Origin of the sequence: Mesobacillus sp. S13, assembly GCF_020422885.1 — a bacterium.
In the GTDB taxonomy this organism is placed as follows: Bacteria; Bacillota; Bacilli; order Bacillales; family Cytobacillaceae; genus Mesobacillus; species Mesobacillus selenatarsenatis_A.
This window is the reverse complement of record NZ_CP084622.1, coordinates 4,411,486-4,469,156: the sequence shown is the minus strand read 5'-3', so window position 1 is coordinate 4,469,156 and position 57,671 is coordinate 4,411,486. Positions and strand designations below refer to the sequence as shown.

The 57,671-nt window shown below is 42.5% G+C and carries 52 protein-coding genes (2 of these 52 only partly in view); 37 read left to right on the top strand and 15 right to left on the bottom strand.

Annotated elements, in window-relative coordinates:
- The 3 genes in view from LGO15_RS22590 to mtnA are tightly spaced (at most 16 nt apart) and all read left to right on the top strand, a layout consistent with a single transcriptional unit that may run on beyond the window.
- Positions 1 to 943 carry the 3' portion of an ABC transporter permease gene (locus tag LGO15_RS22590; RefSeq protein WP_226086115.1) on the top strand. Its footprint begins 59 nt before the window's first position, so only the last 943 of its 1,002 coding nucleotides appear in the window; its start codon lies off the left edge, out of view; its stop codon occupies positions 941 to 943.
- Positions 944 to 959: 16 nt separating this feature from the next.
- Positions 960 to 2,183, top strand: a complete 1,224-nt coding sequence (mtnK, locus tag LGO15_RS22585) for an S-methyl-5-thioribose kinase (RefSeq protein WP_226086114.1) — start codon at positions 960 to 962, stop codon at positions 2,181 to 2,183.
- A 12-nt stretch (positions 2,184 to 2,195) separates the two neighbouring features.
- Positions 2,196 to 3,260, top strand: a complete 1,065-nt coding sequence (gene mtnA, locus LGO15_RS22580; protein WP_226086113.1) for an S-methyl-5-thioribose-1-phosphate isomerase — start codon at positions 2,196 to 2,198, stop codon at positions 3,258 to 3,260.
- A gap of 389 nt (positions 3,261 to 3,649) precedes the next feature.
- Here mtnA and LGO15_RS22575 read toward each other — a convergent pair whose 3' ends face one another.
- Positions 3,650 to 4,411 carry a DeoR/GlpR family DNA-binding transcription regulator gene (locus LGO15_RS22575; protein ID WP_167831221.1) on the bottom strand — a complete coding sequence of 254 codons (762 nt, stop codon included), beginning with the start codon at positions 4,409 to 4,411 and terminating at the stop codon, positions 3,650 to 3,652.
- 358 nt (positions 4,412 to 4,769) lie between these two features.
- Here LGO15_RS22575 and LGO15_RS22570 point away from each other — a divergent pair, with 358 nt between their 5' ends.
- The 28 genes from LGO15_RS22570 to tkt all read left to right on the top strand — a co-directional run bounded on the left by LGO15_RS22570 (position 4,770) and on the right by tkt (position 31,443).
- Positions 4,770 to 5,573 (top strand): class II aldolase/adducin family protein, encoded by an 804-nt coding sequence (locus LGO15_RS22570; protein WP_167831222.1) that lies wholly within the window; start codon positions 4,770 to 4,772, stop codon positions 5,571 to 5,573.
- A 12-nt stretch (positions 5,574 to 5,585) separates the two neighbouring features.
- Positions 5,586 to 7,136 carry an aldehyde dehydrogenase family protein gene (locus LGO15_RS22565; protein WP_226086112.1) on the top strand — a complete coding sequence of 517 codons (1,551 nt, stop codon included), beginning with the start codon at positions 5,586 to 5,588 and terminating at the stop codon, positions 7,134 to 7,136.
- A 10-nt stretch (positions 7,137 to 7,146) separates the two neighbouring features.
- A complete protein-coding gene (locus LGO15_RS22560; protein WP_226086111.1) occupies positions 7,147 to 7,470 on the top strand; it encodes a BMC domain-containing protein in 324 nt (107 codons plus the stop codon).
- A gap of 22 nt (positions 7,471 to 7,492) precedes the next feature.
- Complete coding sequence (locus tag LGO15_RS22555; protein ID WP_167831225.1) at positions 7,493 to 7,780, top strand: BMC domain-containing protein; 288 nt, start codon at positions 7,493 to 7,495, stop codon at positions 7,778 to 7,780.
- Positions 7,777 to 8,235 carry a BMC domain-containing protein gene (locus LGO15_RS22550; protein WP_167831226.1) on the top strand — a complete coding sequence of 153 codons (459 nt, stop codon included), beginning with the start codon at positions 7,777 to 7,779 and terminating at the stop codon, positions 8,233 to 8,235. The genes LGO15_RS22555 and LGO15_RS22550 overlap by 4 nt, the downstream gene beginning before the upstream one ends.
- On the top strand, positions 8,235 to 8,507 hold the full coding sequence (locus LGO15_RS22545) for a BMC domain-containing protein (protein ID WP_280846811.1): 273 nt from the start codon (positions 8,235 to 8,237) through the stop codon (positions 8,505 to 8,507). Before LGO15_RS22550 ends, LGO15_RS22545 begins: the two co-directional genes overlap by 1 nt.
- Positions 8,508 to 8,652: 145 nt before the next feature.
- On the top strand, positions 8,653 to 8,928 hold the full coding sequence (locus tag LGO15_RS22540) for a BMC domain-containing protein (RefSeq protein ID WP_167831228.1): 276 nt from the start codon (positions 8,653 to 8,655) through the stop codon (positions 8,926 to 8,928).
- A complete protein-coding gene (locus LGO15_RS22535; protein ID WP_226086110.1) occupies positions 8,928 to 9,593 on the top strand; it encodes a phosphate propanoyltransferase in 666 nt (221 codons plus the stop codon). Before LGO15_RS22540 ends, LGO15_RS22535 begins: the two co-directional genes overlap by 1 nt.
- 15 nt (positions 9,594 to 9,608) lie before the next feature.
- Entirely contained in the window at positions 9,609 to 9,869 is a 261-nt protein-coding gene (locus LGO15_RS22530) for a EutN/CcmL family microcompartment protein (RefSeq protein WP_226086109.1), read from the top strand.
- 23 nt (positions 9,870 to 9,892) lie between these two features.
- A complete protein-coding gene (locus LGO15_RS22525; protein WP_226086108.1) occupies positions 9,893 to 11,053 on the top strand; it encodes an ABC transporter substrate-binding protein in 1,161 nt (386 codons plus the stop codon).
- Positions 11,050 to 12,384, top strand: a complete 1,335-nt coding sequence (locus LGO15_RS22520) for a CoA-disulfide reductase (protein WP_226086107.1) — start codon at positions 11,050 to 11,052, stop codon at positions 12,382 to 12,384. Before LGO15_RS22525 ends, LGO15_RS22520 begins: the two co-directional genes overlap by 4 nt.
- A gap of 15 nt (positions 12,385 to 12,399) precedes the next feature.
- Entirely contained in the window at positions 12,400 to 13,233 is an 834-nt protein-coding gene (locus tag LGO15_RS22515; RefSeq protein ID WP_226086106.1) for a CoA transferase subunit A, read from the top strand.
- Positions 13,230 to 13,952, top strand: coding sequence for a CoA-transferase subunit beta (locus tag LGO15_RS22510; RefSeq protein WP_226086105.1), 723 nt, complete (start codon positions 13,230 to 13,232; stop codon positions 13,950 to 13,952). Before LGO15_RS22515 ends, LGO15_RS22510 begins: the two co-directional genes overlap by 4 nt.
- Positions 13,953 to 14,395: 443 nt before the next feature.
- Positions 14,396 to 16,144, top strand: a complete 1,749-nt coding sequence (locus LGO15_RS22505; RefSeq protein ID WP_226086104.1) for a GAF domain-containing protein — start codon at positions 14,396 to 14,398, stop codon at positions 16,142 to 16,144.
- Positions 16,145 to 16,238: 94 nt separating this feature from the next.
- Positions 16,239 to 16,385, top strand: a complete 147-nt coding sequence (locus tag LGO15_RS22500; protein ID WP_167831234.1) for a hypothetical protein — start codon at positions 16,239 to 16,241, stop codon at positions 16,383 to 16,385.
- Entirely contained in the window at positions 16,366 to 17,796 is a 1,431-nt protein-coding gene (locus LGO15_RS22495) for a sodium:solute symporter family transporter (protein ID WP_226086103.1), read from the top strand. The genes LGO15_RS22500 and LGO15_RS22495 overlap by 20 nt, the downstream gene beginning before the upstream one ends.
- Positions 17,793 to 17,915 carry a hypothetical protein gene (locus LGO15_RS24270; RefSeq protein ID WP_264163815.1) on the top strand — a complete coding sequence of 41 codons (123 nt, stop codon included), beginning with the start codon at positions 17,793 to 17,795 and terminating at the stop codon, positions 17,913 to 17,915. The genes LGO15_RS22495 and LGO15_RS24270 overlap by 4 nt, the downstream gene beginning before the upstream one ends.
- Before the next feature lie 28 nt (positions 17,916 to 17,943).
- The gene (locus LGO15_RS22490; RefSeq protein WP_226086102.1) at positions 17,944 to 19,248 is read left to right on the top strand and encodes a Zn-dependent hydrolase; all 1,305 of its coding nucleotides are present in this window, start codon (positions 17,944 to 17,946) and stop codon (positions 19,246 to 19,248) included.
- Between the two features lie 40 nt (positions 19,249 to 19,288).
- Entirely contained in the window at positions 19,289 to 19,993 is a 705-nt protein-coding gene (locus LGO15_RS22485; RefSeq protein ID WP_226086101.1) for a DUF1028 domain-containing protein, read from the top strand.
- Positions 19,994 to 20,435: 442 nt separating this feature from the next.
- Complete coding sequence (locus tag LGO15_RS22480) at positions 20,436 to 21,794, top strand: IS1182 family transposase (RefSeq protein ID WP_226085104.1); 1,359 nt, start codon at positions 20,436 to 20,438, stop codon at positions 21,792 to 21,794.
- A 608-nt stretch (positions 21,795 to 22,402) separates the two neighbouring features.
- Positions 22,403 to 23,389: a D-allose transporter substrate-binding protein gene (gene alsB / locus LGO15_RS22475; protein ID WP_167831236.1), complete on the top strand. Its 987-nt coding sequence runs from the start codon at positions 22,403 to 22,405 to the stop codon at positions 23,387 to 23,389.
- A 25-nt stretch (positions 23,390 to 23,414) separates the two neighbouring features.
- The gene (locus LGO15_RS22470) at positions 23,415 to 24,926 is read left to right on the top strand and encodes a sugar ABC transporter ATP-binding protein (RefSeq protein WP_167831237.1); all 1,512 of its coding nucleotides are present in this window, start codon (positions 23,415 to 23,417) and stop codon (positions 24,924 to 24,926) included.
- Between the two features lie 13 nt (positions 24,927 to 24,939).
- A complete protein-coding gene (alsC, locus tag LGO15_RS22465) occupies positions 24,940 to 25,887 on the top strand; it encodes a D-allose ABC transporter permease (protein ID WP_167831238.1) in 948 nt (315 codons plus the stop codon).
- A 31-nt stretch (positions 25,888 to 25,918) separates the two neighbouring features.
- Complete coding sequence (gene alsE / locus LGO15_RS22460; RefSeq protein ID WP_167831239.1) at positions 25,919 to 26,605, top strand: D-allulose 6-phosphate 3-epimerase; 687 nt, start codon at positions 25,919 to 25,921, stop codon at positions 26,603 to 26,605.
- Between the two features lie 84 nt (positions 26,606 to 26,689).
- On the top strand, positions 26,690 to 27,622 hold the full coding sequence (gene alsK / locus LGO15_RS22455; RefSeq protein ID WP_226086099.1) for an allose kinase: 933 nt from the start codon (positions 26,690 to 26,692) through the stop codon (positions 27,620 to 27,622).
- A gap of 119 nt (positions 27,623 to 27,741) precedes the next feature.
- A complete protein-coding gene (locus tag LGO15_RS22450; RefSeq protein WP_226086098.1) occupies positions 27,742 to 28,731 on the top strand; it encodes a LacI family DNA-binding transcriptional regulator in 990 nt (329 codons plus the stop codon).
- 84 nt (positions 28,732 to 28,815) lie between these two features.
- Complete coding sequence (gene rpiB / locus LGO15_RS22445; RefSeq protein ID WP_226086097.1) at positions 28,816 to 29,268, top strand: ribose 5-phosphate isomerase B; 453 nt, start codon at positions 28,816 to 28,818, stop codon at positions 29,266 to 29,268.
- Positions 29,269 to 29,424: 156 nt separating this feature from the next.
- Positions 29,425 to 31,443 carry a transketolase gene (gene tkt / locus LGO15_RS22440; RefSeq protein ID WP_226086096.1) on the top strand — a complete coding sequence of 673 codons (2,019 nt, stop codon included), beginning with the start codon at positions 29,425 to 29,427 and terminating at the stop codon, positions 31,441 to 31,443.
- Positions 31,444 to 31,798: 355 nt separating this feature from the next.
- Here tkt and LGO15_RS22435 read toward each other — a convergent pair whose 3' ends face one another.
- The 3 genes from LGO15_RS22435 to LGO15_RS22425 all read right to left on the bottom strand — a co-directional run bounded on the left by LGO15_RS22435 (position 31,799) and on the right by LGO15_RS22425 (position 34,016).
- Entirely contained in the window at positions 31,799 to 32,527 is a 729-nt protein-coding gene (locus LGO15_RS22435) for an amino acid ABC transporter ATP-binding protein (RefSeq protein ID WP_318999808.1), read from the bottom strand.
- Entirely contained in the window at positions 32,524 to 33,168 is a 645-nt protein-coding gene (locus LGO15_RS22430) for an amino acid ABC transporter permease (protein WP_167831245.1), read from the bottom strand. The genes LGO15_RS22435 and LGO15_RS22430 overlap by 4 nt, the downstream gene beginning before the upstream one ends.
- Positions 33,169 to 33,233: 65 nt before the next feature.
- Positions 33,234 to 34,016, bottom strand: coding sequence for a transporter substrate-binding domain-containing protein (locus LGO15_RS22425; protein ID WP_226086095.1), 783 nt, complete (start codon positions 34,014 to 34,016; stop codon positions 33,234 to 33,236).
- Between the two features lie 384 nt (positions 34,017 to 34,400).
- Here LGO15_RS22425 and LGO15_RS22420 point away from each other — a divergent pair, with 384 nt between their 5' ends.
- The gene (locus tag LGO15_RS22420; RefSeq protein WP_318999807.1) at positions 34,401 to 35,510 is read left to right on the top strand and encodes a M20 family metallopeptidase; all 1,110 of its coding nucleotides are present in this window, start codon (positions 34,401 to 34,403) and stop codon (positions 35,508 to 35,510) included.
- Between the two features lie 190 nt (positions 35,511 to 35,700).
- Here LGO15_RS22420 and LGO15_RS22415 read toward each other — a convergent pair whose 3' ends face one another.
- The 3 genes from LGO15_RS22415 to LGO15_RS22405 form a co-directional block, all read right to left on the bottom strand.
- Positions 35,701 to 36,372, bottom strand: coding sequence for a hypothetical protein (locus LGO15_RS22415; protein WP_226086093.1), 672 nt, complete (start codon positions 36,370 to 36,372; stop codon positions 35,701 to 35,703).
- An 869-nt stretch (positions 36,373 to 37,241) separates the two neighbouring features.
- Positions 37,242 to 37,610, bottom strand: a complete 369-nt coding sequence (locus LGO15_RS22410) for a DUF805 domain-containing protein (RefSeq protein WP_226086092.1) — start codon at positions 37,608 to 37,610, stop codon at positions 37,242 to 37,244.
- 47 nt (positions 37,611 to 37,657) lie between these two features.
- Positions 37,658 to 38,830, bottom strand: coding sequence for an acyltransferase family protein (locus LGO15_RS22405; RefSeq protein WP_226086091.1), 1,173 nt, complete (start codon positions 38,828 to 38,830; stop codon positions 37,658 to 37,660).
- A gap of 435 nt (positions 38,831 to 39,265) precedes the next feature.
- Between LGO15_RS22405 and LGO15_RS22400 the strand changes: the two genes are divergently transcribed.
- Complete coding sequence (locus LGO15_RS22400) at positions 39,266 to 45,499, top strand: pullulanase (RefSeq protein ID WP_413231362.1); 6,234 nt, start codon at positions 39,266 to 39,268, stop codon at positions 45,497 to 45,499.
- 45 nt (positions 45,500 to 45,544) lie between these two features.
- Here LGO15_RS22400 and LGO15_RS22395 read toward each other — a convergent pair whose 3' ends face one another.
- From LGO15_RS22395 to LGO15_RS22380, 4 genes are read right to left on the bottom strand one after another with little or no spacing between them, the layout of a single operon-like run.
- A complete protein-coding gene (locus LGO15_RS22395) occupies positions 45,545 to 45,796 on the bottom strand; it encodes a DUF4176 domain-containing protein (RefSeq protein ID WP_226087963.1) in 252 nt (83 codons plus the stop codon).
- Positions 45,789 to 46,454, bottom strand: a complete 666-nt coding sequence (locus LGO15_RS22390) for a hypothetical protein (protein ID WP_226086089.1) — start codon at positions 46,452 to 46,454, stop codon at positions 45,789 to 45,791. Before LGO15_RS22390 ends, LGO15_RS22395 begins: the two co-directional genes overlap by 8 nt.
- A gap of 13 nt (positions 46,455 to 46,467) precedes the next feature.
- Positions 46,468 to 47,217 carry a hypothetical protein gene (locus LGO15_RS22385; protein ID WP_226086088.1) on the bottom strand — a complete coding sequence of 250 codons (750 nt, stop codon included), beginning with the start codon at positions 47,215 to 47,217 and terminating at the stop codon, positions 46,468 to 46,470.
- Positions 47,218 to 47,238: 21 nt separating this feature from the next.
- Positions 47,239 to 48,318 carry a bacteriocin class II family protein gene (locus LGO15_RS22380; RefSeq protein WP_226086087.1) on the bottom strand — a complete coding sequence of 360 codons (1,080 nt, stop codon included), beginning with the start codon at positions 48,316 to 48,318 and terminating at the stop codon, positions 47,239 to 47,241.
- A 564-nt stretch (positions 48,319 to 48,882) separates the two neighbouring features.
- Between LGO15_RS22380 and LGO15_RS22375 the strand changes: the two genes are divergently transcribed.
- Positions 48,883 to 49,629: a hypothetical protein gene (locus tag LGO15_RS22375; protein WP_226086086.1), complete on the top strand. Its 747-nt coding sequence runs from the start codon at positions 48,883 to 48,885 to the stop codon at positions 49,627 to 49,629.
- Positions 49,630 to 49,709: 80 nt separating this feature from the next.
- Here the strand turns inward: LGO15_RS22375 and LGO15_RS22370 are convergent, their stop codons facing one another.
- Positions 49,710 to 50,525, bottom strand: coding sequence for a hypothetical protein (locus LGO15_RS22370; protein ID WP_226086085.1), 816 nt, complete (start codon positions 50,523 to 50,525; stop codon positions 49,710 to 49,712).
- A gap of 183 nt (positions 50,526 to 50,708) precedes the next feature.
- Here LGO15_RS22370 and LGO15_RS22365 point away from each other — a divergent pair, with 183 nt between their 5' ends.
- Together LGO15_RS22365 and LGO15_RS22360 are read left to right on the top strand one after the other, a co-directional pair.
- Positions 50,709 to 51,923, top strand: a complete 1,215-nt coding sequence (locus tag LGO15_RS22365) for a c-type cytochrome (RefSeq protein WP_226086084.1) — start codon at positions 50,709 to 50,711, stop codon at positions 51,921 to 51,923.
- 56 nt (positions 51,924 to 51,979) lie between these two features.
- Entirely contained in the window at positions 51,980 to 52,837 is an 858-nt protein-coding gene (locus LGO15_RS22360) for an exonuclease/endonuclease/phosphatase family protein (RefSeq protein WP_226086083.1), read from the top strand.
- Positions 52,838 to 53,233: 396 nt separating this feature from the next.
- Here LGO15_RS22360 and LGO15_RS22355 read toward each other — a convergent pair whose 3' ends face one another.
- Both LGO15_RS22355 and LGO15_RS22350 read right to left on the bottom strand, forming a co-directional pair.
- Positions 53,234 to 54,094, bottom strand: a complete 861-nt coding sequence (locus LGO15_RS22355; protein WP_226086082.1) for a protein phosphatase 2C domain-containing protein — start codon at positions 54,092 to 54,094, stop codon at positions 53,234 to 53,236.
- Between the two features lie 9 nt (positions 54,095 to 54,103).
- Entirely contained in the window at positions 54,104 to 55,153 is a 1,050-nt protein-coding gene (locus LGO15_RS22350) for a tetratricopeptide repeat protein (RefSeq protein WP_167831258.1), read from the bottom strand.
- A 322-nt stretch (positions 55,154 to 55,475) separates the two neighbouring features.
- On the opposite strand from LGO15_RS22350, the gene LGO15_RS22345 reads away from it, so the two are divergent.
- Positions 55,476 to 56,792, top strand: a complete 1,317-nt coding sequence (locus LGO15_RS22345) for a PD-(D/E)XK nuclease family protein (protein WP_226086081.1) — start codon at positions 55,476 to 55,478, stop codon at positions 56,790 to 56,792.
- Positions 56,793 to 56,942: 150 nt separating this feature from the next.
- Here LGO15_RS22345 and LGO15_RS22340 read toward each other — a convergent pair whose 3' ends face one another.
- On the bottom strand, positions 56,943 to 57,671 hold the 3' portion of the coding sequence (locus LGO15_RS22340) for a M14 family zinc carboxypeptidase (RefSeq protein WP_226086080.1). 483 nt of this gene lie beyond the right edge of the window; the window shows 729 of its 1,212 coding nt (coding positions 484-1,212); its start codon lies beyond the right edge, outside the window; it ends in the stop codon at positions 56,943 to 56,945.

Below are 57,671 nucleotides of genomic sequence, written 5' to 3'. Positions count from 1 at the left end.
TGACTTTTTATATAAGTATGGGACGATTCTTACTATTTTTGTGTTGATTGCAGTTTTTGCAATCTCGAATCCAAGTTTTTTGCAGGCGAATAATATCATTAATATCCTACGTTCCATTTCAATCGTAACTATTATCGCGATCGGTATCACGATTTCTTTGACCGTCGACGGCTTTGACCTGTCTGTCGGTTCGGTAGCATCCCTTTCGAATGCGGTCGTCATCTCGATGTTTGTATGGTTTTCGCAAAATACCTTCATTGCGATCTTGTCAGCCATTGCTGCTGCATTGATTGTCGGTGGATTGAACTCGTTCATGATCGTGAAAATGAAGATTCCTGATATGCTGATGACTCTGGCGACAATGTTCATCATTCAGGGGATTGCCCTGACCTATACAAAAGGTGCAACTGTTTCACAGAACATGGTTATGCCTGATGGGACTTTCTCGGAAGGCACCATCAGCCCATTATTCGCAAAAATAGGGCAAGTACCGTGGATCATCTTGATCATGGTTGTTGTTGTCATACTTGTCCATATCCTTTTGACGTATACAAAGCATGGAAGATATATGTATGTAATCGGCGGAAATAAGGAAGCAGCAAGGCTTTCAGGTATTCCGGTCAATAAATATAAAATTGCGGCTTATCTACTATCAGCTACATTCGCAGCGATCGGCGGTATTGTCCTCGCTTCTCGTGTTATGACCGCTGAAATCAATGCTGGTGCTCCATATCTGATGGAATCAGTTGCCGCAGCATTCATCGGCTTCTCCGTCTTTGGAGCTGGAAAGCCGAACGCACTGGGTACATTTGTCGGAGCGGTCCTGATCGGAATCCTGGCGAATGGACTGGTCATGATGTCTGTTCCGTATTATGCAATGGATATTGTAAAAGGAACAGTATTGGCATTTGCATTGGCGCTTACTTACTATAAACAAAAGTAAAGTGGGGGAATAAAAGATGGCTATTTTTACAACTGAGTATTTTACAATGACAGAAGCAGATGCGATTGAATACGCTAAGACTCGACTCAACTTTTTTGACGAAGATGCTGAGCTTACGTGCAAGGAGATTGGCGACGGCAACCTCAACTATGTTTTCAGATTAGTAGATGAAAAGAATAATAAATCTGTCATCGTTAAACAAGCCGGTCCAGTAGCGAGGATTTCGGATGAGTTCAAGCTTTCGCCTGACAGGAACCGGATCGAAAGTGAAATCCTTGAACTCCAGAACAAGCTTGCGCCTGGGTTTGTGCCGGAAATCTACGGTTATGACCCAATCATGAATTGCTGTGCGATGGAAGACCTTTCAGATCATGAAATCATGCGTACGGCATTGATGAAACATAAGAAATTCCCGTTATTCGCAGACCACATCACTACATATATGGTCAATACACTTTTGCTGACATCCGATGTTGTGATGGAGCACAAGGAAAAGAAAGAGCTGGTAAAAAGCTTCATGAATCCAGAGCTATGTGAAATCACTGAAGACCTTGTGTACACAGAGCCATTCTATGATTGTCACCGAAACGATGTGTTCCCGGCTTCAAGAGACTTCGTCCAGGAAACGATCTGGAATGATAAATCGCTTCAACTTGAAACTGCTAAGTTAAAGTTCGAATTCATGACGAATGCCCAGTCGCTTCTGCATGGCGATCTTCATACAGGTTCAGTTTTTATAAAAGAAGACTCTACCAAAGTAATTGATCCTGAATTCGCATTCTATGGCCCTGCTGGATATGACGTAGGGAATGTCATTGCCAACCTCACTTTCGCGCTGGCAAATGCGAAGTACACAATTGAGGATGCGGGACAAAGGGAAGACCAAATGGAATACCTTCAAAACACGATTATCGATATTGTTGATCTTTTTAAAGAGAAGTTCGTTAAAGCATGGGATGAGAAAGTGACGGATCGTACGGCACGTTACGAAGGCTTCAAAGAGTACTATTTGGATTCTGTCTTGCGAGATACAGCTGCTGTATCAGGGCTTGAGCTTTGCCGCCGAATCATCGGGCTTGCCCATGTAAAAGACATAACCTCCATTGACGTTTTGGAAAACCGCGCAGCTGCAGAGAAAGAGTGCCTGACAGCTGGTAAGCGATTCATCATGGAAAGAGGGACTTTGAAAACCGGTGAAGATTTTATTGAAGTCGTGAAAGAAAGTTTCAAAAACATCTAGGAGGTAGTGCGAATGGAAAGACCAGTGGATGCAATTCAATCGGTCAGGCTCGATGATGAGAGAGATATGCTCGTCTTGTTGGACCAGACACTTTTACCAAATGAAAAGAAGTTTCTTGAATTGAAGGAACTGAAGGATATTTGGGATGCAATTTACTTTTTGAAAGTAAGGGGAGCTCCGGCAATCGGGATTGCGGCCGCGTACGGAGTTTATCTTGGCACGAAGAAATCCGAGGCGGACTCTTATGAAGAGCTGTATGAAGACTTTAAAAAGGCGAAGGATTATCTAGCGTCCTCCCGTCCTACAGCTGTGAATCTTTTCTGGGCGCTTGACCGCATGGATGCCCGCTTTAAGAGAGAAGAAGGCAAGAGTGCGTCGGAAGTGAAGGCTGCATTAAAAGAGGAATCGGAATTGATCCGTGCTGAAGATGAGAAGGTGTGCGAGTCAATTGGCGAGTATGCTCTGTCATTGTTAGAGCCGGGCATGGGAATTCTCACGCATTGTAACGCTGGTACGATTGCGACTGCCAAGTATGGTACAGCGCTTGCGCCAATTTACCTCGGCCAGGAAAGAGGCTACGATTTCAAGGTGTTTGCTGATGAGACACGCCCGCTGCTTCAAGGTGCACGTTTGACTGCCTGGGAGCTTCAGGAAGCTGGTGTGGATGTAACCTTGATCTGCGATAATATGGCATCCATTGTCATGAAGGAAGGCAAAGTCCAGGCAGTGCTTGTTGGATGTGACCGTGTTGCGGCAAACGGAGATTCAGCCAATAAAATCGGGACATCTGGTGTAGCCATCCTTGCGAAACACTACAACATTCCATTCTACGTGTGCGCACCGCTATCGACGGTCGACCTGGAATGCAAAACGGGTGACGACATCCATATCGAATTAAGACCAGCGGAAGAAATCACGACACAGTGGTATGAAAAGCCGATGGGACCGAAAGATGTACAAACCTACAATCCGGCTTTTGACGTAACAGATCATAGCTTGATTGCTGGGATTGTCACAGAAAACGGAATCGCGTATGCACCATTTACTGAGAGTCTTCCGAAGATGTTTAAGAAATAGTATTGAAGGAGCCGGCAGAGAGATCTGCTGGCTTATTTTTTTGGGGTTGGGGATATGTGCGCTGGTATGGTCACGGAAAAGAAAAACGTAAGGAATGAGAATTAATAGGCGGAGAATTTCCGGTTAATGTATATAGAGGAAGCATAAGAAGCGGATATAAGCGAAAGAATTCCGGTTAACTACTCTAAATAAGCTGAATTTTAAAGATTTGGTTCGTATAGGCGGAATAACTCCGCTTATTTTTAAGGAAATAGTGGTATTTCCTAATTTAAACGGAATTCTTCCTCTTATTTTCAAACACAGGGAGATAAATTGTCCTGTTAATGGACTAACTTTCTCTCAAGCAAAACAGGTCACCAGCATAGGCGACCTGTTTTCATCTTTCTACCTCATTCACACTCCACTAGCTCGACGCCCTTATCTCTTAGGAAATCGTGCCATTCCCTTGGCAGGTTTTCGTCGACGATGACAGTGTTGATGTCCTCGAATCCGCAAATGGTGGTGAAAGATGTCTTATCGAACTTTGTATAATCGGCAATGAGAAAAACTCGATTTGCATGGTCAGCAGCAATCTTTCTAATGACTGCCTGCTGCTCATTAGAGTCTGTGATTCCATGCGCCCGGCTGACAGAGCGGCATGAGATGAAGGCGGTGTCGAAGAAGTAGTGCTCCATATTGGTTTCCGCATTCCGGCCGAGGTTTGATAGAGAGGAACCTGCCAGAGTGCCTCCAATGACGACTAATTTAATGTTTGGGTTGCCCATCAGTGTTGTGACTACTTTAATAGAGTTGGTTACTACGGTTAATTTTTGATCGGAAATCAACCCTGCGATAACAAGGGATGTCGTTGAGGCGTCAAGAAAGATGGAGTCGCCGCTTTTTATATAGGAAAGTGCTTTGGCAGCAATCTTTTTCTTGCCTTCAACGTGGATGAATTCGCGCAAGTTCACATCGACGTCGTTTTGCACTCCTTCAGAAATATAAGCCCCGCCATAGGTACGGGTAAGGAGACCTTCATCCTCGAGTTGCTTCAGGTCACGCCGGATCGTTTCTTCCGTCACTTTGAACATTTTCGTCAGCTCGGAAACGGTAACGCTTTTCTTTTCGATGATCAATTCTTTTATTTTACTTTTTCGGGTTACATGTAACATCGTATTCTCCTTAATGCCATTGGTTATTTTGTATTATACCACTTTTGTTTGGGTTTATATAGAAAAGAAGAACACTGTAATGGTGATTATTTTTATCACACGAGTGATGCTGCATTTTAATAGATTATGAGTTAGGGCTACAGGTGTGAGGCGGATTTAAACTACAACGAAAATAGATATTATTATGGTCTGTTGTCTGTTTGTGTGGTTTTTGGTGGGAAAATCACAACAAAACAGAAATAAACATTGACAAAACTAAGGTTAAGTAAGAATATTAAAGTAAGAAGATTGGGGTTTTTTAAGATTTATATTGTTTTGCAGAACCCTTTTGCAAGTGAATAGTTAGGAGATGTAATAGATGGTTACGAACAACAAGTATCTGTCTGATTTCGAGGCAAAGAAATTGATTTGTGAGATTGGCAGAAGAGTATACAACAAGAACTTTGTAGCAGCCAATGATGGCAATATTTCTGTGAAAGTTGGTCCGAATACGATTTGGACGACACCTACAGGAGTGAGCAAGGGGTTCATGACACCGGACATGATGGTGAAAATGGACTTATCTGGAAAAGTGATTTCCGGCAAGTTAAAACCATCTTCAGAAGTGAAGATGCACTTGCGTGTCTATCATGAAAACCCAGATGTGAATGCGGTGGTCCATGCCCATCCACCTGTAGCCACTTCTTATGCAATCGCAGGTATTAGCCTGGATCAGCCGGTTTCCCCGGAAGCGGTCGTCATTTTAGGAACTGTACCAGTGGCACCCTATGCTACGCCAGGCACACAGGAAGTTCCGGATTCAATCGCTCCATATTGCAAGGATTATAATGCGGTTCTCCTTGCCAACCACGGTGCCCTTACATGGGGAAGCGACCTCATGCAAGCCTACTACCGCATGGAGTCACTTGAACACTATGCGCTGATGCTCATGTATTCCAACAATATCATCAATAAAACCAATGAGCTGAATTGTGCGCAAATATCCGATTTGATCGACATCCGTGAAAAGATGGGCATCAAAACGGGTGGAGTTCCAACTTGTGATAATGGCGAAAAAGTGAAGGCTGCTGAAAAAGCAGAGCCCGCACAAAGCAATGACCAACTGATTGAATCGATCGTCAGGAAGGTTACTGAAGATGTGTTGAGAAAATATCTTAAGTAAGGGGGAAGCAATTTGAGCACCCAGATTTCTGAACAGGATATCCAAAAAATCGTTCAATCTGTCCTGCAAAATGTTGAAGCTGTGATGAAAGAGATGCCGCAGTCTGCTAATACTCCTATAAAAATGAAGCAGGCTGTCCATCCTGAGCAGCAAATAGCAACATCAGCCAAGCCGCAGATATCTACGATACAGCCGCAAGGGGACCATGGAGTGTTCGCTTCGATGGGGGACGCAGTCGAGGCAGGCCACAAGGCACAGCTTGAATTTATGAGGAATTTCCAGCTGAAGGACCGGGAAAGAATTCTCTCTGCCATGCGGCAGGCAGTTTTAGCGGAAAAAGAAAACCTCGCCAATATGGTCCATGAGGAAACAAAGCTTGGCAATGTCGCCGATAAAGTTGCCAAGCATGAATTGACAGCTTTACATACACCGGGAACTGAAATCCTGAAAACAGAGGCATTTTCAGGTGATGATGGTTTGACCATCGTTGAGGAAGCACCATTCGGCTTGATTGGGGCAGTGACGCCTGTGACAAATCCGACTGAAACCATCCTCAATAACTCAATTGGAATGCTAGCTGCGGGCAATGCAGTGGTGTTCAATGTCCATCCTTCTTCTAAAAACTCCTGTGCCTATATGGTCCGGTTGTTAAATAAGGCGATCAAGGCTGCGGGTGGACCTGAAAATCTAATCACAATGGTTGGCAATCCTACCCTGGATACGATGCAGGTCTTAATTGATAGTCCGAAGATTCGTATGTTAGTAGGAACGGGTGGTCCCGGCCTCGTGAAAACACTCCTTAAGTCTGGTAAAAAGGCGGTTGGAGCCGGAGCAGGCAATCCACCTGTAGTCGTGGATAATACAGCTGATTTGGAACATGCTGCAAAATCGATCATCGATGGAGCATCTTTTGATAACAACATCCTGTGCATCGCTGAAAAAGAAGTATTTGTCCTCGACTCAGCTGCTGATGATCTGGTTTTTCATATGCTGAACAACGGAGCGTATATGCTTGATCAGTATCAGCTAGAGAAAGTAATGAGCTTTGCTCTAGAAGAAAATGAAAAGCAACTGGCGCAGGGATGTTCGCTTGATTCAAAACGCGAGTACCATGTGGCGAAAAAATGGGTAGGCCAGCCGGCGTCGGCTTTTCTAAAAGAAATAGGAGTCGTAACGAATGGTGAGGTCAGGCTGCTTATATGTGATGTCGATTTTGACCATCCATTTGTCCAGCTGGAGCAAATGATGCCAGTCCTTCCGATCGTGCGGACTAAGTCGCTGGATGAAGCAATTGATTTTGCAGTGAAGGCGGAGCATGGAAACCGCCATACGGCAATCATGCACTCCAAGAATGTTGATCATCTAACTCGATTTGCTAGAGCAGTCGAGACGACCATTTTTGTAAAAAATGCTTCATCTCTAGCTGGAGTCGGGTTTGGTGGCGAAGGCTTTACAACGATGACAATCGCCGGGCCTACGGGTGAAGGAATCACTTCGGCGAAAACTTTTACAAGACAAAGGCGCTGTGTGTTAGCTGAAGGTGGATTTCGAATCATAGGGTAGGTGATGGAAGATGGGGAATGCAATTGGGTTATTGGAAGTGCAAGGGTACAGTGTCACACTGGCTGCCATGAATCAGGCTTGTAAGGCAGCAAACATAAAAATCGAAGGAATGGACTGCAATAATCCTTCTGCCGGCGATCATGCACCAATACCGGTGGTAATCCAGGTGAAATTCACCGGATCGGTATCAGATGTTAAAGTCGCGCTGGAAGCTGCAGAACATGAAGCCGCAAAGTATATAGATGTAGCGGATATTTCTGCTCATATGATCTCTTCTGCATCGAAAGGAATCGAGAAACTTCTTCCGGTGGGAAAGGTCAAGATTAAGTCTTAAGTCATGGCAAGAGGTGAGACAGGTGAAGCATTCACTGGGAATCATTGAAGTCGTCGGAAATGTAAACGCTTTAACCTGCGCTGACAGAATGATCAAATCCGCATACATCGAGATTGCTAGCATTAAAAGGATTGGAACTGGGATGGTGTCCATCATCGTCCGCGGGGATTTGGCGTCTGTCCAGCATGCAATCGAAGTGGGCCAGGAGACTGCGGCCGAGTATGGGGAACTGATAGCGGCCAGGGTAATCCCAAGGCCATATGAAGGTTTGGAAAAGCTGACGGATTCAGCAGAAGGCGGTGAACAATGAACCGATACGAAGCAATAGGTGTCATAGAAACACAATATTTTACCATCGCATCAGAAATATTGGATGCTGTCTGCAAAGGGGCAAACGTTGAATTTCTGACCTCAGAGAATTACCTGGGCGGCAGACTGGTCAGTTTGATCATCGGAGGCAGTGTATCAGACATTAAAGCTGCAATCGAAATCGCAAGACAGGTCTGTGAAGGAAAGCCGGGCAATCCGCTAAAAATGGCCCTTGCCATCATGAATCCGCATGAAGAAATCATGAAATTCATTGTTCCAGCCCAATTGGCTGCAGATGCGGAGGAGACGGAGACTGACGTGGAAAAAAGCAAGGATATGCTTGGTGAGGTTTATGAAGCAATGAAAGATGCAGATATGGATGACATTGACGTTGAGGAAATCATTGATGAAGTAGAAAGTCGAAAAGAATTTAATGAATCTGAGGAGGAAAAATGATGAATGAATCTATCGGTTTAATCGAAACAAGAGGTCTTACTGCAGCAATTGAAGCAGCAGATGCAATGTTGAAAGCAGCCAACGTTGAAATTGTAGGCAGCGAAAAAATTGGATCAGGATTAGTGTCCGTTATCGTCAAGGGCGATGTAGGAGCAGTCAAGGCAGCAACAGAAGTCGGAGCAGAAGCAGCACAGCGCGTCGGAGAACTAGTTGCAGTCCACGTCATCCCAAGACCGCACGGTGATATCACGAAGCTACTGCCAAGCATGTAATCTAGTTACTTTTGTAAGTCAGATTGTTAGGGTCGAGAAGCCATTCGGGCAGTAGAATGGAGAAAGTTTTACAAAAAGATAGATATCTAACGAGCTTTCTCCCTCTTATTAAAACCAAATAACCATAATTCAGGAGGAACTTTAAATGAATGGATCATTAGGGATTATTGAAACAAGAGGTCTTACAGCGGCAATTGAAGCAGCGGATGCAATGCTGAAAGCAGCAAATGTTGAAATCGTGGGCAGTGAAAAAATCGGCTCTGGACTTGTATCTGTTATCGTGACTGGTGAAGTAGGAGCAGTAAAGGCGGCGACTGAAGTCGGTGCGGAAGCGGCTCAAAGAGTTGGAGAGCTAGTTGCAGTTCATGTCATTCCAAGACCTCATGGAGATGTAGCAAAATTATTGACTGGAATTAAATAATGATGAACATCAATCATCATGAATTATTATCTGAGATTACGAGATCCGTAGTTGAGGAACTAAAGAAGCACAATCTTTTGGATCAACCAACTCCAAAAGAATATGTCCCTGTAAGCGTATCGGCCAGGCACGTCCACCTTCAGCAAGAACATGTCAACCAGCTGTTTGGCGAAGGTTACACCTTGACGAAGCTGAAAGAAATCTCCCAGCCGGGGCAATTCGCCTGCAATGAGCAAGTGACAATCGAAGGTCCGAAAGGCAAAATCGAGAAGGTGCGGATTCTTGGACCGCTAAGGAGTCAAACACAGGTGGAAATCGCGAGGACCGATGCCCGGAAGCTCGGCCTCAACCCTCCTGTACGCAACTCTGGCAATCTAGCAGGCTCTTCACCGATCTCGATTATCGGTCCTAAGGGGAAAGTGGTTTTACAGGAGGGCTGTATCATTGCCGATCGTCACATCCATATGACTCCGAAAGACGCTGCACAGTTCGGCGTCCGCGACAAACAAAAGGTGTCTGTTTTGGTAGACGGAGAGAAGGCGGGCATCATGGGTCAAGTGACAATCAGGATCAGAGAGAACTACGCATTGGATATGCATATCGATACAGATGATGCGAATGCATTTGGACTGGCAGGGAACGAGCTGCTAAAAATTATTCCCTAAAAGGGGGCGTGAAACATGATCATGGGCCGGGTAATCAGCAATGTCGTATCAACGAGAAAATATAATGAATTGCAAGGGTTCAAGCTCCTTGTCATCCAGCCTTATTTCGGGGGTGTCGAGGATAGCTTCGTGGCGGCGGATGAGATTGGCGCTGGTATTGGCGAGCTAGTCCTCGTTTCCCGGGGCAGTGTGGTGGAAAACGGCCTGAGCAGGAAGGCACCGATCGATGCTGCTGTGGTAGGCATCATCGATCATGAACCATTAAAAAAAGAGTAAGATGACAGGTGGTGGAAACTCAAATGTTTTCAATCTTAAAAGTTCTAGCAGTCGGCGATCCTGCAGTCTATGCGTATACAGATCCTCGTTATTCCATCATTGACACCTATAATAGAGCGAAGGAGATGCATGTCCATTTCAAGATTGTTCCCTGGGTGGACTATTATGCCATGATGATGGAAGCACTTGAAGGAAAGAGTGACTTTGATATTGTGATGGTGGCCGGCCATCTGTGGCTGAAGGATTTTATAAAAAAGGGCTATATCGCTGAAGTAAACGATCCAAAACACCAATCCTACAATGAAGTGGACATAATGGAAGAAATCCGTAACGAAGTAACATTTGAAGGGAAACCATACCTGTACCCATCTTTTTGCGATGGGCATATTCTTTTATATCGCAAATCCCTGGCTGAACAAGCCTTTGGCGGCAAGCTTCCAGATGTGATAGATACAGATACAATCATTTCACTGGCGGAAAAACTGCACGGCCAGGATGGAATGTCTGGGATCAGCCTGAAGGCGCACGAAAGTGAAATCTTCCTTGATTTCCTTCCTTTTTTACGGAATGAAGGGATTGATGCATTCGACGGTAAATCGGTCCGCCCTTCTTTTAATCAAGAAAAAGGAGTGCAGGCACTCAATAAGTATCTTTCCCTCAGAAAATTCGCTCCTGAAGATTCACATACATATGGCAATGACGAAGTGAGGAAAGCATTCCAGGAAAAGCGTTCAGCACTTGCGATTACTTGGGGCGGGCAGCTTGGATTTGTCATGGATGACCGCTGCCTCGAGAAAGAGGATGTTGGTTTTGCGATCATTCCTACGGCGTGGAATGTAACCTGGGGATTCGCCGTCAATAAGAATTCGGCCAATAAAGAGCTTGCGAATGAATTCCTTCGTTACTTAACTGCTCCCCCCATTGACCGGGTGGTCGGAAGCTACTCGGGCGCTCCTGTAAGGAAATCCTCCTATGAGACAGGGCATCATGAGTGGTATCCCATTTTACAGGAATCCATTAACCGTTATGCAAAGCCCTTGCCGAAGATGGATGATGCTGGGGACAGGATGGCACCTTTATATAATCACATCCATCAAGCTTTTATTGGAAAAGAAAGTCCTGCCGAAGCTCTACAGGCAGCGGAGGATGAAATTTTAAAAATAATGTCCGGGAGAAATATATGATGAAGCTAATCGTAATTGGCGGAGTTGCAGCAGGGATGTCTGCAGCTTCCAAACTAAGCAGAATGGATAAGGATGCCCAGATCACTGTTTATGAACGCGGCAGCTTTCTGTCGTATGGTGCTTGCGGACTTCCGTACTATGTTTCTGGAGAAAATGACGATTATACAAAAATGATCGCCCGGACAAAAGAACAATTTGAATCAATGGGTATGGAAATCCAATTAAGGCACGAGGTCGTCAAGGTCGTTCCGGAAAAAAAACAGGTCATGATCCGCGATTTAGAGAGTAAGCGAATGTTCCTCGACAGCTATGATAAGTTGATGATTGCCACGGGCACGCATCCAATCGTCCCCCCTTTCAGCGGCAGGGAATTGGAGAATATCCATGTTCTTAAGACTTTGGAGGATGGGATCCGGCTGCAGGAGATTGCCAGCAACCCAGAGGTGAGGAATGTGGTCATTGTCGGCGGGGGCTATATCGGTATCGAGGTGGCGGAAGCGATGGGCCATCTCGGCAAGAATATCCGAGTCATTGAACTGTCAGACAGGATCATGCGGACCTTCGATCAAGAAATAACCGACATGGCCGAAGATGAGCTTCGCAAGCAGGGAGTCCAGCTGAACCTGAATGAAAAGGTACTAGGCTTCACTGGCGAAGGAAAGGTTGCGAAGGTTCAAACAGACCGTGGTGAATATGAAGCAGACCTGGTCCTTCTGTCCCTTGGTGTGAAGCCAGCAACTGGTTTCCTTGATGGCTCCGGAATTGCCCTTGCTGAGAATGGGGCGGTTGTGATTGACAGGGAAATGCGCACGAACATCAAGGATATTTATTCAGCCGGGGATTGCGCCCTTGTCTACAACAAAGTCATGGAAGAAAACAGCTATATCCCGCTTGGGACAAATGCCAATAAATGCGGCAGGCTGGCTGGTGCGAATATTGCTGGTGATCACCAGAAGTACGTCGGTACACTCGGCAGCGCGGCCATCAAGGTATTTGACCTCGAGATGGCAAGGACGGGAATGTCAGAAGATGACGCGAAGAAATTGAACATTGATTATACAACTGTATTTGTAAAAAGTGCGGACCATCCAGGTTACTACCCGAATCAAACCCCGATTTGGATTAAGCTGATCTGCGAAAAAAGGACACGGAGAATTATTGGTGCACAAGCAATCGGCAACAAAGGCGTTGTATTGAGGATCGATATTTTTGCAGTCGCGATCCACGCGAATATGACAGCTGACGACCTGGGAATGGCAGACCTGTGTTATGCTCCGCCCTTTGCAGGAGTTTGGGATGCAGTGCATATCGCCTGCAATGCAGTAAAGTGATGGTGGTGAATTTTTGTGAAAAAAGTAATGAGTTTAGCAGAAGCAGCAGCTTATGTGAATAATGGGGATACGGTAGCGTTTGGGGGGAATGTCCTCCACCGCGCCCCAATGGCATTTGTCCGTGAAATCGCCAGACAGGGAAAAAAGGAGCTCAAAATTGTTAAGACAGCAGGAGCCCATGATATTGACCTTTTATGTGCGATGGGCAGTGTGGCGACAGTGGATGCTGGTTTTGTCAGTTATGAGACCAAGTTCGGTCTTGCATCACATTACCGGAAGGCGGTTCAGGAAGGCATCGTTAAAGGCAATGAGCATGCGTGTTATACGGTCATCTGTGCCCTCCGCGGAGCCCAGATGAATGTACCTTTCATGCCGGTAAAAGGACTGGTTGCTGGTGAACTTTTGGAGAAAAATGATTATTTCATGGTCGTGGAGGATCCGTTCAGCGGAAATCCCGTCACGCTCGTGAAAACAATCGTTCCTGACGTTGCTGTCATCCATGTCCAGGAATGCGATGCGCATGGGAATGCACGCATTTATGGTCCAAAGTTCGAAGATGTGCTGATCAGCAGGGCAGCCAAGAAAGTCGTTATCACCACTGAACAAATTGTGCCTGACAGTAAAATGAAGCTCAATGCAGAGTACGTCGATATACCTTCATTCTTGGTCAGCTCCGTCGTCCATGCGCCAAAAGGTGCGAGTCCGACTTCTTGTTATAAAAAGTATGACATTGATGAGAAATCACTGGTTTCTTTTATTGGCATGAAGACAAAAGAGGAAATCCATGATTATCTATCTAGTTATCTAGCAAAAGATCATCAAGGGGAAAGGATGGCGAACAGACTATGACACAAACTCATCGGCCGGTTGATATCATGACATGTGCCATCTCCAATATGCTGAAGGACGGGGAAACGGTGTTCCATGGTGTCTCATCGCACCTGCCAATGGTCGCAATGAGCCTTGCTAAGCAAATGCATGCTCCAGACTTGGTTCACCTGAACATCCCGGGCGGGGTCAATCCCGGCTCTATCCGACATGCATCTTACTCTTCTGCTGGTGCTGATTTGCTTGATAGCGGAGAAGCCTATTTCCCGCTTGAAGAAGTGTTTGACCTGTCCATGAGGGGGAGGCTGGATGTCGCATTCCTTGGAGGAATCCAGTTTGACATCAATGGAAATGTAAATGCATCGGTAATTGGTGACTACCATCGTCCGAAGCTTCGCCTGCCTGGTGGAGCAGGAAGTGCCGTGTTAATACCTACAGCGAAGAAAGCGATCATTTGGCGGACGAAGCACGACGTCCGGACCTTCGTCGAACAAGTGGACTTCGTTACTACAAGGGGAAACCTATGGAAAATCGTCACCCCGCTCTGCGTATTCGAATTCAAGAACGGCAAGCTCCACCTTGACACCATCCACCCAACCGCTTCACTTCAAGAGGTAAAAGACAACACCGGATTTGAACTGCTTTATGACGAAATCAAGTACACGGCAGACCCTACGAAAGAAGAATTAACGATGCTTAAAAAAATTGATCCGCATGATTATCGGGCGATAGAGTTTTAAGTGGGACGTAGGGACGGTTCTCGCGCCCCATTCGTAATTCTAAATAAATGAAGAGGACGGACATGGGGACGGTTCTCATGTCCCTTCATTCATTTTTAGGTACATCAATCAAATTTAAGTGAAGCTAAAGGTCGCTTTTTTCCTTTTCCTAGTATAAATCCTAAATATTCATGTAATCATGAGGACATTGCTTTCCACTGATTAAGTTCAATCAATTTATTCGATTCGAGATATGGGCACGCTTCTCTTGTCCCACTCGAAAGTCGAATGATGGGTGTGAGGCTGAAGAGGTACAAATTTTAATATGAAGGTCTTACCTCAAGCGTTTTAAAGTAGGGATTTTAAGAACCCAAAAGAACAAGGATTTGTATGACACAGATGACGTGAGGTTGATTTCCTTATATGATGGTTTTAGATACCATCGAAAAGGGGCGGGGAACCAAATGAATACTGAGAAGCAGCTTATGAGTTTGATAAATGCTACTAAGGCTTTGACTTCTACTCGGGACCTTGATGAGGTTCTCCAATTGATTATAGAAGAGGTACTGAGTGTCTTCGATTGGGCAGACGCGAGTGTTCTGTTCCTTTTGGATTCTCAAAAAGAATACCTGAAGGCTAAGTCTGCTGTCGGTTTTAATATGGAATATATGGGGAAAGTGGCGCTTCAGCCTAATGAAGGAATGAGTGGCAAGACGCTTGTATTGAAGGAGCCGTTGTTGTTCACTTCTGGCACTGATACATATAAGGGGATGTCCGATCTCTCACCTACGAATATGGATTTCTACCAAAAATCGCTCGGGAAAGACCACCAGATACCGACAAGCACAATCTGTGCCCCGTTGATTACGGAAGGAAAGTGCATCGGCGTGCTGACGATTGATAGCTTTTCAGAAAACGTCCAGTTTAATCAGGAAAACCTTATGCTTCTTCAGACCTTCGCTGCCCAGGCCGTGATTGCTATTGAAAATGCGACGCTGATTTCCAGGAATGAGCGTTCGAACCGTATTCACCGGGAATTAACAAAAGTATATATGTCAAATCAGGATTTAGCTGTAATTACGAAGACACTTTCGGAATTAATCAACAAAACGGTAGGCGTGTTTAATGAATTTTTCGATTTGCTAGCAAATACAGATAAGAAAATTGAGAAAATCAATGATTTTATTAAAGAGGAAGGCTCATGGAATGGTGAGCTGCCGCTTAATATGAAGGTCTACATTGATGGTGAAGAGTATCAGGTTTACTTCTTTTCGATCATGATTGATAAAGAACTGGCAGGAGTGCTGATTGTAGCTGCTGAAGAGCATGAAGTGCTTGATTCCCTTGATATCTTTGCAATTGAGCAGGCAACGACTGTTTTTGCACTCGAAATTCAGTCGTTGAATCAGAATATTTCTAATCAGTTCAGTTATCAGCGTTCAATAATGAATGACATTTTAAAAAATCCCGATAAAGGCATGGCTATCCTTAAAAAAACTGGCTTATATCGAAAGAATGATGTTTATGCTTTTTTGACAGTGGAACTAGCTGATAGTTACGACCATAATGGCGGGATTGGGTTAAAACAAAGCTTTTCCCGGCAACTTCACAGGAATCTGACCCTTGTTCCGGAGGTAACCCTGGTTTATGAAGACGGCTTTCGCTTTTCTATTTTATTTTCCCTAAGGGAGACGGTAGTTGAGGCTGACTTTCATAAAAAGATTCGTGATTTCGTGTCCAGCCTGGCAGAACGATTCCCGCTACACGCTGGTGTGGGCAGGATTTTTAGTACTTTTTCCGACATCCATTATTCCTTACAGGACTCTTTGGTGTGTGTTGATTACATGAAGCAGACAGATCATTCCAGCGCATTTATTTTGACATATAAGGAGCTTGGGATGTACCGGCTATTTCTAGGAATGGATCAAAAAGAACTTGAAGGCTTCTTGAGAATGGACCTCTATAAAATACTTGAATATGATTACCAGCATAACACTGAACTTGCAGCAACATTGGAATGCTATCTTGCCAATAGCCAGAGTACCAAGAAAACGGCCGAAATGATGTTTCTTCATGAAAATACAGTGAAGTACCGGATCAATAGAATCAAAAAAATTCTCGAAATTTACGATTTGACTGGAGAATTAGGACTGGAACTTTATCTGGCGTTAAAAATTAATAAATACCTTAATAAGCCGACTTTGTCTGTATGAGACAAAGTCGGCTTATTTACTTTGTCTGAATCAGACATATAATAAAATTTCAGAATTTTATATAATTATCAGTAAATTACGGAAAGGGGACATAATGATGGCATTCTGGATTACAGCAAGCATTTTGTTGTTTTTAATTGTAATCGTTTCCACTTTTGGACCAATGGTTGGTCTTTATGGGGAAATGGAATACACGAGTAAAAAGGAGGAGGTAGGACAGGATGAGCGCTCTTTGGGTTAATATACTTGTTATTCTAGCACTTGGGGCAGCCTTCATCGTAACTAGCTGGTACATTTCAAGGAAGGTCTCCACCGCTGATGATTATATTTCAGGGAATGGGAAGCTCGGTGTCGCATTTGGAACTACTTCTCTCCTTGCCTTCTGGGTAACAGGCAACACCATCATGGCAGCTCCTGAAGCAGCATATGGCATGGGGGCTATCGGAGCAATTGCTTATTCCTTTTTGGGCGGTGTGGCTGTAGTCGCATTCTCACCACTGGGCAAAAGGATTCACGCTATCATTCCAAATGGAAAGACAATCGGCGACTTTTACAAGAACCGGTTTGATAAAAAGAACTATTATTTCTTTTTACTAATGGTATTCATCTATATTTTCGGATTGCTGATGACCCAGGGAATTGGGGGCGGCCTCCTGCTCGAGCAGACTTTCCATATTCCTTATGAGCTTGCTGTAGTGCTGACTTTCCTAATCGTCATTATCTATGCTTCGATGGGCGGCTTCTCGTCTGTCACAGGAATTGCTTTCTTCCAGGTTATGCTCATATTCGTTGTAGTTATTGTCGTTCCGCCGATTGTGTACTTTACAACTGGTGTAGCGCCTGTGTATGAAGGAATACAAAAGTTGGCACCGGAAAAACTTGATTTGCTGCTGCCGTCTGGAATCCTATTCATGTTTGCCGGAGCGATGATGGGCATTGGCGAGGTTTTCATGGATAACACATTCTGGCAAAGGGCATATGCGGTCCGGAAAGAAAAATTGATGAGCATCTTCTCACTTGCCGGGATTGGCTGGTTCTTCGTTCCGCTTGCCACAGCTACCCTTGCTTTCGTAGCAATCGGTACCGGTCAGGCGCCAGAACAGGTAAACCAGGTAGCACCATATATTGCCGAGATTTATGGCGGCGAATTTGTTAGCTGGGTCTTCCTTGTCGGAGTATGGTCTGCCCTTGCTTCTACTATCGCGGCGATTCTTAACTCATTGGTTTCGCTGATTTTAAATGATGTGTATAAATCAATCAATCCAAATGCGGATAATAACAAACTGCTTAAAATGGCAAAGGGCCTGACGGTGGTCATTGGAATTCTGGCACTTCTCATCAGCTTGCCGAAATTCCTGACTATGCTGCAGATGCTCATTTTCCTTGGTGTTATCAACGCGGCATTTGTCTTCCCAATCATTTATGGCCTGTTCTGGAAAAAGCTGAATGCCGATGTTAGTTTCTGGGCAGCTATCCTTGCCGTCATTGGTGGATATATTGCTTACTATACAATCGGTTCGCTACAGGGTGTAGTTGTAAGCGGATGGATTTCCTTCCTCGTCTGCTGGGTTGGCAGCATGGTGAAACCTGCAAATTATGATTGGGAACAACTATATCGGGTCGGAACCATACCGGAGGTGACACGCAAATGATCATTTCACCAGAAGCATTCAATATACTGATTTGGGTAAGTATTGTCGGATCAGGCGGACTGATGTTTTATATCTTTGGTTATTTCCTTTATGAACTGAAGAGGAAGAAAATTTGGTGAGAATTTTTAAATGCAACGGGGTGAAAGCATGCAGGAGACAACAGCAATAGAAACTTTTTATGGAAGACTGATGGATGGTTATAATCAGGAGCTAAGCCACTCGGGCGTAAGTGGGGATCGGATTGCGAGCAGGCTTAGTGAACTTTCAAGAATTGGTTTGCAGGAAAGCGGCGGGGTGACCCGCCCAGGTTATTCTTTATTTGAAAAACAGGCGAAGGAATTGGTTATAAAATGGATGGAGGACGCAGGCCTTTCTGTCACGGTTGATGGTGCTGGAAATGTGTTCGGGAAGCTGCCAGGCAAAAGTGGCGGACCTTCCGTTGTTTCCGGATCGCATCTCGACAGCGTGCCGAACGGCGGTCATTTTGACGGCCCGCTTGGTGTTATTTCAGCACTGGAGGTAGTACAGTCTTGGAATAATCAGGGCTATGTACCTGATAAACCGTATGAGGTCGTAATTTTTTCCGATGAGGAAGGATCACGCTTTAAAAGCGGACTGACAGGAAGCCGAGCTTTCATGGGCCAGATTAGCCCGAAGGAATTAAAGGGACTATATGACGAAAACGGAATGACGTTTGATGAAGTAATCACTGAATACGGAAGCAGTTTTGACAAGTATATTGATGCAAGGAACCATGGCAGGGAAATTGAGCTGTTTGTCGAAGTTCATATTGAACAGGGAAAGGTCCTTGAAAGAGAGGATGAACCTGTCGGGGTCGTCAGTGGCATTGCAGGACCCGCCTGGCTGGAAGTCACTTTTACTGGGGAAGCCGGCCACGCGGGAAATACGCCAATGGTTGGACGTAAAGATCCGCTAGTGGCTGCGGGAATGCTCCTTCAGGAAATTGAAGGGCTTCCAGGGAAGGTTTCCGGAACAGCGGTCGCAACTGTGGGAAGAGTCAATGTTTCTCCAAATGGAATTAATGTAATCCCTCAGAAAGTGCAAATGATTGCCGATATCCGTGATATCCATGAAGACACCCGAGACCAGCTGGTGGAGCTGATTAAGGAAAATGCAGAAAGAATAGCAGCTGAGAGGGGCGTCGAGGTCAGGACAAGCTCCAATACAAGAATCAAGCCGATGCCGATTGCCCAACACCTTCAGGACAAGTTGGTTACAGCAGTCGAGAAAAACGGAATAAAGCCTGTTTTTATTCCAAGTGGAGCTGGCCATGACGCGATGATTGTAGGAGAAAAGTATCCAGCGGCGATGTTATTTGTCAGGAGCAAGAACGGCATCAGCCACAATCCGCTTGAATGTACCTCACTGAATGACTGCGTTTATGGGGTACATGCTTTAAAAACGTTTATCGAAGATGTTATGAGTGGTTGAATCAAATTTTAATAGATTTTAGAAAGGGGAGGACTTTAAAATGACTTTTTCAATTACAGCAAGATGTGAGGAAACCGGACAATTTGGTGTTGCTGTGACAACGAGGGTACCGGCTGTCGGGACTCTGTGCCCGTTCGTAGAAGCTGGTGTTGGTGGGATTGCTACCCAATCCTTTGTTAACCCTTATATCGGTATTAACGGGCTGAAATATTTGAAGGAAGGATTATCTGCCGAGGAAGTAAAAGGGAGAATCCTCGAGGAAGATCCTGAACCGGCAATCCGACAATTCGTCATTGTCGACAATACTGGGAAGGCGGTTGCCTTTACTGGTGATAAATGTGATGGTTGGAACGGACAGGTTGTAGGCAAAAACTACGGTGTGGCAGGAAATATGCTTGTCGGGGAAGACACAATTCTCGAAACCGCGAGAGCATTCGAGAACAGCAAGGGGAAGCCGCTTGCAGAAAGGCTGATCATTGCCCTTCAGGCTGGACAGGATGCCGGTGGCGACAAGCGTGGCAGACAATCCGCCGCGGTAAAAGTAGTCAGTACCGAGGAATATCCATTGGTAGACCTGCGCGTCGATGAACATCCCGACCCAGTAAAGGAACTAGGGAGGATCTATGAAGTGGCCAAAAAAGAACTGTTCCCTTTCGTAGAAATGCTCCCAACCAAAGCCAACCCAAAAGGCAATTTTAATTTTGAGTCTTCGAGGGAAATGGGGTTGCTGCAGGATAGTAAATGATGGGAGTGGGGCTGGACGAGGGGATGGTTCTCTTGTCCCATTCGGGAGTTGAAACTATGCGGGAGGCGATAAATACCTCCGTTATGGTTAGTGGATGCCAGAAGTTTACTGGTGTCCACACCCACACTATTATACTAGATCTGATAGAATATCAGATCTCAGACTGTAGACAAACTCGATGGAAATCGAGCTTGTCTACAGTCTTTTTTTTGGTTGGTGCTGAAATGGGGGCTGTTGATTTCCGTTCCAGGCGCTTCGCTTTCCGCGGGGCTGGCGGTGAGCCTCCTCACCGCCGTTGGCGTCTGCGGGGTCTCACCTGTCCAGCTGAGCCCGCAGGAGTCTACGCGCCTTCCACTCCAATCAACAGGACTTACAAACTTAACGTGGAACTAAACATAAGTCTATTTTAAAATAGATACATATAACGCTTGAGGTGATGAAGATGCTTTCAAAGAACAATCCAATCCAACGAGATCAATTAGAAATGGTTGCTTTAGACCAACTGGTTCCTATGGAACATTTAGTCCGTAAAATGGAAGCAGCCATAGATTTTTCTTTCATTTATGACTTGGTGAAAGATGTGTATTCGGAAGTAGGGCGCCCAAGCATTGACCCTGTGATTTTAATTAAACTCACTTTTATTCAATATACCTTTGGCATTCGTTCCATGCGCCAGACCATTGCCGAAGTAGAAACGAACATGGCTTACCGCTGGTTTTTGGGTTATGGATTCCATGATAAAGTGCCCCACTTCTCCACCTTCGGGAAGAATTACGAACGCCGTTTTAAAGACACTGATTTGTTTGAACAGATTTTCTATCGAATTCTTAAGACCGCAGCTGATAAGAAACTTATTAGTGCAGAACACGTCTTCATTGATTCAACCCACGTTAAAGCAAGTGCGAATAAGCATAAATTCGAGAAGAAAGTAGTGCGGAAGGAAACACGGGCGTATCAAGAGAAACTCCAGGAAGAAATCAATCAAGATCGGGAAGAACATGGGAAGAAGCCTTTTCCTCCTGATAAATTCGACAAGGAAGAATCGAAGGAAATAAAGGAAAGCACGACCGATCCGGAGAGTGGATACTACGTCAAGGATGAACGGACAAAGCAGTTTGCCTACTCCTTTCATGCGGCATCAGACCGAAATGGATTTGTCCTAGGAACAATTGTGACACCTGGTAACACCCATGACAGCCTGATCCTTGAACCACTGGTAGAACAAGTAATAGAGAAAGTTGGAAAGCCCAAAGCCGTTGCGGCCGACGCAGCCTATAAAACTCCAGCCATTACGAAGTTTCTGTTTGAAAATGAAATAACTCCGGCTTTGCCTTATACCCGACCACGAACGAAGGACGGATTCTTCCGTAAATATGACTATGTATATGACGAATTTTATGACTGTTACTTGTGTCCTGCCGGTGAGATCCTAAGGTATTCCACCACTACAAAAGAGGGATATCGTGAGTACAAATCTCCCAAACATATCTGCGCCACCTGCCCATTTTTAGCGCAATGTACAGAAAGCAAAGACCACCAAAAGGTGGTAACGCGCCACATCTGGCATGAGTATTTGGAAGAGGCAGACCATTTAAGGCACCAATCAGAAGTAAAACAAATCTATGCGAAGCGCAAAGAAACCATTGAGCGCGTATTCGCAGATGCAAAAGAAAAGCATGGCATGCGTTGGACAACCCTAAGGGGACTTAAAAAATTGTCGATGCAGGCGATGCTTACTTTCGCTGCATTGAACTTGAAGAAGATGGCCAACTGGACATGGAGAAGTCCAGTAATGGCCTAAAAGTATAGAAAAGAGAGTCTATTTCCTTTGAAAAATTCGATGAAATCCAAAAAGGGGTTCGGAATGAGAGCATTCCGAACCCCTTTTGTCTACAAACTGAGATCTGATAGAATATCAGATCTGTTAAAACTTAGGCAGTCTTGTCCCAGTCGTTGAAAAGGGTTAAAGAAAAAGTTTAAGAGTAGTATGTATAAACCTAATGTTTTAGAACTTTTCGTGAATTTAATAATTTTATATAATTCTTTAATTGACAAAGGATAGATATTAAAATATTATAAAAAATGTAAGGGATTACATTTGGTTAATCGTTTTCCCAAGTGTATTTAAATCTTTTAAACTTTGGAAAGTCGTTAGTCGATATCATTTTTGGTTAATCGATTTTTCACAATTAATTTTTCAAGGGGGGATTTACTTTTTAAGCAATAGAAAAAAGAGGTTAATTGTTATTTTATTAATCAAGTGGATAAAAATCACATGCTTTGATCTTACATCTTACGCAATGGTTAATCGTTTAACCAAAAACGTGTACTTAGTAGTTTAAGAAGATTTTAGATTAATGGTACTGTTTTATAATTTATTTTCTAAAAAACCCTAAAGGAGCAATCTCGATGAAAAAATTTAAGATTTTCCCTATTGTATTTATGGTTTTTGCTTTATTACTTGCTGGATGTAATGCTGGCCCGACAGGAGGAAAAGAAGCAACCGATAAAAAGGCTGAAGGATCTGGAGATGAGAAAGTTAAAGTTGCCATGATATTGAAAACGCTATCAAGTCCATTTTGGGTTGCTATGGAAGAAGGAATTAAAGAAGAAGCAGAAAAGCTTGGTGTAGAGGTTGAAATCCTTGCTGCTCAGTCCGAAGATGACCTTCAAGGGCAACTTAGAATTTTTGAAGACTTATTGATCAAAGATTATGACGGTATCGGTTTTGCTCCATTATCTCCAGTAAACCTTATTCAGCCAGCCGTAAACGCATACAAGGATGGAATTCCTACAGTTAATATCGATGAAAAAGTGGACATGGATGAATTGAAAAATGCAGGCGGTAATGTCAATGCATTTGTAACCACGGATAATGTGAAGGTTGGAGAGCAGGCTGGCCAATTCATCGTAGACGCAATTAAAGAAGGAAAAGTGGCGATTGTTGAAGGTAAATCTGGAAATGCTTCTGGGGAAGCAAGACGACAGGGTGCAGCAAATGCTTTTGAAGCAGCTGAGGGTATTGAACTAGTTGCTAGTCAGCCAGCTGATTGGGATCGCAATAAAGCCCTTGATGTAGTGTCAAACATGATTCAAAGATACCCCGATTTGAAAGCGATTTACGCTGCAAATGATACGATGGCTCTTGGTGCACTTCAAGCTGTTCAAAATGCTGGTAAACAAGATCAAATCATTGTTGTTGGTACAGATGGGCAGCCAGAAGCAATTGAATCTGTGAAAAATGGCGGTTTAACTGCAACAGTCGCGCAGGATTCAGCTGAAATCGGCCGTGAAAGTTTAAGGTTACTTGTGGAGGCTGTAAAAGAAAATAAGGTTATTACGGAAGGTGTAGAACCGGAAATCGTTACAGTCCCTTCATATATTGTTAGCGAATAATAGAAAAGAGTAGGAAGTGTGTGATATGAACGCCCTGGTAAAGATGGAGAAAATAACGAAGAGATTCGCTGGTGTAACAGCATTGAAAGATGTAGATTTCTCTCTTGTGCCTGGAGAAGTGCATGTTTTATTGGGTGAAAACGGAGCAGGTAAATCTACACTAATGAAAATTCTTTGTGGAGTGTACGAACCGACAGAAGGAAGTATTCAAATCGGAGATCGTCAATTTTCCAACTTATCTCCAAAGGAAGCTGCAGAAAATGGGATCAGTATCATTTATCAGGAGCTTAGTGTTATCAATGACTTATCTATCGCTGAAAACATCTTTGTAGGCAAATGGCCTACAAAGAAGGTTTTCGGTATTGAGGTAGTTGATAAAGACTATATGCAAAAAGTGACAGTCGATCTCCTAGAGCGTGTGGGACTAAAACGTAAGCCATCTGAACTTGTTGGTGAGCTATCTATTTCGGAAAAACAGCAGGTTGAGATTGCAAAAGCACTTGCATCTGAGGCGAAGGTTCTGATCATGGATGAGCCGACTTCATCCTTAACAGATGGAGAAATTGAAAAGCTGTTTAAAGTGATCCGACAACTAAAGAGTGAAGGCGTTGGAATTGTCTACATCTCTCATAAACTGAAAGAAATTAAAATCATAGGTGACCGGATTACGATTTTAAAAGATGGCGCATATGTAACAACACGAGAGCTTGCAACAACCGAAACCAATGAGCTCATTACGTTGATGGTTGGGCGCGAGCTGCAATCAAAATATACTGGCAGCCACGAACACCAAGGAACCAATGAAGTTATTTTTGAAGTGAAGAATCTAACGAGAAAAGATGGGAAGGTAAAAGATATTAACTTTGAGCTATACAAGGGTGAAATATTAGGGTTTGCAGGACTGATTGGATCAGGTAGAACAGAGCTTATGAATTCAATCGTTGCATCTGAACCAATTAGCTCGGGAGAAATCAACCTGAATGGTAAAAAACTAAAACTGAAGAATCCGTATGATGCCGTTAAAAACAATATTGCCTATATTACTGAGAATAGAAGAGAGACAGGATTCTTTCCTAACTTTGAAATCTGGAAAAACATCTCCATTTCTTCTCTGGCTAGTGATTCCAAATTTGGTGGACTGTACGGGCTTGTAAACACGAAGAAGGAGTTAGAATGGGCTGAAAAACAAAAAGAGGCCATGTCTATCCGGTGTTCTTCAGTTCACCAAAACATCACCGAATTATCGGGGGGAAACCAGCAAAAGGTCATTATCGGAAGATGGCTTGCAGCAGGCTCTGATTTGTTCATTTTTGATGAACCGACTAGAGGAATTGATGTAGGTGCCAAGAGTGAAATCTATAAGATCATGCGCCAACTCGCAGATAGTGGTAAAGGTGTATTGGTTGTTTCATCCGAACTTCCAGAACTACTGAGTATTTGTGATCGTATTGCGGTCTTTAATGATGGCCGGCTAAACGGAATCCTCTCAAGCGAGGAAGCAACAGAAGAGAGAATTATGGAAAAGGCAACATCTTAAGGAGAGTATGAATATGAGAGAAAAGGTTAAGATTATCTGGCAAAAATACGGTACTTTCGGAATCCTGGTTCTACTGGTTTTAATAATGGGGATCCTTTCTCCAACTTACTTCTTTAATACATCAAACCTTACACAGGTCATCCTGCAAAGTTCCATTAATATCATTGTAGGTGTAGGGGAATTCTTTCCTATTCTGATAGCTGGTATTGATTTATCGGTAGGATCAATTATGGCTTTGACAGGAATGATTACAGCGAAATTGCTCGTTATGGGTGTACCGGTCATTTTAGCGGTCATTTTAGGTGGAGTTATTTTAGGGGCAGTATTAGGTTTTGTTAATGGGTTCCTAATTGTTAAGACAAAATTGCATCCTTTTATCATTACGTTGGGTACTCTTTCCATCTTTAGAGGATTAACACTAATAATTTCAGATGCGCGCCCCGTATATGGGCTGCCTCAGGAATTTACCCTAGGTGTTGCTGGCTGGCTTTGGTTCGTTCCCATTCCAGTTATTATCGCACTTGGGTTAGCTGGCACCTTAATCTTTATTACAAACAAAACCAAAATGGGAAGAAATATTTATGCATTGGGTGGGAATAAACAAGCTGCATGGTTCTCAGGAATCAACGTGGGACTTCACACAATCATCGTATTTATGATTTCTGGCATGGCTGCAGGAATTGGTGGTGTCGTTTTGACAGCCCGTCTTGGTGCGGCTGAACCACTAGCAGGAACTGGCTTTGAGTTATTTGCAATCGCGGCCGCAATCATTGGAGGAACAAGCTTTTTCGGTGGTAAGGGAAAAATTACAGGGGTCATCATGGGGGCATTGATTATCGGTGTCATCAATAATGGTCTAAATATCCTTAATGTATCTACTTATTACCAGCAAATTGTAATGGGAGCTTTAATTATCGGAGCAGTAGCATTGGATAGCTTTATCGCAGGTAAAAAAGAATAAATTAATACAAATTTGAAAGGCGGATAAAACGATGTCAAAATTTTCACCATCCTTAATGTGTATGGACTTATCAAAATTCAAAGAGCAGGTTGAGGCATTAAATCAAAAGGCTGATTTTTACCATGTCGATATAATGGACGGTCATTACGTAAAGAATATTACTCTATCACCATTTTTCATTGAACAATTAAAGAAAATCTCTACATTGCCGATTGATGCTCACCTTATGGTCGAAAATCCAGCTGACTTTGTCGATATGACGATTGATGCAGGAGCAGATTATATCAGTCTTCATGCTGAAACTATTAATGGTGATGCTTTCAGACTGATTAACCATATTAAATCCAGAGGTAAAAAATTCGGTGTGGTTTTAAATCCAGCTACTCCAATCGAAACAATCAGACACTATATTCATCATGTTGATAAATTAACTATCATGACAGTCGATCCTGGGTTTGCGGGTCAGAAGTTTGTTACTGAGATGGTAGATAAAATCAAGGAAGCTAAAGAGTTGAAAGAGAAGAACCAGTATAAGTACCTTATTACAATAGATGGATCTTGTAATGAAAGAACGTTTAAAACGCTTGTTGAAGCAGGAGCAGAAGTATTGATTGTTGGTACTTCAGGGTTGTTCAATCTTGATGAAGATGTATCTAAGGCATGGGAATTAATGATGGAAACCTACGAGAGCGAAGTAAAGAAGATTGCTAGTTTGTAAAGAGTGGTTAGGTACATCCTTTGCTAACCGAATCTCTCTAGGATGCCCGCTGCTTAAAAGACAATGAAGTGAGGAAGCGCCAAAATGGAAACAAACAAAATGAAATACGTCATTGGTGTTGATATTGGGGGAACGCATTTAAGAGTTGGAGCGGTTACTCCTGACAAAGAGCTGCATTTCTTTGAAAAAAAGAAAATTGCTGATATTTTGGATAACCTCCATCCAGTTGAATCCTTAATTCAATTTCTAGATGGATTTATTCAGGCAAACCTAGGAAACAGTGATGTATTAGGAATTGGAATGGGATTTCCATCCGTAGTCAGCAAAGACAAGAAAAGAGTACTAGCTACAACAAACTTAAACATTAATGATATAAATATCGCAGATCCTATCCAGGATTATTTTCGAGTTCCAGTTGTCATAGAAAATGATGTGAATCATTTGCTTCATTATGAAATATCACAACGAAACGTATTAGATGATGAAATTGTCCTTGGATTTTACATTGGGACAGGATTTGGAAACTCTATCTATATAAATAATAGGTTTCTAGATGGGAAAAATGGAGCGGCTGGTGAACTTGGCCATATCCCGGTTTTAGGAGACGAAGCTGTTTGTCAATGTGGCAATACAGGATGTATTGAAACCTATGCTTCGGGTAAGACATTGGTACTTCTTCATCAAGAATATTTTTCAGATGTAACATTTGAGGATGTTTTTACAAAATACGCTAATAGTGAGCATATTGTTAAATTTATTAAATCCCTTGCTGTGCCAATTGCAACAGAGATCAACATCTTCGACCCACATTTAGTAATGATTGGCGGAGGAGTAGTTGGTATGAAGGATTTTCCGAAAAGCCAATTAGAAAATGAGATCATCCGCTATTGCAGAAAACCTTATCCAGCCAATGGGCTTGTGATTGAATATGCAGAAGATACAAATGCTGCAGGCGTCTTAGGTGCAGCAGCGAATCTATATGACAATTATATTGGAAAATCAATCTCCACAAGGTAACAGGTTTAATAAGGACAAACTGGTTTACAGCTTCAATTGCTGTTATCTAAGTATTCATAAAAGGAAGCATAGTTGTGTTATACTTTTTTGTAGACAAATAGAAAGTTGGAAGATGTTAAATGAAGAAGCTAACAATAAAGGAAATAGCGGAATTAACAGGGGTTTCAACGGCTACTGTCTCAAAAGTGCTAAACAATACTGGGCGTTATTCGGAAGAAACAAGAAAGAAAATTCTTGATGTTGTTCAGGAATATGATTATCGGCCAAATGCTGTCGCCAAGAGTCTGAGAACAAGACGATCTAAGACAATCGGCGTAATTGTACCTGATATTACAAATGAATTTTTTGCACAAATTGTATTAGCGATTGAAAAATATTGTGGACCTAAAGGATATTCTGTATTTATCTGTAATACAGATGAAAATGGAGAAAAAGAGCTACAGTATATAAAAGAGCTAGAGTTAAAGGGTGTTGACGGTTTAATTCACCTTATAGGTAGTGATGAACTATTCAATGTTGAAACCAATTTGCCAGTCGTTTGTATTGACAGAAAGCCGATGGCTCATAATGCAGCCTTCATTACCTCTGATAATTTTCAGGGTGGCTATCTTGCCGCAAGTGAATTGATTGAAAAGGGATGCAAAAAGATCCTGCTAATAAGGGATTACCGTGTAGGTCACCCTACATTGGAGCGGCAAAAAGGTTTTAAGTCTGCGTTAAAAGAGAAGAAAATTCCGTTTAACGAAGAAGAACAAGTTCTAAATGTAGAGGTTGGAATTGAACAAGGCAAAAAGGCTGTCCAAGAGTTAATTAAAAATGGGAACTTCGATTTTGATGGAGTTTTTGCCACCACTGATTGGTTAGCTTTCGGGGCGAAACTGGCGTTAGAAGAGAATGGAATTAAGATTCCTGAAGAGGTAAAAATTATAGGTTTCGATAATATCAATTTAGCTAAATACTCTTCTGTCTCTTCAATTCATCAGGATAAAGAAGCGATGGGCCAGAAAGCAGCTGAAAATTTGATCAACCGAATCGAACTTAATATCCATACAAATGATGTTATTAAGCTGCCAGTAACATTAGTTAGCAGGAACTCAACCAGTGTTTAACTTTTTGAAAAAGACACAGTAGACTATTGATTATACTACTGTTTAATGGTTAATCGATTAACCACTATTGGGAGGACATTGAATATGAAGGTTGCTATTGCATGTGATCATACTGCATTACCAATGAAAGAAGAGATTAAGAAGGAACTTGAAGAGCTGGGTATTGAATATCAAGATTTGGGTGCATATACAGAAGAGAGAGTCGACTATCCTGACTATGCTATAAAAGTGTGTGAACAAGTGGCCAACAAGTCTGTAGATAAAGGTATCCTGATATGTGGAACTGGAATTGGCATGTCCATTATGGCAAATAAAGTGAGAGGGATTCGTTGTGCACTTGCACACGATACCTTCAGTGCTAAATATACTCGCTTGCATAACAACAGCAATGTCCTGGCAATGGGACAAAGGGTCATTGGTCACGGTCTTGCGAGAGAAGTGGTAAAGGTTTGGCTAGAAACAGAATATGAGGGCGGTCGTCATGAGAGACGTGTAGTAAAAATCACTGATTATGAGAATAACTTTTCGTCAAAGTAAAATCTCTGTGGTTGCTGTTCTATTGACGCTCTGCTTAGTCTTATAAGAAGAAAGTCTGGATGGTGCTGGCGGGATATTTGTTCTGCCGAATCATTATCCAACTTGTTGAAACGCTCAAATTTTAAGATTGCCTATATAGTAAAGGGGATTTTATGAATGGATCCAATAAGTTTACAAGCAATTAATACGATACGTACGTTGAGCATGGATATGATTCAGAAGGCAAACTCCGGACATCCAGGCTTACCAATGGGCGCAGCGCCTATGGCCTATACATTATGGGCGAAAGAAATGAACTTTAATCCTGTTAATCCTGGTTGGCTTAACCGTGACAGGTTTATTTTATCTGCCGGTCATGGATCTGCTCTTCTTTATAGCTTGCTTCATTTATTTGGTTATGATGTTTCAATGGAAGATTTAAAAAGCTTCCGGCAGTTTGGAAGTAAAACACCAGGGCACCCTGAATTCAGACACACGGATGGTGTTGAGGCTACCACAGGTCCGCTGGGTCAAGGAATCGCGATGGCTGTTGGAATGGCAATGGCCGAACGACATCTTGCTGAGACTTATAATCGAGAGGACTTTCAAATAATTGACCATTATTCCTATAGTCTTTGCGGAGACGGTGATTTAATGGAAGGCGTTTCTGCAGAAGCAGCTTCTCTTGCTGGCCACTTGAAATTAGGAAGACTAATTGTATTGTATGATTCGAATGATATTTCCTTGGATGGAGAGTTAAGTCAATCTTTCTCTGAAAATGTTCAAGGTCGATTCAAGGCTCATGGTTGGCAGGTTCTTCGAGTGGAAGATGGGAACGATGTTGTTGCCATACAAAAGGCCTTACAAGAGGCAAAAGCGGACCAAGAGCGTCCGACACTAATTGAATTAAAAACAACCATCGGTTACGGGTCCCCAAATAAAGCTGGTTCTTCAGCTAGTCACGGCGCACCCCTTGGGGAAACGGAAATTAAGTTAACAAAAGAAGTTTACGGTTGGGAATATGAAGAACCATTTTATATTCCTGAAGAAGTAAAGCTTCATTTTAGTAGCTTGCTTGAAGAAGGGAAAGCAAAAGAACTAGCCTGGGATGAACAGTTCATTGCTTATAAAGCAGCTTACCCAGTACTTGCTTCCCAATTGGAAACCGCTGTAAAAGGGGACCTGCCTAACAATTGGCAAGAGGCTCTTCCTGAATTCGTTCCTGGGGAAAAACTTGCAACAAGATCATCATCTGGTCAAACGTTGAATGCGGCAGCAAAGGTCTTTCCACAACTTATTGGAGGCTCAGCCGATCTCGCTAGCTCCAATAAAACGATGCTTTCAGCTGAAAAGGACTTTGGTCTAGATGGGTATGCCGCACGAAATATCTGGTTTGGTGTACGAGAATTTGCTATGGGTGCTGCACTTAACGGAATGGCCCTTCATGGGGGCGTAAAAGTATTTGGGGCTACATTCTTTGTATTCTCAGATTACCTCCGCCCAGCGATTCGACTTGCTGCATTGATGAAGTTGCCTGTCACTTATGTATTTACACACGATAGCATTGCGGTCGGGGAGGATGGCCCAACACACCAACCAGTAGAACAGTTGGCATCTTTACGCGCAATGCCTGGTTTGTCAGTCATCAGACCGGCAGAGGCGAAAGAAACAGTGGCTGCATGGCGTTTAGCACTTGAAAGCCAGGACCATCCAACTGCGCTGGTTTTAACCCGCCAAGACTTGCCAACACTTTGGTTGGATCAAGAAGAAGTATTTGTTGGTGTGAAAAAAGGAGCGTATGTCGTTTCTGAAGCGAAAGGTGAAGTTGCAGGTCTATTGCTGGCAACAGGCTCTGAAGTTGCTCTAGCCCTAGAAGCACAAACTGAACTTGCAAACGAAGGCATCCACGTTTCTGTTATAAGCATGCCAAGCTGGGATTTATTCCAAAAACAATCAAGTGAATACAAAGAAAGCGTGCTACCAAGCCATGTATCAGCTCGTGTAGCAATCGAATTAGGATCTTCCCTTGGTTGGAGAGAATATATCGGAGCTCATGGAGAAACCATTACCATTGATGAGTTTGGCGCATCAGGTCCAGCGGATAAGCTTTTAGAAGAAAGTGGGTTTTCCGTTAAGCATGTCGTTTCGAGGTTTAAACAAGCGATAAAGAAAAGTGATAGTCTGGTGAGAAATTAAATATTTAAGAGACGATGTGACGGTACGAGACCATTGAAAGAGCGTATACTCCAAAAAAAGCAAACTCCATTTCTAGGCTTCTTCTAGAAATGGAGTTTTTGTTTGGTGTCTCAAATAAAGTGCTTTAAATCGTATAGATATCCATTTGGATTAAAGGAATAAGAAAATCACACTCGAAGTTCAATGTAAAGCCGTCAACGACAGCTTCGGTGCGATGACAAAATTTCAATCTCGAAATTAAATAAACTAGGAGATTTGTTGACAAACATATTGAAAGAAAAGTAGTAACCGCTTTTGTATTGAAAGAGGAGGGACATGTGAAGAAGCATGAAACGTCCATTCTTCACAGTCCTAATTATAAAACTTTCCCCAGAAAAGCCTTCGTACGTTCATGTTTAGGATTACCAAACAATTCTCCCGGTACATCCTCTTCAACGATATAACCGCCATCCATGAAGATGACGCGGTCGCCGACTTCACGGGCAAAGCCCATTTCGTGAGTCACGACGACCATTGTCATGCCTTCGCGGGCGAGGTCTTTCATAACCTCGAGGACTTCTCCGATCATCTCGGGGTCGAGCGCGGAAGTCGGTTCATCAAACAGCATGACCTTTGGTTCCATGGCAAGTGCCCTGGCGATGGCGACACGCTGCTTTTGTCCGCCGGATAGTTCTCCGGGATAGCTGTCTGCTTTTTCCTCAAGGCCTACTTTTCTGAGCAGTTCGAGGGCTGTCTGTTTCGCAGCCTCTTTGTCGACACCCTTTGCTTTGACCGGTGCGAGCGTAATGTTTTGCAGCACGGTTTTATGAGGGAAGAGATTGAAGTGCTGGAACACCATCCCTACTTCCTGGCGAATTTTATTGATGTTGATTTTCGGGTCGGTGATATCATTTCCATTCACGATGACATGGCCATCTGTGATATCCTCGAGTCTATTCAAGCATCGCAGAAAGGTACTTTTACCAGAGCCGGAGGGACCTACGACACACACCACTTCCTGCTCTTTCACCTCTGTACTGATATCTTTTAAGACTTCGAGTTGCCCAAAAGATTTTTTAAGATTATTAACCTGGATCACACTCATCGCAGTTCATACCTCCTCTCTATGAAGTCACCGAGTTTGGTCAGCAAGTAAATCAGGATGAAATACATGAGAGCGACCATACCCCATACTTTAAAAGGCTCATAGGTTGCCGACACGACGACTTGCCCTCTTTGTGTCAGTTCAGCGATGCCGATGACGGACAGGAGTGAGGTGTCCTTCAGGCTGATGATTGCCTGGTTCACGAATGTCGGCAGCATCCTTCTTAAAGCCTGCGGCAGGATGATATACCGCATCGTCTGCGCACTCGTCAGCCCCAGTGTTCGTGCAGCTTCCGTCTGTCCTTTGTCGATGGACTGGATGCCGGCTCGGACAATTTCCGCTATATAGGCACCTGCATTGATGGCAATCCCAACGATACCAGCTGTTACTGGTTGAAGCGAAATGAAGGGCAGTGAATTCATTCCGAAATATATAAAGAATAATTGAACGAGGAAAGGCGTTCCGCGTACAAAGTTAATGAACCAAATGGCGATCCACCGTAAAGGCGGAATCGGTGAAAGGCGGAATAGTGCTGTAATTAAACCGATGATGAACCCAAACAGCAAGCCGATAAGAGTTATATATGCTGTCAGTTTTATCCCTGCCCACAAGACGGGGAGGGCTTCCTGGAAAATCTCCATATTCTAGCTCCTTTCAATTTTTAGAAAAAGACAGCGCGCTTTTCGGGAGCGCGCTGAGAAAATTCCTACTCTTCAAGATAAGTGTTCAAGATTTCGTCGTACTTGCCGTTGTCCTTGATTTTTTTCAGGCCGCTGTTGATTTTTTCAAGCAGCTCCTGGTTCTCGCCTTTTTTTACAGCGATGCCGTACTGGTCGCCATTCAGGCGGTCCCCGACGGTCTTCAGGTCAAGGTTGCTTGTTTTAATCGCATACGCGATAACCGGGTAGTCTTCAATCAATACATCTGCGTTCCCGTTTGCAACTTCCTGGAACATCGATGGGCTGTCATTGAATTGGCGTACTTCTTTAATGCCATATTCATCTTTAATTTTCTCGGCATGGTCAGCACCTGTTGTACCATTCTTAACGGCGACAACTTTACCTTCTAAGTCATCAACGCTGGTAATGTCGTTGTTATCTTCTGAAACAACAAGTGTTAATCCGGCATCAAAGTATGGATCTGAAAAATCTACTTTTTCTTTTCTGTCATCCGTAATGCTCATGCCAGCAATGGCTACGTCCAGCTGATCAGCAAGGATCGCAGGAATGATGCCCCCGAAGTCCATTGGCTTCAGTTCGATCTCAAAGCCTTCTTCTTCCGCAATGGCATTGATGATATCGATATCGATTCCTTTATATTTGCCGCCCTCTTCAAATTCGAACGGAGGATAAGTCGTATCCGTACCAACAGTGTATGTTTTACCACCGCCTTCATCCCCGCCGCTGTTTGCCGTATCGTCCGATCCGCATGCAGCCAAGACCAGCATCACTGCCATCATTAAAAAGCCAAATATCTTTATTTTTTTCATCCAACCCCTCCAAATATTTTTAGATAATTCAGTACATTATTTAGGTTAACAAACATTTTTAGTCCAATGCAAAGGAAAAGGCTTTTGGGACTTTCGTTGCTAGGGGGAGGGTCAGGTTTTGGCTGCTATAACTTACTTGTCCTAAGCACAGATGAAGATACACTGCTTATTAACCATAGTGGTCACGCTATAAATGTGGATTATGCAACCATTTCCATTACGAGTGGAAAGCCTATCATGCCAGGTTAAAACGAATAATATAAATGTTATAATAGTACAATCGTAATAATCTGGGACTACATGAATCATGTGCAGGATTTATCAAATACACTAGAAAGCAGCGTGATAGTAATGGATTCCATAAGGCAGTTTATGGAGGCCCATTTGCATGAGATTTTAGATGATATCAAGTTTCTGGTCGAATGTGATTCTTCATCAATGAATAAAAAACTCGTCGACCAGTGCGGAGAGAGGATTCAGGAGCTTTTATATCGCTATTATGGTAAACGGGCAAAAGTGTTGGAAGAAGAGAAATACGGAAATCATCTGAAATTTGAATTCGGGGAAGGAGACGAAACCATCTTAATCCTTTCCCATTTTGATACGGTTTGGGAGCCTGGGGACTTAGAGTTTAAAATCGAAGGCGATCGTGCCTATGGGCCTGGCATCCTGGATATGAAGGGTGGCTTGGTACAAGCGATTTGGGCAATAAAAGCCATCAAGGAACTGAATATCCCGTTTTCAAAGAAAATTGTGTTCCTTTTTACCAGTGAAGAAGAGGTGAGCAGTCCGACATCGCGCTATGTCATTGAAGAAATAGCGAAGGATTGCGATTATGCGTTGGTTACTGAACCCCCCGTTGTTAAGACGGGTGCTTTGAAAACGGCAAGAAAGGGTTCAGCGCGTTATTATATTGATATTACAGGCAAGGCGGCCCACGCTGGAAATAACCATCATGAAGGAGCAAGTGCTATTCAAGAGGCTGCCAAGGTCATCGGTTTTTTAGAGTCATTAACCGATTACGAGGCTGGAACCACCGTCAATGTTGGATTTGTTAAAGGCGGAGGCAAGCTCAATGTCGTGGCTGACCATGAAGAGATTGGCATCGATGTCCGGGCGAAAACCAGTGAAGAACAAGAAAATATTGATGAAGTAATATGTGGACTGACACCCTTCACAGAGGGAACAAGTATCGACGTTCGAGGGGGAATCTCCCGCCCGCCGATGGAACGAAATCAAGATACCAAAAACCTATTCCAAACCGCTAAAGAAGCAGCAAAAGAAGAAGGCTTCAAGTTAAAAGAAGCATCGGTTGGAGGAGGGAGCGACGGAAACCTCACAGCCAATATGGGAGTCCCAACCTTGGATGGTCTCGGCACCATTGGAGACGGAATCCATGCAAGAAACGAACACATCATCATCAGCCAAATCCCAGAACGAGCAGCATTTTTTACTAACCTGCTGATTAGTATCGGGACACAAGATGAGGAGTAGGAATGGTAGTGTACACCATGAACACCCACACCATTTTGCGCAGAAGACGAAAAGGGCAGGTTGAGCTTTTAAAATTGCTCAACTTGCCCTTTGTTATGGTGCCTGTCACCACCCGAAATTTGTCGGTTGCCCAGTAATTCAATGGCTTAATTTCCGGTAGAGTTACTGCATTAGAAAATATCAGATTTTCCTACCATCCATATCCAGCGTTCCAAGTGAATCCGCCTAAAGAACGTCCGTTATAGTAAAAGTAGTTATTGAATTGGTATACATAGTCGCTAGCTGCTGGATACCATCTTCTATACAAAATGATTTTTGAGGTAACAGTTGAGATACTAGAGCTAACCCCCGACAGAAACGCTATTGCAAGTGAGATAGCAGCTGATGTAGACAAAATGCTATCTGTACCGGCAGCGTTAGATGCTGCTTTTACGATAGTAATAAGTGCTCCTATAAGAGCTGTACCGCTAGTTAAGAGATTAACACTATTTGATATAGTAGTGTAATAACTCCAAGTTGTTCCTGTTTCAGGAGCTGGAACTAAATTTGCAGATACATCACCATCTTGAGGTGTGTTATGTAAGGGTTCTTCCATATTAAAATCTATCTTTTCTCCATTTAGTGTCTTTTGACCGGTTTGTGTGTTTTCAATTAAAACAGCAACATCTTTTAGTTCCGCATCTGAAACAATAATCTTTTTTATAACTCCTGTTTGTACAGTACTAATAGTATACTGTATGCCATCATAAGTTACAGTTTCTGTTCTTTTGTTTTCTTCGGCAGTTGAATTTGGAGCAGCCGATACAAGTGTTGGGACCATAAACATAAGCAACGATAATAATAAAACTAGACCTTTTTTCATTTCTTCCTCCTAATATATGGTTTTTTTGTGGTGCTACTAAATCATATATCAAGTAATTTAGTAAATAAATAGCTTACCAGTTGGGAAAGTTTTTGAGAATTTATTGGTAAATAGTAGTGAATTTATCTTAAAGTGTAAATACTATTGTTAAATATTAACTGAATAGTTGATGGCTGAACGTATTAAGAGGTTGGGAAAATGCTTATTATACTGGAAAAAATTGATAAAATAAATTTCAGTTAATATGGTATATTGTAAAAAAAGGGGGAGTTAAAAATTAAAACATTATTAAGTAAAATATTGGTATTTGGAGCTCTTATATTAGCTATGCTCTCATTCACCTTAGGGACTAAGGTCGCTCTAATTTCAGTTAGTCTATTGCTAATTAATGCGGTTTATATTAAATACTTAGAAAAAAAAGAGATTAATAAAGCAAATAATTAATTTTGATCATAGAACGGGTCCTAAGTAACATACAGTGCTGAAAATAATAGCAGGAAAAAAGTAAGAAAGCGTGGAGTGGGGATATGTTGAAGATCTCTTTTCTTATCCGGCACTAGAAATAAAGGTGAGGAGCGTAAGCGTGGCTTTATGCTTCTTTTTTTGTTGTAAAAGTGGTATCGCTCTGGAGTTGGAACGTTGAAGGGACGGTTTTGCGTCAAAAAAATTAGAAGGTCATAACAAACATCCCAATCTTCAGAAATTACTTCTGTCAAACAGGCTTTAAAGTATTTTCAAATATGATTAGGCATCCAATTGTCTAGAAATAAAAAAATGACCATCAAATAAGATAGTCATTCTGGATTCTTATTTTTCAATTCTGCCTCAGCAGAAGCTGTACAGAAAGTTTCTAAGCTGTAATAGACAAGTTAAGCGGATTGATTAATTGAAATTTTAGGATTCGCCCCATACTTGTTTTCATTTGCGTCGCTATCCAAACAAGTGAATACTAGTAGGATAATCCCCCCGACCAACGGTATGAAATTAACTAAGTACATCCAGCCGCTGTATCCGATATCGTGCAGTCTGCGAACGGTGACAGAAAGGTATGGAATTAACGTTAAGAAATAATAAATTAATATGACTACAAACAAAAGAAGTGACTCCATAGCGGATCCTGCAAGGTAGAGTGTACCCATTATAAGAATGTGAAATAAATTAAACAACCAGTATTCTTTCCGTCTCGCTCTGCCTTTAAAATTAGCGTAATTCTTTATTGCCTCTAAATACCACTGCATGTAATTGACCTCACTTTGATAATATATATTTTTGTATTTCTTACTCCCTATATTTTACGGCGGTATGTCCCTGTATTATTTAGTACAAGAGACCCTTCACCAGGACGGCTTGCTTTTAGCCCAAATACAACCCTTAGAATATTAACTCGTCGAATGATCAACTCGTATAAACCCATAATCACTAGAAATGCTGCTGATATCAGAATTATCAGTTTTACAGGAACAGGCCAATCCAGATTATAGATGAAAAACCCCAATATGATGATGACAGGTTGATGAAGTACGTAAAACGGCATGGAGGCTTCACTGGTATATTTCAATGCCTGGTTGGAAACGTTCAGATACTGATCGCCCAGGTATAGGATAAAGAAGATCATGTTCCATACCAATAGGACACGGATGATCATGAATACTGCCCATCCCAATGATATCTCCATAGGAAAGCCATAGAGAAATACCCAGGATATATAGGCAGCGGTACTCAGTATACTTAAAGCACCAGCTAGAGGTCCTATTTTACGGACAAACGGCCTTAATGATCCTCGAGCGAAAAAATAGAATCCAAAAACATATAAAAATAGATAAAAGATGATTCCCCAGCTTGCTAAATTTACGACATTGTTGACTGTCAAAGCGGCGATTGATAGAGGGATAGGAATGAATAAATAATGGCGGATACTAAATTCCTTACCAATCTCTATACCTTTGGTTTTTATGAAAAAAGGCAATGTAATAACCGAGAATAGCAGTAACATTAAAAGATACCACAGGTGATGTCCGAAGAATGCGAAGTTCCCGGTACCGCCAATTTCCAGATAGAGTCCCTCAAAATAATGAGGGAAGAACTCCAGGAATGAGCCTTCAAATTGATGGTTCGTGATTCTTTCTATGTACACCTGGGGAGGTGATAACAGGAAAACCCCCAACAGTAAGGGCAGCCCAAGCCGTAAAAATCTTTCTTTTATAAAGCTTTTCGAATTCCTTCTATTCAAAGCATAGTAAGTAGCCATTCCTGACAATACAAAGAAAATAGGCATGATCCAGTTTCCCAACAAGAGCGAGAAAAACTCGATATATGTTTGATCAATGGAATTGTTTTTAATGTGCCAATCGAACGAATTGAAAAACATCGAACAGTGATAAAGGAAGACGAGCAGCGTGGCCAGTACCTTGATCCAGTCCAAATCTACATATCTAGCTGATCGTGTAATTTTTTCCATAAATTACCCCCTGTGAGATAAATATACAATTTTATTTAAATAAAATACATATTTTTTTTGAGTCTTTCATCCTATGAATGAAGTTTTTTTAGATTTTGGGAATAAATAATCCTGCAGATGTATCTTGAACACCTTTTCGTACTAAATAGGGATAGGTACAGGGACTTGCTGCGCCGTCCATAGGTGCTATCCACTCTTCACATTTCTCTCACATTTTAAATTTTCAGTAGATTCTTTTTGCTTTAATGAATTGAAGTTTCTTTGAATCTATTGTAATATTGAGAGGAAAACTTGTTGCAAGCGTTTGCATAAATTCGAATATTTTTTTGTCGATTTGTGCAAACGATTTCATTCAGCAGAGTCATGGATCAGAGTTTCTACAATAACTCTTCTCTATCACTCTGCAAACATTATAAAAAGGGGGAAGAAATGTTAATGAGAAAGAACACTAAGCGTAATTTCTCGATCTTCATGACTGCAATCATGCTGTTGAGCCTATGGCTTCCTTTTGTGCCAGCTCCTCAAGCATTTGCAGAAGATACTGGCACTGCTGTTGAGTCGACTGACCGCACAGTCCGTGTTCATTACATTCGTGAAGATCAGCAGTATGACGGCTGGAATATTTGGGTTTGGAATACTGGCAGACAAAATGATCAGATTGATTTTCAGTCTTATGAAAACGGAATGGCAACAGCTGATATTGCAGTTGCACCTGAAACCGCTAATATCGGACTTGTAATCCGCAGCACTGATGATTGGGCAACTGCGGTAAAAGAGTTTGATAAAGACCGTATTATCCCGGTCAACAAAAATGACTCTATCACTAAGGCCTTCATCACAAGCGGCGTTGAGCAAATGCGAATCGTCCCTGACGGATCTGGCCCAGTAATTAACCAGGGAAATGCGACTTTCTTCTATCGTGACAAGGAACTTTTCGCTACTGACGCGATGGACACGATTGAAAAAGTAGAATTGAAGTTTAATGATGAAATCATTCCAATGACGTATGAGTCTGAGAATGAGAGATTCACAGCTACTTACGAAAACATCCCTAATGGAACAACTGCTTACACTTATGTTGTAACCATGAAGGACGGCACTACGACTGAAGTTCAGGATCCATACAATCCATCTTCAGAAATCGTCTTCCAAAAGGGCGAGCTGACTGTTTCAGGCACAGTCGCACCAGCTGCGATCGATTACAACCAGAACGCAGTATTATCTCTTGATGTACAAGGAATGACTGATGGATTAACCCTCAGCAAAATTACAGCTGACGTTTCGGCGCTTGGCGGATCCAAGCAGCTGGAAATCGACCCTGCATTAAAAGAAGTAACCATTGCAGTGGATGACAATGTAACAGCTGGAACTAAAGAAATTCCGTTAACTGTTGTTGACTCTTTTGGGAACCCTTACAACGGTACTGCTACTGTAGAAGTTAAAACAAGACAAGCTGTCGGCGCAAATGATTTTGACTGGGATGAGTCGATCATTTACTTCATGCTGACTGACCGTTTCTTTGACGGTGATGAAACGAACAACGATCCTTACAACCAGAACTACGATGCAAAAAATGACCGCGGCACGTATCAGGGCGGTGACTTTAAAGGAATCACAGAGAAATTAGATTACCTCGATGATCTAGGTGTCAACACAATCTGGATCAGCCCGATTGTAGAAAACATCAAGCATGATGTACGTTACGACAATGAAGAGGGCCACTCTTACTATGCATACCATGGCTATTGGGCTAGTAATTTTGGCAACTTGAACCCTCACTTCGGTTCTATGGAAGATTTCCACAACCTGATTGACGCTGCACACGAGCGCGGCATTAAAATCATGGTCGATGTGGTTCTTAACCATACAGGTTATGGCTTGAAAGATATTGACGGTTCTATTGAAAATCCTCCTGCCGGCTTCCCGACAGATGAAGAGCGCGCTACTTTCAGCAGCCTGCTTCGCCAGGGCAGCAATGTCGGCTCGGATGAAGTCCGCGGAGAACTAGCTAATCTTCCTGACTTTAAGACAGAAGACCCTGAAGTCCGCCAGACAATCATTGATTGGCAGACAGACTGGATCGACAAAGCTACAACTGCAAAAGGCAACACAATCGACTACTTCCGTGTCGACACAGTCAAGCACGTTGAAGATGCAACATGGATGGCGTTCAAGAACGCAATCACTGAAAAAATGCCGGAACATAAGATGATCGGCGAAACTTGGGGAGCAAGTGCAGGAAACGACTCTGGATACCTTGAAACAGGAATGATGGACTCACTTCTCGACTTTGATTTTAAAAATATCGCGAAAAACTTTGCGAATGGAAAGCTTAAAGCAGCAAACGATGCGTTAATTTCGCGCAACGGAAAAATCGACAACACCGCTACACTTGGCCAGTTCCTTGGAAGCCATGATGAAGACGGATTCCTGCATGCTGTAGGCAATGACGAAGGCAAGCTGAAGATTGCTGCTTCCCTGCAGGCAACAGCAAAAGGCCAGCCAGTCATTTATTACGGTGAAGAGCTTGGCCAAACAGGAGCCAATAACTATCCGCAATACGATAACCGTTATGACCTTGCCTGGGATCAGGTAGAAGGCAACGGCATTCTTGATCACTACAAGAAAATCCTGAACTTCCGCGGCGATCACTCTAAAGTTTTCGCTAAAGGTGAACGCAAGACAATCGGCGGTACAGACGCTGATAAGTTCATGGTTTTTGCTAGAACATATGGAAATGAAGCTGCATATGTCGGCTTGAACGTTGCAGACGCAGCAAAAGATGTGAAATTGACAGTTGATGCCGGAGCGGTTATTACAGACCATTACTCTAGCAAAACTTACACTGCTTCAGAAGCAGGGGAAGTTGTTTTAACAATTCCTGCAAAAGCTGATGGCGGTACTGTGTTACTGACAGTTGAAAATGGAGCGATTACGGCTGCTGAAGCTGCAGGTACTGAAGATGGCGGCGGAGATGGAAATGTAGACCCGATCCCTGAAAACCATGTCCGCATCCACTACAAGCGCGATGACAACAACTATGAAAACTTCGGTGCATGGCTGTGGAACGATGTTGCATCCCCATCTGCAGGCTGGCCGACTGGCGCTACAATGTTTGAAAAGAAAGACAGCTATGGCGCTTATATCGATGTAGAACTTATCGAGGGCGCGAAGAACATTGGCTTCCTCGTTATGGACGTAACAAAAGGTGACGCTGGTAAGGACGGCGGAGACAAAGGCTTTACAATCACTTCACCTGATATGAATGAAATTTTTATCAAGCAAGGCGATGACAAGGTTTATAAATACGAACCAGTCAACCTGCCTGAAAACACAGTCCGCGTTCACTATGTACGTGACAATGCTGACTATGAAAACTTTGGGCTTTGGAACTGGGGCGATGTTGCAGCACCATCTGATGGATGGCCTACTGGTGCAGCATCATTCTCGGAAACTGATCGTTACGGTGCTTATGTTGATATCCAGTTGAAGGAAAATGCAAAAGAAATCGGCATGATCACGCTAAACAAGTCTACGGGAGATAAGGATGGAGAGAATAAAACCTTCAACCTCCTGGACAAATACAATCACGTATGGGTAAAGCAGGGCGATGACAATGTCTATGTTTCTCCATACTGGGAACAGGCGACAGGTCTTGTATCTGCAGAAGTTCTCAATGAAAAGACGATTCTATTAGGCTTCACGATGACTGACGGTCTAACAGCCGATTCTCTAAAAGAAGCTCTTGCAATCAAAGATGCAGATGGTGCTGACGTGACAATCGACGGTGCCGAAATCACTGGTGCTACTTCTGTAAAAGTTACAGCACAATTTGCTTTAGACAAGCTTCCATTGTCCGTAACATATGCAGGCAGAACGGTTTCAGCTGCTTCAGGCTGGAGAATGCTTGATGATATGTATGCCTATGAAGGAAATGACCTTGGTGCAACTTACAAGGATGGCGGAGCAACATTGAAGCTTTGGGCTCCAAAAGCAAGCAAGGTTGTGGCAAACTTCTTCAATAAAGACGATGCAGCTGAAAAAATTGGCAGCATTGAATTGGTGAAGGGCGACAAAGGAGTCTGGTCTGTTGTCGTAGCTCCTGAAGACCTCAGCGTTACTGATCTTGAGGGTTATTTTTACCAGTATGATGTTACAAATGATGGAGTGACTCGTCAGGTTCTTGACCCTTATGCAAAATCTATGGCAGCTTTCACAGTGAATACGGAAGGCGAAGCTGGTCCAGATGGTGACACTGTTGGTAAGGCAGCGATCGTTGACCTTAGCGATACAGACCCTGAAGGATTCAGCCACGCAAAAATCGATGGCTATAAAAAGCGTGAAGATGCAGTCATCTACGAGGTCCATGTACGTGACTTCACTTCCGATCCTTCAATTGAAGGTGATTTGAACGCAAGATGGGGTTCTTATGAAGCGTTTGCTGACAAGCTTGATTACATTAAGTCTCTTGGCGTAACACATGTCCAATTGCTTCCTGTTATGGCTTGGTATTATGGCGACGAAACGAAGATGGGCCAAAGAGAGCTTGACTACTCTGCAGGCGGCAATGAGTATAACTGGGGCTATGACCCGCACAGCTACTTCTCGCCGGATGGAGCCTACTCACTTGACCCAACGAAACCTGAACAACGTGTAAAAGAACTGAAAGAAATGATCGATGCAATCCATGATGCTGGAATGGGTGTCGTCCTTGACGTTGTTTACACTCATATGGCAAAAGCAAGCCAGCTGAATGATATCGTTCCTAACTACTATGCGTTCCAGGACGCTCAAGGTAACTTCCTTGGCGGCTTCGGAAACAACCTGGCAACAAGCCATACAATGGCTGAAAAGCTGATGGTAGATTCAGTGAAATACTGGTTCGAAGAATACAAGATTGACGGTATGCGCTTCGATATGATGGGTGACGCAACTTATCCATCTGTTCAAAACGCTTATGATGCAGCAGCGGAAGTAAATCCTGATGCATTGTTCATCGGTGAAGGCTGGAGAACATTCGCAGGCCACATCGCTGAGCCAGAATTGGCGGGCATGGGTGCTGATCAGGATTGGATGGACAAAACTGATGACGTTGGTGTATTCTCTGACGAAATCCGTAACGAATTGAAGTCAGGCTTCGGTTCTGAAGGTGAACCTCGTTTCATCACAGGCGGAGCAAGAGACATCAACACCATCTTCAAGAACATCAAAGGTCAGCCAGGCAATACAGCTTGGGACGATCCAGGCGATATGGTCCAGTACATCGCGGCGCATGATAACCTGCCGCTTCACGATGTTATTGCCCAATCGATCAAGAAGGATCCGTCAGTAGCTGAAAATGAGTTGGAAATCCATAAGCGAATCCGCATTGGAAACTCGATTATTTTAACATCCCAGGGAACAGCATTCCTTCACGCTGGCCAGGAGTATGGCAGAACGAAGCAGTGGAAAGGCGAAGGAGTTCCTGAACAGAAGTACCACGAACTGAAGGATGCACAAGGACAGTCATTCGGATACTTCATCCATGACTCATATGATTCTTCCGATGCAATCAATATGTTCGATTGGGAAAAAGCAACAAACAAAGAAGAATACGAAGTGAACACGACAACACAAGCCTTCACAAAAGGTTTGATCGAGTTAAGAAAGTCAACAAACGCGTTCCGCCTTGGCGAAACGGAATTGGTTGACCAAAACGTCACATTGCTCGATATCCCTGAAATCCTAGATACAGACCTTGTCATTGCATACGAAAACGTATCGACTGACGAGACTGGCAACTACTATGTGTTCGTGAATGCTGATACAAAAGCACGCACATTGACGCTTGGCGATTACAACTTCGCTGGCGGAGAAGTACTTGTCGACAGTGATGAAGCTGGTGTGAAGCCGGTAGCTGAACTATCTGGTGTAGAATTAACGGATTCAACCATCACGATCGACCCACTGACGACAGTCGTCATCAAGCTCGATCGTAAAGCGACAGACAGCCCATCAGAAGAAGAACCAGCATTATCAGGCTGGGTACAAAAAGATGGCAACTGGTACTATTATGTTGATGGCGTCATGGCTACTGGCTGGGTCCAAGATGGCGGCAAATGGTACTTCCTGTCTGACGAAGGCGTAATGGCAACTGGCTGGATCAAGGATGGCGGCAAGTGGTATTTCCTTGCAGACAGCGGAGCGATGAAAACAGGCTGGATTAAGGATGCAGGCAAGTGGTACTTCCTTGCAGACAGCGGAGCAATGAAAACACGCTGGATCAAGGCTGGCGGCAAATGGTACTTCCTTGCAGACAGCGGAGCAATGAAAACAGGCTGGATCAAGGCTGGCGGCAAGTGGTACTTCCTTGCAGACAGCGGAGTAATGAAAACAGGCTGGGTCAAGGATGGCGGCAAGTGGTATTTCCTTGCAGACAGCGGAGCAATGAAAACGGGCTGGATCAAAGACGCAGGCAAGTGGTATTTCCTTGCAGACTCTGGTGTTATGAAGACAGGCTGGATTAAAGAAGGCGCAAGCTGGTACTTCCTCTCTGGCAGCGGAGTTATGCAAACCGGCTGGGTAAAATCAGGAACCAAATGGTACTACCTCTACAGCAACGGAAAGATGGCCTACAATACGAAAATCGGTAAGTATAAACTAGGTCCAGATGGAGCTTGGATTCAATAAACCAAAAGAAAGAAGCGAGGGCAACCTCGCTTCTTTTTTTTGCGGTTATATCAGATTTTTATTCGCGAATTCAATTTCTTCTTCATCCTGGAAGCCGATGAAAAAAACTTTTTCGATTTGGTCATGGTTGAAGAGGTACATATATTCTTCGTTTAGGTTCCCTTCTGGATAGAGGCAGGCGATATAATCCCAAACTTTGTCGGAGTTTAATTCTTTTTGCTTCCTTCCGTAAATCATGATTCTTTTTGATCCGCCATTAAGCAATACTACCGAGCCAATTGGCAAGTATTTATCCATCATTACGATTCTCCTTTTTAATGCGTAAAATGCTCATTCCTAAGACTGCAGCTGGGAAAAGGATAAATACTGATCCCATAAAGAACTGATAAGAAGGTTTTACGGATTCTGGATGGGCGAAGGCTGCTTCTTTTATTAGTGTTAAAGCTACAAACATCAGAGCGATAATCCCGACAGCCAAAAAAGATCCGAACACATATGCCTTGCCGCTTTTCCATTTCCTTAGTTTGGGGGATGAGATGAATAGAGACAATATAAGGACAATGACAGCACCTGCAAGATATAAGAGAAGGGTTAACTGGGAGTAGTTTCCTTCCTCAATGATCAGTCCGTCCCTGACTCCGGTCGTATACATCGCACTTGATGTTAGATAGAGTTGAATGCTAAGGACCATAAGGTAAAAGAATAAATAGCGGCCAGCCTTAATCCAGGTTTTGTACTTTTTGGAAAGTGATAATCCATAGCCAAAAAGTGTAACCGAAGAGACTAGCAATATAATAAAACTTATATTCATCCAAATTGGCAGGGTAGAGAAATGCTGCAAATTAATTAGTGAAATGAACATAGTTATGATAAAGAATGCTATATTTACCAACTTAATATTTTTTTGCATTTCTTTAGGGTTTGTGTAGACAGGTTGAGTTCTGACCGTTTTCATTGTATTCCCCTCTCTAACTAGTTAACAACAGAGGCAAGTTGCCTAACTGGGTCTCTCTTAATATAACCTTGTCACCTGCAGCTGAATAGACTGTGGTTGCTGTTTTTATTTTACCAGAATCATTTGCTGCTACTGTCATTTTCGTTTCTCTATGACGAAGGTTCTCTTTTAAGTAGACTGTGGTATTTTGCGAGTGAACCGCAGATAAAATGGTTGATACTGATTTTGCAGGAAGATTCATATTTTCACAGTATGTAAAAAGAGCATCCGTCCCTTGTTCAGAAAGAATTTCTAATAATTTTTCAAAGTCAGCAAGAGATACTTCTAATTGGAATTCATTGAGTTGGTTTATCTCATTGTTCGTGTCGGTGGCCACAGATAGCAATTCACTGTGAAAGCCTTCAGAGGTGACGAGGGATAAGGAATAGTGTTCAGGATATACCTTTACGACAACATTCTTTTCGGTGTTTTCACCAGTATAGATAATGGTTCGTATTTCTTCATTTTCTATAACTGAAATGACTTGTTCTGCTGTGAAAATACCTGCCAGGTGTTCCATTAAATGATCAGTTATATATGGATTTCCTTCTTCATTCAATTTTAGAAATCCTTTTGAAAAGGATTCTTCGCAAAAGCTGATCCATTCTCTCTCCATTTTTTCAGGGGAATAGTCAGCGAATGGGTCTTCGATGAAAAGAGGAAATGGCTGCTCAATGATCACGCATAAAAATCCAATATCAGTTGTTGATAAATCAAATGTCATCCTAAGATCTCCTTTTCTCATCTAGCCAGGTGACACCGCACCAGTCTTCGGTTTGGAATTGAATAGACCGCCTACCCATTCGGCCGCTCCTTTTACAGCACTTCCGACAGCTTCTACACCATCGCCAACGACGTCCTGAACAACGCCCAAGGTTGATTTCTTATTCTTTCCGCTGCCCCATATTTCAGCTTTGAGAAGTTTGTCCCCTACATAAGCTGATAGGACACCTACACCGGCGCCAATGACTGCGCCAGCAACCGTTCCGACTCCCGGCGCGATAAAGGTGCCGACAGCTGCCCCGATTTTTGCACCAGCAACACCAACACCAACGGAGGCTCCGCCAGCTATCACAGCATTGCTGACCTTTCTTTCTACAGAAATTTTCTTTTCAGTAGTCAGTTCATTATATGCCTCAGCACCACCCGAAAGCCAAGGAGCCACTTTCGCGACTACATTAATCCCTTTAACCCACTTAGAGATATTGTATAGCTTCGTTGCATGAGGGTATTTGTTGTTTTTGATGTTTTCAATTGTATATCTTCGTGCTAAACCATGTCCGCCATGGTACGTCTCACTGTTTAAAACCTTTAAGTACTTACCGTCAACTATGAACCTTGGCAGATGGTAGTAGGCAGGCAGTCCAGATAACGGCAACTCGACCAACATATCACGGATTAAATTGATTTCATTATGAGTCAAAAAGTCAGCCAGCCCTTGATCCCAGCGAACTGCATTGGTGGATTTGACTTTATCAGGAGTTTTTCCATTACCAGGAATCTTGCAAACTTCTAATGATTGCGCTTTTTCACCGGCATTTTTCAACATATGTTGAGCTCGCTTCTCAACATTTTTCTCCGCATTTTCATACGTTTGCGTGGCAACATTTATAAAAGACTTAAGTGCTTTTACGTTAGTTTCCAATTCTCGAATCTGCCGGTTAGTTAGCCATAAAGAAGAGTTAATCCCTTTACGGGCTTTAATCCTTGAATCCACAGCATAATTCAATGAGAAAAGCTGTGATTCAAGCTGATCCAATTTAGAGGAAATGGTATGGAGACTTGCGCTCGAATCCCTCACCCTGTCGATATTTACCTTAATCATTCCAGAAAACCGCCTCCTTTGCTGTCCTTTTTAGGAGTAAACACATCTATCAAGATGTTATAACATATCAGTGGTTTTAACAATATTTAACAACTGTTTTAGTACTAAAGGAGGATGTATTTTGGCTCTGTAATGGTTGATTGCCAGATTTTCGTGAAGACGTGGAATTCATAAGCGGAGAATTTCCGGCTATTGTATGTAGCGGACGCTTTTGAGGCCGTAATAGGTGGAGATATTCCGGTTAACTGTTTAAAATAAGCCGAAATTTAATGATTCAGATTAAATAAGCGGAAAACACACCCTTATTTATGTGGAAATGAAGGGGTGATTACAAATTAAGCGGAATTCTTCCGTTTAATTTTTACACCGTGAGGCCAACTTTTAGTTATAGCAAATTTCCTTCTCCGCTTTTTATTCCAGAGCCTCTCCAAATGCTAAGGCGAAATTATCCAATATTTAGTTAAAATCCACTCTATTTTTCCGATATAAAGAATGTGAGTTAGTTTATTGAAAAGTAAGATAATTTAGTTACTCCATCACACTTGAGGAAAAAAGGAGTTTTGGATGATGAAAGGCTCTTTAGAAGTGAAATCTGTTTCTAAGCTTAGTAAAACAGGAGGCATGAAGCACATTGTTTCAATAGCGAACCTGCCGATCAATAAGCTTCAACTAGTGAATGGTAAGTACTGTTATACAATTAATGGCCAAGATAGTAATCATGAAGTGAAAATAAAATTAATTTTTAATAAAAAAATAGTCGATAAACGAAAAAGCCAGGGCGTTGATATTGGTTATATTGAATTTACTTCTAATTTTGTCACAATTAACTTAAGCAGGATTATCGCATTAAAGCGTATTTATAAATCTGGTAACAGCTATCAAACTAGCTACAGTAATATTATCAGTCAGAACTCTATAATCTATGAGGTTACTCTTACATATAAGAAGGGTTATTTTGAGTCAATTATTTCACCCAGGGTTAACAGGACATTAGATAGTCAGACGCAAAAGGCAGCGAATCGTGGCCAACGCATTAATAATCAGACAACAAGCACTTATAATAAGCCAGAAAAAAAGCCAGTGGGTAAAAATCAAACCAGAAATATCGGAACGTTCACCCTTCCGAACAGAGTGAAGATAGGGAGTTCCTCAAACCCGTATGCAGGGGCAATCGGACGTTCGCCGGATGATCTCCGGCATCGGGATATTTGCCAGGCCGATTCAGCTCCTTATAAGTATTCTCCCAATTCTGATAGTATACGGCCCAGAAATGAGTTCCTTGGAGGTACCGGGTCGAATATGCATAGATAAGGAGAATGGGCGTGCTTTTTTGCCATTCAATAGATTCAGTGAATCTAAGGGTCTGGCGTTGTATGCCATCCGAGTTGCCATCAATCCTGCAGCTCATATAGCTCCTCAAAATAATATTCTTGAAATTTCTTATTCAGAATCCCAGTGAAATATGCAATGGGATTCTTTACTTTTATCCTCGATTTCAGCTTACGAACGAGCTGTGTGAAGGAGTCTAATGACAGAGAGAGCAGGAGATCAGCTTCTTTTTCATAATTGTTGCGGTAGGCAGAGATTCTGCTCATGCGCCAGAACTCTTCAATCGCTTTTGCTGTTGGGAAGAAGTATTTTACTAGATTCACGAAAGCACCTGGGATTGAGTCGCTGACAAATAGATGGTCTTCTGGTGCACTTTCGGAAGCGGGCTGGGTTTCGATTGTTTTTTCAATCGCAGCCTTATCTTCACGTTTATTCTTTTCTTTCATGTTAGTTTGAGAAGGAATAATAGTTTTATTTTGGTGGCTCAATTGATCGCCATCTGGTAGTTCGTTCATTGGGAAACGATTGAAAACATACAGGTTGCTCGACTGAGATCCATTTTTACGCGCTGTTTCATGAACGGTGAAAATGCCAATCTTGCTCGCCTTCAAGATCATCCTCTTAAAAGTAGAACGGGAAATTCCCATCTCCCCATATTCCTCGTAAATCGCCTTCAAGACTGTGCCAATCTTGGCATTGGCTACCCCAGGCACCTTCGCAGCAAAACGAGCCAGCCTCTTCAAACCAATCATTTCACCTTTACTGAAAAACCGCTTCTTATCCGCCATCCACATTTCAAAATGATTGTTAAACTCCTTCAATGAACCAAACTGTGAATACCCCTCAAAATCCTCAATACCCGCCGATTTAATTGACATGCTAATGCACCACCCTTTCACCGTCTATATACAAAGAGACAGATGAAAAGGACAGGGCGGGAAGGGATAAATTTTTCGACAGGTGCCTGTCACCACCCGAAATTTGTCGTTTCTAAAGTACTTTTGATTATTGGCCGATATTACCTAAGGGGGATTATATTTGGAGAGAGGGTTTAGGACATCATGGGTTACATCGTTGGTTTTTTTAGGGTTTTGAAGGATGTATTTTTATTTATTTTAGGGCTTATGTTCTTGGCTTTGTTTTTCTTTAGGGTGGTTGAGTGGGGGCTGGAGTATAAGGTTGTTCAGCCTAAGGTTGATAAGATGGCTTATGAGATTACTTCTTTTGCTGAAGCGAATGAGGTGGTTTTTACGGATGATTTGCTTAGTGATTTCGTCCAGTCATGGAAAAAAAGCGGTTGGATTAAAGATAATGAAGAGATAAACATTCGATATGTTCAATTTGGCAATGATAAGAGGTTTAGAGTTAATGTCACGTTGATTGCAGACTACTGGGATCACAGTGTAAGACCAACTGGAAGTTCTGAAATGAATGGAATCAACTGGGGAGAGCCCCCGAGGGAAACGGTAAGAGGGGAGTTTCCACCCTTTGAAGATGATAAAGAAGATAAAAAACAGGTAGCTGAACAAAAGACAGAAACGGAGGAAGAAAATCAGGAGAATGCAAACGTATTAGCTGAGGATGAAAAAACGACGCAGATAGAGAAGATCAGCCACGATAGTATCACTGCATTTATATCACATTATGTGTCTGCAGGGATTTCGGCTATTGATCAAAACGATTTTTCACTGGTTCAGGATTTGCTTGATCCAACAGGGAAGGCTTATAAAGAAAGTAAGAATTACATAAAGCATATGAATGAAAAGGGAATACAGCAAGAACTGCTGGATATGAACGTTACGAAAATTGTCCCATATAACTCAGACGGATTTAAGGTATTCACCACTGAGGAATATAGAGTCATAGACAGTAATGAGACGATTAAAATTAAACGTTATCAATCTGAATATCATCTCGTTTTAATGAATGATGGAAAACTTGCTTTGAGAGAGCTAATTGAAACGAATCTCTTATCCAGTGCCGAAGTGGACCGAGCAATTTATAATAATCACGACGGAAACACCGACTTCTACGATATGGAAGAAGAAACAGTTCATGCGGATCCGGCCTATATATATGAACAGGCCTGTGCCTCCTGCCATGGTGGGGGTTTTGAAGGCGGGGTAGGACCGGAACTATATTCGGTTGGATATCGCATGGACATAAATGAAATAAAATATATCATTATGTACGGACAAGGCAGCATGCCTCCAATGCTGGATGAACGAGAAGCGGAGGCAATGGCTGCGTATTTGGTTGGATTGCAGCAGGAGTGAGAGGAGGAGCCTTCATTCTTGGGTAAAAAAATAAAATAAAGAAAGGACTAAATCGAATGAAGCTTGTTTCATGGAATTGCAGATTGAATAGTAAAGATAGACGCGAAAAATTGATTGAGGTTCTTCCGGATCTTGCAGTCATTCAAGAGAGTCCTCATCCAGATTATATTGCCAATGACCTTTTATTTGAAGATGCCATTTGGGTCGGTCAGGACAAGAATAGTGGACTGGGTGTTTCAGTCCTTTCTTTTTCCAAAGACTATCAATTGACCCTGCTTGTTGATGAAGTGAAATATGAATGGGTTGTGCCGATAAAGGTATCTGGAAAGGAGAATTTCACTTTAATTGCAGTCTGGGCTAAAAGAATGCCAGGAGCTTCTTATGGAAAGGTGCTTTATTCCGCTTTGCAGGAGTATGAGAAATTCATCCAGGACGGACCCGTTATCATCATCGGTGATTTTAACCTTGATAAAAAAGTACGGTCTAGTTATACAGGCATTGGATATGAGAAAATCATGGCACTGTTTGAAAACTATGATTTGAAAAGCTGCTATCACACTATTGAAAAAGAGGAATTCAGTACAGAAAGTAAAGCCACCTACTATCATTACGGGAAGTTTGACAAGCCATTTCATGTTGACTATTGTTTTGGTTCCAAGAAAGTTCTTGAGGGGATGCATAGCTTTACAACTGGCACCGCTGAGGAGTATCTTCCTTTTAGTCATCACGTCCCGCTTATTCTTGATTTCAGCCTTCAAATGCCGGCAGCTGAAAACGAGAAAACGATCATTACACCAGAGATCTTAAAACAAGAATATCTTCTTTCAATTGACAGCACTTTTGCCACAGTTGGAGAACTTGAGGAAGCGATTAAGTATATTAGAGCACTTCGAATCATGGGCAATATGGAATGATTGAGAGGGAGAAGTTATTTCTTCCTTTTTTTATTTATATAAGAGGCATGTAAATGAAAGTTCACAGTATCATCAATGTACGAAGGTAAATCAATTTTTAACAATCCCCTGGGTTCTTGAGGTTAGTAGCATAGCGGTCACATTCAGGGTGATAGGGTAGGGAAGTGAAATTTGGAGCAGGGACAATAAGTAAAAGACCCTTTGCAGATGTTACTACAAAGGGTACTGTTGGAGTGAGACAGTTTTAACTTAATGCCATAAAACAAATATTACCCAGAATAAAAAGTCGCGACACCGAGCGCGATTAAAGCCAATAAAACCCCTAGAGACCAATAAAGTGCTACTTTTATATTTCTATTCATAGTATCCCATCTTTCTGTAAAGTTCCTGCACCTATTAAAATGTTAATAGAATTCCAGTCTTATCGTCTGCGATTTTTAATCTTGGATAATTTAAGCATAATAGATCATTCATCTCAAGGTCATTAATTTTCTTTAATAAAGGTTCCAGTCCATTGTCAAATGCAAACCCCGCTGTTTCTTCCCAACTGCAGGAGGGAATCTGAAGCCCATCAGATAGTAGCAAAATTTGATGAACCCTGTTCAGTGAAATGATTCCATACTCTATGAACTGGGTTGCATCTTCACTTCCATCAAGAATTCCATAGCCTCCCAGTGTATTTAGCTTTGCTCTATTTTCACGTAATAAATCAAGAATTCCTGTTCTTTCGCGATCGAGTATTTCTTTTGCTTGTTCAATTGATACATCGGATAAATCCGATAGATTCGTTTTTAGCAATCGCTCGAATTCAGTAATGGCGATGGAATCTAAAGGAGAGATATGATCTTTAGTCAAAGATCTTACCGAACCATCTGTATATTGAATGAATAGCATACAGTCTCCGGCATGGATGTACTCCATCTTACTCTGTTCCATTTTTATTTTGACTGCTGCAATCCCACATGAACTGCGTTGCTCTTTCGGTAGGTGAGACATTGATTCCTTATTCGTAAGTTCAACAGTTCTTTTCCCAAGAAGCCTATTAGCAAATTCTGCTTTTTCAAGTAATGTTCCTTGATTTTCATCAAGGAGCAAACCTTCCTTGATTATACTGGAAGCTATTTTGCCGGATAAGCCTCCGAGTCCGGTTGCACCGTCAATTACAGCATAGATGTTGTTGTTTTGATCAAGTATAAAATCGTCTTCATTAACCTTATTTATTCCAATTTCATAGACCTTTTCTACTTTTTTATGCATAGCTGCCTCCTACAATAAGAAATGCACTCCGAATCCAAGGCTAATTAACAGGGCGCCCAATAAAAATGCATATAAGATTTTACTTCTGTTCTTTTTTATATCAGAGAACAACACACTAAATGCCACATAACTAATTGTAAGGCACCCTGATAAAATAAATAGCAGAAAAACTGTGTCCATAACAGATTCTTGTTTCGTAAGATTGAATGATCCAATTGTAAAAGTAATGATTGCTACAAAGAAACCAAGCATCTGTAGGTTTTCTGTTTTCGATTTTTCCAGGGATTCAGACATAGCCTCTTTAGAAGCTTGTAAATCTTGTATAGATTCTTCCAGTTTTGCGTTTAACTGCTGATTCCTGATGACAGCCAATTGTGTTTGGTACTCATTGATTCTTAATACGTAATCTTTTTTGCTGGAGTCCTCAAGATCAATAGCCTTTAATATTGCTTCATTTGCAAGCTTATATTGTTTCTTTAAAGACAACATTCTTCCTTTTGTATAATGGAACTTTGCGTACTTAGGAGATAAACTAATTGCACGGTTGAGCATTTCCTCTGCTTTGTCTAAAAGTTTTGAGTGGATACCATAGCCTTCTTCTAGAGCAATGACAATGGTCTCTGCATAATTATGTAAAACTCCCTCCTGAGTAGGCAGTCGGGTTACAGCTTCTTCTGCGTAAAGAATAGCTGATTGATAGCTTTCTTCATTCTTCTTTTCCTTGTACATCATCGAACAAAAATGCGGATAGAGTTCAAAGGTGGAGAACAAATCCCCATAATGGTCTATTATTGCCTCATACTTCGAGGTCTCTTTTAATCTTCTAAAGCTTATGCACAGTGCTAAAAAAGCTACAAACCGGATATGCATTGCATTCTCGTGAATAATAGGGGATTTACCATTCACCAAAGAATAAAGCATCTCCTGCTTATCAAGTCCAAACTCAATACTCCAATCAGCGATACTTGTCTCGAATTTCCTCGTTCTTACAGAAGGAAGAGACTCACAAAAATCTATAAAACTCTGATCAACATCTATATGCAAATCCTTTACCGTCATTTCACACCATCCAACATAAGATATTACTAATATAACAAATTAAGGAGAATATTGGGAACCTAGAGTGGAGACGAACATCATTTCTCCTTTAAGGGTTGCCTGCTTTTATTACACTCATGAAATTTTTGCTCGTATTCCACGCTGTTTTAGAAATTTGTAGAAAAACAGCACAGTGCAAAAAGATAAGTCGGTTTGCAATTTTTGAGACATAATGTTTCAAATGAAAGATATGGAAAAGGTGATTAGCTTACCGATATTAAAGGAAGTGATGCGTCGCACTAATCTTAATTTGCTAGTTGCATAGATTAAAAGGAGAATCTAAATGATTGAAAAAACATGCCCGCGTTGTGGGTCGATTTTAATAGAAGAAGTTTACGAGAGAGAACATGAAACTGATGACGGCGGCATGCTCATTGATGTGCATCCAATCAATTTGTGTACGGACCAGCATTGCGGCTATATGGAGCGTTATGAACCGTTGCCAGAAATCAAGTACCAACAGGGTGAAGATCGATTGTTGCTGGTATATCCAGATGAGAAAGGCAGGATTCTTGAGTTGAGGGATATGGTGATCTGGCCGCCGACTCATTACCTTTCCATTCTTGGAAGGGGGGACTGGGAGGAATATCGTGGCAATCATAATGTTGTGGAACTGCTGGAAAATGCTCGTGACAATGATGCTTATGGTAAAATACAGCCAAATCTATTTGAGTTTGCCACTAGCGAACTTTCACAGGATGCTTTTTTATGCTGGCTGCTGGCATGGAGCCAGGATGATTATCGTTCTATCAATAAACCGTTACATCGGGCTGCGCTTGACTTTGTATCGACGATCTTTAATGTCCATGGAGAGCCGGTGCCATTAATTAAAAAAATTGAAATCGAAAAGCAATACAAAGGACTTGATGTCCTGGCCGTTATAAATGATCGATATGCGATTTTAATAGAAGACAAGACATTCACAAAGAACCACTCAGACCAGTTAAGGCGCTATTCCGAAGCAGTTTATATTAGGAACCCTGAATGGATACAACTGCCGATCTATTATAAAATTGCTGATCAAAGTCACTATCAATCCGTTACGGCTGCGCACTATTTTCCGTTTACACGGAAGCGGATGATTCAGATTTTAAGGCGTGGACGTGATAGTGGAGTAACCCATGATGTATTTCTGGATTATTTATCCCGGCTTGAGTGGTTGAATGAGCAGTATGAAGCATTCAAGCATGTGCCTGTCGATGAATGGAACAGCTTTGCGTGGCAAGGATTTTTTATCGGATTGCAAAAAGAGATTGACGGCAATTGGGGATATGTTTCAAACAGGAAGGGTGGTTTCTGGGGATTCTGGTGGAAGCCGAAGCGACTCAATGATCAAAGCTATTACCTCCAGCTTGAGGAAAACAGACTATGCGTAAAACTTACAGCAGCTGAGGAAGTAAATATGCTTGAAAACGCACGGACTATCCTAAAATCCGTTTTGGCTGAGTCCGATCGAAAGAGCCTATCAATGAGAAAACCAAAGCAACTGCGTACCGGAAAAACCATGACGATTGCATGCCGTCCTGATATTCTACAGGTTACAGAAAATGGGAATGTTGATATGGAGAGAACGATTGAAGAATTGCGTAAGTGGGAGTAGTGAAAGAGGAATCTGACAAGGCTGGCTATATATAAATCTAAAAATGGAAGAGTCTCCTCAAGAAAGGTTAGGAATCTGAAGGTATTGATTGGCTTTTAGTTTGCATTGAAAAAAAGCGGAGGTCCCAGCCCTCCGCTTTTTTTCATACTCTTATAAACTTGGTGAATAGGCAGTCTGCGGGATGTTATCATATTCATCCGCGTCAAGCGTTTCTACTGAACCATCAACTACTCCATTGATAATCCCATATAGTCCGGTTTCTACTGCTTTGACCAGCTGGCCTTTTTTCTTTTGTCCCAGTGAGTGCGATTGTCCTCTTACTTCGAAAAGAACTGTGCCGCTTCCGTTTAGTGCGAAGCTTCCAAGCGCTGTTCCAGGAAGGTCCAGGTTTTGCTGGTAAAGCGTAATATTGTTGAATGGTGAGTTTTCACCAAGTGACTGAAGCGCATTGTAAGCGGCCAGATTCAGTTGCTTTGAATACTCGAAATTATAGTTGTCCTTATACTCAGCGTATTTGGTGCCTGCTGCTGTATTCGGATCTGGAACGAAGTCTGCTGATAGGGACATGGTGACAAGGTCGTCTGTGCCTTCAACATAATATTGGCCCTGGTGGTGAAGGTCGATGAAGACATCTACTTTGCCGAATTCTGTTTGAAGCTTTTTATAAACATCGCGCACGGTCTGTGATTCAGGCGTGATGTACCAGCCAGCTTTACTTGATGTGCCAGGGAAATCTTCTGCCTTTGGCACATAATTGAGGTCAGGGTTGAAGTCCCGGTTCACGTCAAATCCAGGTCTGTCGTTGTAGTCTCTGTCCTGGATAATACGGTTGTTATAGTAGTTCCATGCAGGAGCTGCTGAATCCGCAAGCTGAGGGAA

Coding starts and splice junctions, on each gene's coding strand:
- LGO15_RS22495 (WP_226086103.1), top strand. CDS start 16,366: ATGAGCGCTCTTTGGGTTAATATACTTGTTATTCTAGCACTTGGGGCA.
- LGO15_RS22560 (WP_226086111.1), top strand. CDS start 7,147: ATGGGGAATGCAATTGGGTTATTGGAAGTGCAAGGGTACAGTGTCACA.
- LGO15_RS22405 (WP_226086091.1), bottom strand. CDS start 38,830: ATGGAAAAAATTACACGATCAGCTAGATATGTAGATTTGGACTGGATC.
- alsE (WP_167831239.1), top strand. CDS start 25,919: ATGTCAAAATTTTCACCATCCTTAATGTGTATGGACTTATCAAAATTC.
- LGO15_RS22570 (WP_167831222.1), top strand. CDS start 4,770: ATGGTTACGAACAACAAGTATCTGTCTGATTTCGAGGCAAAGAAATTG.
- LGO15_RS22535 (WP_226086110.1), top strand. CDS start 8,928: ATGATGAACATCAATCATCATGAATTATTATCTGAGATTACGAGATCC.
- LGO15_RS22505 (WP_226086104.1), top strand. CDS start 14,396: ATGAATACTGAGAAGCAGCTTATGAGTTTGATAAATGCTACTAAGGCT.
- LGO15_RS22375 (WP_226086086.1), top strand. CDS start 48,883: ATGATGAAAGGCTCTTTAGAAGTGAAATCTGTTTCTAAGCTTAGTAAA.
- LGO15_RS22500 (WP_167831234.1), top strand. CDS start 16,239: ATGATGGCATTCTGGATTACAGCAAGCATTTTGTTGTTTTTAATTGTA.
- LGO15_RS22415 (WP_226086093.1), bottom strand. CDS start 36,372: ATGAAAAAAGGTCTAGTTTTATTATTATCGTTGCTTATGTTTATGGTC.
- LGO15_RS22370 (WP_226086085.1), bottom strand. CDS start 50,525: ATGTCAATTAAATCGGCGGGTATTGAGGATTTTGAGGGGTATTCACAG.
- LGO15_RS24270 (WP_264163815.1), top strand. CDS start 17,793: ATGATCATTTCACCAGAAGCATTCAATATACTGATTTGGGTAAGTATT.
- alsB (WP_167831236.1), top strand. CDS start 22,403: ATGAAAAAATTTAAGATTTTCCCTATTGTATTTATGGTTTTTGCTTTA.
- tkt (WP_226086096.1), top strand. CDS start 29,425: ATGGATCCAATAAGTTTACAAGCAATTAATACGATACGTACGTTGAGC.
- LGO15_RS22470 (WP_167831237.1), top strand. CDS start 23,415: ATGAACGCCCTGGTAAAGATGGAGAAAATAACGAAGAGATTCGCTGGT.
- LGO15_RS22410 (WP_226086092.1), bottom strand. CDS start 37,610: ATGCAGTGGTATTTAGAGGCAATAAAGAATTACGCTAATTTTAAAGGC.
- LGO15_RS22350 (WP_167831258.1), bottom strand. CDS start 55,153: ATGACGGTAAAGGATTTGCATATAGATGTTGATCAGAGTTTTATAGAT.
- LGO15_RS22510 (WP_226086105.1), top strand. CDS start 13,230: ATGACACAAACTCATCGGCCGGTTGATATCATGACATGTGCCATCTCC.
- LGO15_RS22390 (WP_226086089.1), bottom strand. CDS start 46,454: ATGAAAACGGTCAGAACTCAACCTGTCTACACAAACCCTAAAGAAATG.
- LGO15_RS22395 (WP_226087963.1), bottom strand. CDS start 45,796: ATGGATAAATACTTGCCAATTGGCTCGGTAGTATTGCTTAATGGCGGA.
- LGO15_RS22525 (WP_226086108.1), top strand. CDS start 9,893: ATGTTTTCAATCTTAAAAGTTCTAGCAGTCGGCGATCCTGCAGTCTAT.
- alsK (WP_226086099.1), top strand. CDS start 26,690: ATGGAAACAAACAAAATGAAATACGTCATTGGTGTTGATATTGGGGGA.
- alsC (WP_167831238.1), top strand. CDS start 24,940: ATGAGAGAAAAGGTTAAGATTATCTGGCAAAAATACGGTACTTTCGGA.
- LGO15_RS22365 (WP_226086084.1), top strand. CDS start 50,709: ATGGGTTACATCGTTGGTTTTTTTAGGGTTTTGAAGGATGTATTTTTA.
- rpiB (WP_226086097.1), top strand. CDS start 28,816: ATGAAGGTTGCTATTGCATGTGATCATACTGCATTACCAATGAAAGAA.
- LGO15_RS22380 (WP_226086087.1), bottom strand. CDS start 48,318: ATGATTAAGGTAAATATCGACAGGGTGAGGGATTCGAGCGCAAGTCTC.
- mtnK (WP_226086114.1), top strand. CDS start 960: ATGGCTATTTTTACAACTGAGTATTTTACAATGACAGAAGCAGATGCG.
- LGO15_RS22550 (WP_167831226.1), top strand. CDS start 7,777: ATGAACCGATACGAAGCAATAGGTGTCATAGAAACACAATATTTTACC.
- mtnA (WP_226086113.1), top strand. CDS start 2,196: ATGGAAAGACCAGTGGATGCAATTCAATCGGTCAGGCTCGATGATGAG.
- LGO15_RS22545 (WP_280846811.1), top strand. CDS start 8,235: ATGAATGAATCTATCGGTTTAATCGAAACAAGAGGTCTTACTGCAGCA.
- LGO15_RS22450 (WP_226086098.1), top strand. CDS start 27,742: ATGAAGAAGCTAACAATAAAGGAAATAGCGGAATTAACAGGGGTTTCA.
- LGO15_RS22490 (WP_226086102.1), top strand. CDS start 17,944: ATGCAGGAGACAACAGCAATAGAAACTTTTTATGGAAGACTGATGGAT.
- LGO15_RS22435 (WP_318999808.1), bottom strand. CDS start 32,527: ATGAGTGTGATCCAGGTTAATAATCTTAAAAAATCTTTTGGGCAACTC.
- LGO15_RS22400 (WP_413231362.1), top strand. CDS start 39,266: ATGAGAAAGAACACTAAGCGTAATTTCTCGATCTTCATGACTGCAATC.
- LGO15_RS22385 (WP_226086088.1), bottom strand. CDS start 47,217: ATGACATTTGATTTATCAACAACTGATATTGGATTTTTATGCGTGATC.
- LGO15_RS22540 (WP_167831228.1), top strand. CDS start 8,653: ATGAATGGATCATTAGGGATTATTGAAACAAGAGGTCTTACAGCGGCA.
- LGO15_RS22345 (WP_226086081.1), top strand. CDS start 55,476: ATGATTGAAAAAACATGCCCGCGTTGTGGGTCGATTTTAATAGAAGAA.
- LGO15_RS22355 (WP_226086082.1), bottom strand. CDS start 54,094: ATGCATAAAAAAGTAGAAAAGGTCTATGAAATTGGAATAAATAAGGTT.
- LGO15_RS22575 (WP_167831221.1), bottom strand. CDS start 4,411: ATGTTACATGTAACCCGAAAAAGTAAAATAAAAGAATTGATCATCGAA.
- LGO15_RS22520 (WP_226086107.1), top strand. CDS start 11,050: ATGATGAAGCTAATCGTAATTGGCGGAGTTGCAGCAGGGATGTCTGCA.
- LGO15_RS22425 (WP_226086095.1), bottom strand. CDS start 34,016: ATGAAAAAAATAAAGATATTTGGCTTTTTAATGATGGCAGTGATGCTG.
- LGO15_RS22485 (WP_226086101.1), top strand. CDS start 19,289: ATGACTTTTTCAATTACAGCAAGATGTGAGGAAACCGGACAATTTGGT.
- LGO15_RS22360 (WP_226086083.1), top strand. CDS start 51,980: ATGAAGCTTGTTTCATGGAATTGCAGATTGAATAGTAAAGATAGACGC.
- LGO15_RS22480 (WP_226085104.1), top strand. CDS start 20,436: ATGCTTTCAAAGAACAATCCAATCCAACGAGATCAATTAGAAATGGTT.
- LGO15_RS22530 (WP_226086109.1), top strand. CDS start 9,609: ATGATCATGGGCCGGGTAATCAGCAATGTCGTATCAACGAGAAAATAT.
- LGO15_RS22430 (WP_167831245.1), bottom strand. CDS start 33,168: ATGGAGATTTTCCAGGAAGCCCTCCCCGTCTTGTGGGCAGGGATAAAA.